A 53855-nucleotide genomic window follows, 5' to 3' on the forward strand; every position below is an offset into this window, starting at 1 on the left:
GTTACGTTCGGGCTCCGGCGGCCCGCCTCGAAAAGCTCCATCGGCAGGCGCAGAACTCGAGCCAGTGGCTCGCGATCCTCCGGCACAAGAACGAAGGAGCCCGGTGACAGACTCGGAAATCCCCGTCGACGAACGCATCGCCGTCGGACTGGCGGCGCTCGGCAGGCCCGCGTACATCAATCTGGGCCGGGTCGACGCGCTGCCGCCAGTGCGCGACTTCGAGGCGATGCGCGCGGCGACCTATGCCGTGCTCGACGACGCGTACCGGGCAGGCGTCCGGTGGATCGACGTCGCCCGTTCGTATGGCTCCTCCGAGGAGTTCCTCGCCGGCTGGCTCGCCGATCGCGCCCACCCGGAGGTGACCGTGTCGAGCAAATGGGGCTACCGCTACGTGGGGGAGTGGAAGCTCGACGCGGCGGTGCACGAGGTCAAGGAGCACACCGCGGCGCGGTTCGCCGGACAATGGGCGGAAACCGTTGGTCTGCTGGGAAAGGCGGTGTCGCTCTACCAGGTCCATTCGCTCACTGTGGACAGTCCGCTGTTCACCGACGACAGGCTCGTCGGCGCGCTGGCCGAACTCGCCGCCGACGGTGTCCCGGTGGGGTTCTCCACGTCCGGGCCGGAACAGGCCGACGCGGTCAGGCGGGCGTTCGAACTGGAAGTGTCCGGAACGCCGGTTTTCAGCGCCGTGCAGTCGACGTGGAACCTGCTGGAACCCTCCGTCGGCCCGGCGCTCGCCGAGGCGCACGCGGCCGGCAAACGGGTATTGGTCAAGGAAACGGTCGCGAACGGACGGCTGGTGGTCGAGCCACCGCCCGCTCTCGGGAGGATCGCGCGGGAACACGAAGCCGGCCCGGACGCGGTGGCGATCGCGGCGGTACTGGCGCAGGACTGGCGGCCGGTCGCGGTCATCGGCCCGTCGAGCACGGCGCAGCTCGCGGAGAATCTCGTTGCCACGAAGGTGAAGCTGACCGCGGAAGAACTCGGGGAGCTGGCCGCGCTCGCCGAAGAACCGGTCGCCTACTGGCGGCACAGGTCCTGCCTCGGCTGGCACTGACGGGCTGGTCTAGTCTCGCGGCAAACGTCTGGCGGGTCACCGGGGAGGCTTGAGGGTGCGTCATCGGCAGGTGCTCGCGGTGGCGACGGTCGCGCTGTTCGGTTTGTCGGGCTGCGCCGACCGTCCCAACGATCTCGACACCTACTACGACGACCCCACACCGACGCCCGCGGCCGAACCCGCGCAGCCTTCGGTCAAGCCGCAGGCCGCCCCGATCCCGTCGCCGTCGACCTCGGCCCCGGTCCCCGCGGCCGTTTCCGCCGCGTTGCTGACCGACGAGGACGTCGCCGAGGAAGAGGTCGTCCCTGGCGAGAGCAAGATGTCCGGCTGCCTGACCGGCCTGACCCGCGGCACCAGCCGCTCGACGGCGTGGTCGTACGCGAGCGGTTCGACGCTGGAACAGCAGGTCACCGAGTACACCGACCGTGACGCCTCGGACGTCGTCACTCAGGCGGACTGCGAAGGCAAGAAGCTCACGCTGCCGAAGCAAACCGGTGTCGAAGTACAACGCGCATGGTGTGAAGGCACGACGTGCACGGTGTTGCTCGCGAAAGGGAAACTCGTCTCCGCGCTCAGCGTGACCGCCGGGACCGGGGCGCGGGCGACCGACGCGGCGAAGCGGCTGCTTCCGCTCGTCGCGCAGCGCCTCCGTTCGGCCTAGCGCGCGGCTTCCCGCCGGAACCACTCCAAGGCGCCGAGACGTCCGTCCGGCACGAACCGGCTCTCCGGATCATCGAGCCACGAACGCAACTCGTCCAGCGTCAGCCATCGTCCTTCGACGACTTCGGACAGCTGATGGACGAAGGGGCCGTCCCATCGCGCCTCGAAGGCGAAGTTGTGGCAGCGGATCGTGCCCACGTCGTAGACATGGGTGAAAAGCGGACGCAGGTTCACCCCGTGAACACCCAGTTCTTCAGCCAGTTCACGGCGTGCGCAGTCCTCCGGTGTCTCACCCGCCGCGACGACGCCGCCCGCCCAACAGTCCCAAGTGGAGGGATAGACGTCCTTCATCGGCGTACGCAGGTGCACGTAGACGGAGTTTCCATCACCCGAACGGACCAACACCACGCCCGCCGCGTGCCACAGTCCCTCGGCGCGGACCCGGGAGCGCGTGGCCGCCCCCACCGCGGTTCCGCCGAGGTCATAGAGCGCAACGAGTTCGTCACTGCCTGACATGGGGGGCATCGTCGCACGGCCCTGACCCCGTAGGGTGGTGGGTATGCGGCGGATCATGGGAACCGAAGTCGAGTACGGCATCGCGGTGCCGGGCGACGCGACGGCGAACCCGGTACTTACCTCGACCCAGGTCGTGCTGGCCTACGCGGCCGCGGCGGACATCCCACGGGCCAGGCGGGCACGATGGGATTACGAGGTGGAATCGCCTCTGCGCGACGCGCGTGGTTTCGACCTGACCGGCCCGAGCGGTCCGGGGCACGACCCGGACGTCGAGGACCTCGGCGCGGCGAACGTGATCCTGACCAACGGCGCCCGGCTGTACGTCGACCACGCTCACCCGGAGTACTCGGCGCCCGAGGTGACGAACGCGCGTGACGCGGTCATCTGGGACAAGGCGGGCGAGCGGGTCATGGAGCAGGCGGCACGCAAGGCCGCCACCGTGCCCGGCCAGCCGCCTTTGCAGCTGTACAAGAACAACGTCGACGGCAAGGGCGCGAGCTACGGCACGCACGAGAACTACCTGATGCAGCGGTCGACCCCGTTCACCGCGGTGATCGGGGGGCTGACGCCGTTCTTCGCCTCCCGCCAGGTGATGACCGGTTCGGGCCGAGTCGGTGTCGGGCAGCAGAGCGAGGAAGCGGGCTTCCAGCTCTCGCAGCGCTCCGACTACATCGAGGTCGAGGTCGGCCTGGAGACGACGCTCAAGCGCGGGATCATCAACACCCGCGACGAGCCGCACGCCGACGCCGACAAGTACCGCCGCCTGCATGTCATCATCGGCGACGCGAACCTGGCCGAGTACTCGACGTACCTCAAGGTCGGGACGACGGCGCTGGTGCTGGACCTGATCGAGGCAGGCATCCGGTTCGACGACCTGAAGCTGGACGAGCCGGTGCGCGCGGTGCACCAGATCAGCCACGACCCGACGCTGAAGGCGAAGGTGTCGCTGGCCAACGGGCGGAAGTACACCGGCCTAGATCTCCAGTTCGCCTACCACGAGATTGCCTCGGCGAACCTGGAGCGCACCGGCGCGGACGAGGCCGCCAAGGAGGTCCTGCGGGTCTGGGGCGAGATCCTGGACGCGCTGGCGCGGGACCCCCAGGAATGCGCGGACAGGCTGGACTGGCCGGCGAAGCTGCGGTTGCTCGAGGGCTACCGCGCTCGGGACCAGCTGGCCTGGGGCGCGCCGCGGTTGCGGCTGGTCGACCTGCAGTACTCGGATGTCCGCTTGGACAAGGGCCTGTACAACAGGCTCGTCACCAGGGGTTCGATGAAGCGCCTGGTGACCGAGGAGGAGGTGCTGGAGGCGGTCACGACCCCGCCTTCGGACACCAGGGCCTATTTCCGGGGCCGCGCGCTGGAGAAGTACGCCAGCTCCATCGCCGCGGCGTCCTGGGATTCGGTCATCTTCGACGTCGGCAGGGAATCGCTGGTGCGGATCCCGACGTTGGAGCCGCTGCGGGGCACGAAGGCCCACGTGGGGAAGTTGCTGGACGACTCCGCGACAGCCGAGGAACTGGTGGAAGCCCTCACCGGTTCGGACTAGCGGGAATTCCTTTCCTCAGGGTTAAGCGATCACGGATCCCACGGAATGTCGGGACCGCTGGGTAGGCTAGGTACATCAGCCACACCGGGAGGCGAGATGGCTCAGGAAAAGATCGAAAAGCACGGCGGAGGCGACTCGGACGAAGAGTTCGAGGGCGGCGGTCCGGCCGGCCAGGAGCGGCGCGAGAAGCTCGGTGAGGACGTCGACACGATCCTCGACGAGATCGACGACGTGCTCGAGGAGAACGCCGAGGACTTCGTCCGCGCGTACGTGCAAAAGGGCGGCGAGTAACTCGTCTTCCGGCGGCCGGATGCGGCCGCCCGCGCAGAGCCGGCGGATCACACAGATGGGAACTTTGAGCACGTATGGAACACACCTCGGGTAAGTCGGCGCTGCCCGCCGCGTACTTCACGTCGGGGACCTCGTCGTTCTCGGACTTCCTTCGGGCGCAGGCGCCTGAGCTGCTCCCGGAGCGGCGTGTCGCGTCCGGGGCCGCCGGGCTCGACGCGCCGCACGGGACGACGATCGTCGCGGTCAAGTTCGGGGGCGGGGTGCTGATCGCCGGTGACCGGCGGGCGACGTCGGGCAACTTGATCGCCTCGCGCGACATGGAGAAGGTGCACGTCACCGACGAGTACTCGGCTGTCGGCATCGCGGGCTCGGCGGGGCTGGCGATCGAGATGGTGCGGCTGTACGCGGTCGAACTGGCGCACTACGAGAAGATCGAGGGCGTTTCGCTCTCACTCGACGGTAAGACGAACAAGCTCGCCGGACTGGTGAAATCCAACCTCGAGATGGCGATGTCAGGGCTGGCCGTGCTGCCGCTGTTCGTCGGGTACGACCTCGACGCGGAGGACGCGAAACACGCGGGCCGGATCATCTCGTACGACGCGACGGGCGGGCGGTACGAGGAAAGCGCCGGTTACCACGCCATCGGTTCGGGTTCGCTGTTCGCGAAGGGCTCGCTGAAGAAGCTGCACGACCCGGACGCGGACGCCGAAGCCGCGATCCGGGTGGCGGTGGAAGCGCTGTACGACGCGGCGGACGACGACACCGCGACCGGCGGGCCGGATCTGGTGCGCCGGATCTTCCCGACGATCGTGACGATCACCGCGGAGCAGGGCGCGGTGGCGGTGCCGCAGGAGCAGACGATCGCGGTGGCCGAGGCGATCGTCGCCGCGCGTGCCGAGCGCGGGCGCTAGCCGTCGTCCCTGTCCCTTTCCGATGAGAGCCAGAAAGAGCGGAGCACCACAGTGACGATGCCGTTGTACGCCTCTCCCGAGCAGCTGATGCGGGAGCGTTCCGAGATCGCGCGCAAGGGCATCGCGCGCGGCCGGAGCGTGGTCGTGCTCAAGTACCGCGGTGGCGTGCTGTTCGTGGCCGAGAACCCCTCGGCGACGTTGCACAAGGTGTCGGAGATCTACGACCGGATCGGCTTCGCGGCCGTGGGCCGCTACAGCGAGTTCGAAAACCTCCGTGTCGCCGGCATCCGGCACGCGGACCTGAAGGGCTATCAGTACGACCGGCGGGACGTCAGCGCGCGTGCGCTGGCGAACGCGTACGCCGCGTCGCTGGGCAGCATCTTCACCGAACAGCTGAAGCCGTTCGAGGTGGAGATCTGCGTGGCCGAGGTCGGCGTGACCGCGGCCGAGGACCAGCTGTACCGGTTGACCTACGACGGTTCGATCTTCGACGAGCCGAAGTTCGTGGTGATGGGCGGTCAGGCCGACACGCTCACCACGAAGCTGAAAGAAAGCTACGAGGCGGATCTGGAGCTGGGTGCGGCGCTCGGAGTCGCGGTGAAGGCGTTGCGCGACAACACCCCGACGCCCACGAACGGCGACTCGGACCCGGTGAAGCTCGAGGTCGCCGTTTTGGAGCGGGAGCGGCGCGGCCGCAAGTTCCGCCGGGTCGCCGGGGTGGCGCTGGACGCGCTGCTGCCCGCCGAGCCGGAGGAACCGGCGAAGGACGAGGACAAGCCCGAAGGTGAGTCCAAGAAGGACTGAGTTCGTTTGTCGCCAGTACAGGAAGGCCCTCTTCCTTGCGCCTAGCGCAAGGAAGAGGGCCTTCCTGTACTGAGTGCCGGATCAGGCGGGGGTGTCGCCCCACCACTGGCTGCGGCCACCGGCGATGAAGCTCCACAGCTGGAGCCGCGTGCCGTTGGAGGACGAGTTGCCCTCCGCGGTCAGGTACCGGCCGCTGCTCGGGTTCTGGAACCGGACATAGCCCTCAGGGTTGACGGTGCCGCCCCACCACTGGTTCTTGGCACCGGCGACGTAGTCCCACAGCTGGACGATGGTGCCGTTCTTGTTGATGGTGTTGAGGTCCGCGTCCAGGTAGCGGCCGCTGGCCACGTTCTGGAAGCGGGAGTACCCCTCGGGGTTGTCGGTGATGTAGAACGCCTGGTGGTCCGCGTCCAGGTTGCAGTCCCAGAGCTGCATCTTGGTGCCGTTGCGGTTGATGCTGTTGAGGTCCGCGTCCCAGCACTTGTTCGAGTCCAGCCCGGACGGGATGAGGTACATGTCCGCGTCGGCCACGCCGTTGGCCTGCGTGCGCGCGCCGGTCGAGGTGCGCTTGACCGGGATGAGCTTGATGCCGTGCACGGAGACCGTCTTGAACCCGTCACCGGTGGGCTGCGGGGCCGCGGTGGCGGCGGGAGCGGTGGCCAGGGTCAGCACACCCGCCGCGGCGGTGATGATTCCCGCCAGGCGCTTCAGTTTAGTCAATTTCTTCCCCTTTGTGGAAAGCGTTTTCTCCCAGTGATGGTGAGGGAGAAGGCAGGAATCTTCAGGCCGCGACGAATCGCGGTCCTTTGAAACCTGCCGGTGAATCCCCCTCGTGGAAGGCTCCGCGTAAACCCCCGAGAAGCGGGCCTTCTTTCGAACATCATTCAGGTCTGAACCACGGCCGTCGAGGAGATTTCCGGGAGCGGCAATATGGCAGCTCAGCCATGTAACGGAACGGCGTTGCTCGCGATCACACGGCGAGACTCCGAGCAAGGCGAGGACATCCGTGCGCATCGAGCTGACGTTGCAGGACCTGACGCGCGTCCGGCTCGCGCCCGAAGCCGACCCCTTGGCCGAGCTGGTGTCCAGCCTGCAGATCCTGCAGCGGCGAGACGCGGGCTCGGCGTTGTTCAACCGGTGGCGGCACCGGGTCCGGCTCGGGCTGACGGAGTCGGCCGCGGTGCTGTTGTGGCTGTGCCGCCCCTACGCGCCGATCCCCGCGTTCCTCGTTCCGGACGCCGGGGTAGGTGATTTTGAGGCGGGCCTCGCGGAGATCGCCCGGACCGATTCGGTGTGTTTGAAGGCGGCGTTGCGGGACGCCCCGGTCAACCGGGAGTTGCCGGCCTGGGCGGCGGGATTGCCGGATGGGGACACCACCGGCCTGCCGAAGCTCGTCCAGGCGATGCAGGACTACTTCGACCTGTCGCTGGCGCCGGGATGGGAGCCGGCGCGGACGCAGGTCGACGCGGACCGCGGGATGCGGGCGCAGCTGTTGCTCCACGACGGAGTGGACGCGGTGCTGACGAGTCTGCGGCCGCTGGTGCGCTGGTCGTCTCCGGTGCTGGAGGTCGGCGACGGGATCGTCGGTGCGTGTGGTGCGAGCGGCGCCGGGCTCATGATCTCACCGACCTACTTCGCGGTGTGCCCGGTGATCGTCCCGGCGGTTAGTGAGACGCCGGTCCGGCTGCTGTATCCGTCGGTGCGGCAGGCGGCCCCGTCGACCGGCTACGGCCGCGACGTGCGGAGATCGCCGGACACCGCCCTCGCCGATCTGCTCGGGCCGACCAGGGCGGCGGCGCTGGCCGTCCTCGCGGTCGGATGCAGCACGTCGGAGCTGGCCGCCAGGCTGGGAGTGACGCCCTCGGCGGTCAGCAAGCACGCCACCGTGTTGCGGCGCGCGGGGCTGATCACCACCGAACGCGACCGTAACTCCGTGCTGCACTCGCTGACGCCGCTGGGTAGCGCCCTGCTGGTCGCCTAGGGGCTTGGCGCCCAGAAGGTTCGGCCCGACGTAGTCCGGCAGCGCCTAGTTTCGGTAGACGGTCAGCGCGCTGGGCCGCGACCGGAAGCGGAAGTCGTTGCCGAGCGGTCCGACCTCACCGTCGGTGGCGACGCGACGGTTGCCGTTGAGCAACTGGACGTGCAGTTCCGGAACGTCGAGTTCCTGGTAGACGTGGCTCGCGTTGAGACTGTTCGTGATCGTGGCCAGGATGAACCGCGCCCGCGAGTAGGGCAGGTCGGCACGCAGGTAGCGGACGTCGAGAAGGCCGGTGTCGAGTGCCGGGCGGTGCGAGGGCGCGAACCCCTTCGGCGCGTAGGTGCCGTTGCCGACGAACAGCAGCCAGATGCTGCTGGTCTTGCCGTTGAGGGTCACTTCCAGCGGCTTCGCGCGCCGCAGCGTGCGGGCGAGCGCCATCGCCGCGGACGGCCACTTCGGGTGCCGCTTCTGCAGCCTTTCCCGCACCCGCACCATTTCCGGGTAGCCGCCGAGGCTGGCGGTGTTGACGAAGTAGCGGTGGTCGTCGTCGTTGATCTCGACCTCGCCGAGGTCGACGCCCACGGCGTTACCCGCCTCGGTGGCGGCGTCCGCGTCGGGCATGGAGCGCATGCCGACGTCGCGGGCGAAGTGATTGAGGGTGCCCGCCGGAATGAGCGCGAGCGGCAGGTCGTGGTCGGCCGCGACGGAGGCCACCGCGGCGACCGTTCCGTCCCCGCCGGCGACGCCGAGCGCGCGCACGGTGCCGTTACGGGCGGTGAGCTCGTCGACGAGCTGTTCGCGCAGGTCCCGCTTCGAGTCCGGGTAGAGGATGGTCGCCTTGGGCCACGCGAAGCGGGTCTCCTCGGTCGGGTCCTGGCCGTCGATCCCCGAATGCGGGTTGACCAGGACGAGCATGTCCTCGCCGTCACGCATCTCGGGTGCTTCGGCGGTGTGCGCGGTGCGGCCGGGGACGTCGGGGTTCACCGGCCACCAGTGCCGTGTGAGCAGGCCCGCGCCGACGCCGATGCCGATGCCCACGCCGACGTCACTCGGCCAGTGGACGCCGGTGTGGACCCGGGAATAGGCCACGGCGGCGGCCAGCGGCACGAGGGCGGCGCCCGTCTTGGGCGATTCCATCGCGACGGCCGTGACGAAGGCGGCCGCGGACGCCGAGTGACCGGAGGGGAACGACGACGAGGTCGGCCGCCGGACGAGGCGCCGGTGCATCGGCACCTCCTCGGCCGCGGGGCGTCGGCGGGGGAACAGCGGCTTGCCGATCAGGTTCGCAGCGGCGCTCGCCCCGGCGATGGCCGCCACGCCGCGAAGCGCGCCTCGGCGTGTCGGGCCCTTCTTCGCCGCGAGCAGGACCGCGACACACCACCAGAGCTTGGATTTGTCCGCACTTTTCGAAAGCGAGGTGATCACGTCGTCGGCCCTGGTCCTCGGCAGCGCCGCGCTCTTGGCCATCAACCGCCGGTCGGTCCGGCCGACCTTGCGGAAAGGGCGCTTGAGCTGCTTTAACACGATTACACCGCTTCCGAGTCGGGACGTCATGTGCGTGATACCCGATCGGGACTCCCCGCACACCTTTCACCGAATGCAACGTACCGACCGCGTGTCGCCGCCCGAACGGCGCACCGTCAGTGGGTCCTCACCGCCTACTCTGGTGGGATGCAGCGGCGGATCTTTGGCATCGAGACCGAGTTCGGGGTCACGTGCACCTTTCACGGGCAACGCAGGCTCTCTCCGGACGAAGTGGCGCGTTACCTGTTTCGGCGTGTCGTGTCCTGGGGGCGTTCGTCGAACGTCTTCTTGTCGAACGGCTCGCGGCTCTACCTCGACGTGGGCTCCCACCCGGAATACGCCACGGCCGAATGCGACGACCTCGTCCAGCTGGTCACGCATGACAAGGCGGGGGAGCGGATCCTCGAGGATCTCCTGATCGACGCCGAGCGGCGGCTGGCGGACGAGGGCATCGGCGGCGACATCTTCCTGTTCAAGAACAACACCGATTCGGCGGGCAACTCCTACGGCTGTCACGAGAACTACCTGGTGACCCGTGCCGGGGAGTTCTCCCGGATCGCCGACGTACTGCTGCCGTTCCTGGTGACCCGGCAGCTGATCTGCGGCGCCGGCAAGGTCCTGCAGACGCCGCGCGGCGCGGTGTACTGCCTGTCCCAGCGAGCGGAACACATCTGGGAAGGCGTCTCCAGCGCTACCACGCGTTCGCGACCGATCATCAACACCCGCGACGAACCGCACGCCGACGCCGAGCGGTACCGGCGCCTGCACGTGATCGTCGGCGACTCGAACATGGCCGAACCGACCACGCTGCTCAAGGTCGGGTCGGCGAACCTGGTGCTGGAGATGATCGAGGCGGGCGTCCAGTTCCGCGACTTCACCCTGGACAACCCGATAAGGGCGATCCGCGAGATCAGCCACGACCTCACCGGCCGCCGCCAGGTGCGGCTCGCCGGTGGCCGCGAGGCGTCCGCGCTGGACATCCAGCGCGAGTACCACGCCCGCGCCGTCCAGCACGTCAAGGAGACCGGTTCGTCGCCCCAGTCCGAGCGCGTCGTCGAGTTGTGGGGCCGGGCGCTGGAGGCGGTGGAGCAGCAGGACTTCAGCAAGATCGACACCGAGATCGACTGGGCGATCAAGCACCGGCTGGTCGAGCGCTACCGCGCCAAGCACGACCTCGACCTGTCGAGCCCGCGGATCGCGCAGCTCGACCTGGCCTACCACGACATCCGGCGCGGCCGCGGCATCTTCGACCTGCTGCAGCGCAAGGGGCTCGTGCGCCGGGTCACCGACGACGGCGAGATCGAACTGGCCAAGGACACCCCTCCGCAGACCACGCGGGCGAAGCTGCGTGGTGACTTCATCGCCGCGGCGCAGGCCGCCGGACGTGACTTCACCGTGGACTGGGTGCACCTCAAGCTGAACGACCAGGCGCAGCGGACCGTGCTGTGCAAGGACCCGTTCCGTTCGGTGGACGAACGCGTCGAACGGCTCATCTCCTCGCTCTGAAAGTTGCTCCGTGAAGGCCATCCTGAGGGACTCCCGGTCCCCTAGGCTGGCCTTCACGGGTCTTCAGAAGAGAGGTGCGCCGATGCGTGCGCTACTGGTCCTGCTCGGAGCGGTCGGGCCGCTGGCGTTCACCGGAGTCGCGTATGCCGCGCCGGAGTGTCCCGACCCGGCGTGGGTGGAGACCCCGACCGGCACGAACGCGCAGCTGCGCGGGCTCTCCGCGGTGGACGCGAAGACGGCGTGGGTCAGCGGCAGCAAGGGCACCGTCCTGCGCACCACCGACCGCGGCCGCACCTGGAAGCCCGTCGCCCCTCCTGAGACGGCGGCTCTCGACTTCCGTGACATCGAGGCCTTCGACGCCGACCACGCGGTCGCCCTGTCCATCGGGCCGGGCGACGCGTCCCGGATCTACCGAACCGACAACGGCGGCAGGAGCTGGCGGCTGTCCTTCCGGAACGGTGACCCGGCCGCCTTCTACGACTGCCTCGCGTTCTTCGACCACCGGCGCGGCCTCGCGATGAGCGATCCTGTGGACGGCAAGTTCCGGTTGCAGTCCACTTCGGACGGCGGTCGCACTTGGAAGCTCGCACCCGCCGAGGGCATGGTGCCCGCGCTCGACGGCGAGTTCGGGTTCGCCGCCAGCGGTCAGTGCCTCACCACGTCGGGCCCGCGTGACGCCTGGATCGCCACCGGCGGCGGCGCCCGCGCCCGCGTCCTGCACTCCGGTGACGGTGGACGGACGTGGGAAGCCGCCGACACCCCGTTGCCCAGCGGTGCCTCGGCCGGGGTCTTCTCGGTGACGTTCCGGGACCCGCGGCACGGCGTGGCCATCGGCGGCGACTACGCGGCGCCGAACGCACCCGGCCCCGCTGTAGCGCTGAGCGCAGACAAGGGACGAACCTGGCGAATGCCGTCGGAAGCTCCCGTCGGTTACCGCTCCGGCCTGGCATGGCTGGGGAACACGGTCATCGCCGTCGGCCCCGGTGGAAGCGATCTGAGTCCGGACGGCGGACGGCACTGGAAGTCGTTCGACACCGGTTCACTCGACTCCGTCGACTGCGCTCGCGGCGCGTGCTGGGCGAGCGGGGCGAAGGGCCGGGCCGCCCGGCTCGACGGGGTTTAAGCTCGAAGGACCATGACCGCACACGCCGAACCCCTCCAGGACACCGCCGAGCACCTGGTCGAGGTGCTCAAGGTGCTCGCCAACCCGGTCCGGCTCCAGGTGCTGGGGTGGCTGCGCGAGCCCGACCGGCATTTCCCGCCGGAGAAGGCGATCGCCGACCAGAACGAGGTCGGTGTCTGTGTGAGCCATCTCCAGGCGAAGCTGGGGCTCGCGCAATCCACGGTGTCGGCGTATATGGCGCTGCTGCAGCGCGCCGGGCTCGTGAAGTCCACGCGGGTGGGGAAGTGGACCCACTACCGCCGGGACGAGCAGCGGATCGCGCGGCTCGTAGACCTGCTCGGACACTCCATCTGAACCTCGCCGGGAATAACATATCGAAACTCTGCGATACTTCGATATGGAGAACTCGACGTGAGGAGCAGGCGGATGGAACTGGGGCGTTTCGGGATCTGGACGTTCGACTTCGAGGATCAGCCCGCGAGCATGCTGCGGGATTCGGTACGGGAACTGGAAGAACTCGGCTGGCCCGCGATCTGGATCCCGGAACGGGACGGCCGCGAAGCGCTGACCCACGCCGGATTCCTGCTCTCGGTCACCGATCGGATCACCGTGGTCAACGGGATCGCGCGGATCGGGTCCCGTGGGGCGCGCTGGGCCCACGGTGCGGCGCTTCTGCTGGCCGACGCCCATCCGGGCAGGCATGTACTGGGGCTCGGCTTCGGCGGCGCGCGTGCCGGGGTCAAGCCGCTGGAGGCGATGAGCGAATATCTCGACGAACTCGACACGGTCACCAGCGCCAACCCGCTGCCCGCGGCCCCGATCCGGCGCCTGCTGGCCGCGTACGGGCCGAAGATGCTCGGGCTCGCCCGTGACAGGTCCGAGGGCGCGCACACCTATCACGTGACGGTGCCGCATACCGCCGAGGCGAGGGAAGTGCTGGGGGACAAGGCCTTCCTCGGCGTCGAGCACGCGGTCCTGTTCGAGACCGACCCGGTCAAGGCGCGCGTGATCGCCCGTGAGCACCTGCACGCGTACCTCACGTCGGAGTACAACGTCGCCAAGTTCCTCCGGCTCGGCTACACCGAAGCCGACATCGACGGTGGCCGCGGCAGCGACAGGCTCGTCGACGATCTCGTGTTCTGGGGCGACCTCGACACCGTCGTCGCGAAGCTCCACGGACACCTCGACGCCGGTGCCGACCACGTCGGAATCCAGGTCATCGGTGTCGAACCCGGCGAATCGGCGATGCCGCACTGGCGGCGACTGGCCGAAGCGCTGCTGCCGCAGCCTGCCGCGACGCGCTAGCGGACCTGGCCGGTCGGGCGAACCACGATCTCGTTGACGTCGACCGAGGGCGGTTGCTCCAGCGCGTAGAGCACCGCCCTCGCGATGTCGTCGGGTTCCAGTTTCGGTTTGGACCGCGAATCCTCGGGGATCATCGAGGTGTCGACCAATCCGGGCTGCACCACGGTGACCCGGACGCCGGTGCCGATGGCCTCCTCGCGGATGGACCCGGCGAGCCCGGTCACCGCCCATTTCGTCGCCGAATAGAGGTTCCCCGGCCGGTGATAGCGGCCGGCGACCGAGCCGGTGAGCACGAGGTGTCCCTTCGATTCCGCCAGCGACGGCAGGGTCGCCCGCGCCGTGAGGGCGGTTCCGTAGACGTTGGTCAGCACCATGTCCCGCCATTGCTCGGGTTCCGCGCCGCCGTCGCCGAAGAAGGAGACGACGACGCTCTGGCCCGCGTTGGCGAACACCGCGTCCAGCCCGCCGAAGGTCTTCTTCACCGTCTCCACGGCGGACGACAGCGAGGTCCAGTCGGTGACGTCCACCGCGAGCGCGAGGGCGCGATCGTCGCCGAACTCGGCGACGAGGGGGAGCAGTGCCTCACGGTCGCGGGAGAGTAGCGCCAAGCGGAACCCGGCCGCCGCGGCCCGGCGTGCGGTGGCCTTGCCGAGGCCGCGGGAGGCTCCGGTGATCAGCAGTACTCGTTCGTTCATGCGTCCAAACTAGGCGGCGTGTACGTCTCCCACTCGGGCACCGGTTCACCGAGGAGGGCGGCGCCGAGCCGGTCGAGGTAGAAGTGCCAACCTTTCATGATGTCCGAGGTGTCCCACTCGGACTTGGGCATCAGGTGCACGAAATCGAGCACCGTTCCCGAGCCTTGCGGGGTCAAGGTCAGTACCACTCGCCAGGTCGGCTCGCCGGGGTTGATCAGATCCATGGCCAGCCGTTTCGGCGGATCGCATTCGCGGACGACGGCGGGGGCCGGTTCGGAATCCTTCTCCGCGGTCATCAAGAGCATGATCGTGTTGCCGACTCCGGCCTCACCCGTCCACGTGCCGATCCAGCGGGCAGTGCGGTCGGATTCGGTGAGCGCCGACCAGACGTCTTCGATCGGGTCCGGGTACTCACGCCGGAGTTCGAGCCGGGTCTTCTCGCTGTCCATCGACCGAATATAACTTGAGCCTTAATTAAGCGTCAACTTATTCGTTGGTGAGCGGGAGCCGTCCTCGTGATCCGCCTGCCGCCAGCCGCGCGTGTGCCTTCACCGTTTCGCCCGAGGGGAGGACGTCGCGCGGATCCAGACGTGCTCGACGTTGATGCCGCGCAAGGGCATCGGCGCCCGCTCCGGCCGCGAACGCCACGAACCGCCCTCGGCTCACCACGGCGTAAGGCTTCGAGTCCGGGCAGGGCCGTGTCTAGCGCCGCCGGGGATCTTCGCCCGCGCGCGGGGGCCAGGAAGTCTTCCCGGGATCTCGGTGAACTCCAGGACTTCCCGGGCCGCCGAACCGGCGGAGCACCACAGCACGCATTGCTCTCCAAGGGGCCGTTCGCGGTGAACGTATGGGGAGTTACTCTCCCAACGGGAAGTAGGCACTTCGAGGTGCCCGACCCACGCGGAGGTACGCGAACCGTGGTCACGCGCACGGCACAAGAACGCCGGAACGAGGAGAAGCAGGCCTACGACGCCTATCTCGCGGCGTGTCCGGCCCGGAAGCTGCTCGACGAGGTCTCGGGCAAATGGGTCAGTCTCGTCCTCGTCGCCCTCGGCGACGGGCCCGAGCGCTACAGCGACCTTTCCCGCCGGATCGCCGGCGTCAGCCAGAAGATGCTCACGCAGACACTGCGGACCCTGGAGCGGGACGGCTTGCTGACCCGCACCGTCACGCCGTGCGTCCCGGTCCGTGTGGACTACGAACTGACCGAACTCGGCCGGAGCCTCCTGCGGCTGGTGGCCGGGATCAAGGACTGGGCCGAGACACGGTTCGACGAGGTCGAGTCCGCCAGGGATCGTTACGACGCGCGATCGGCGGCTGTCACCATCGGGTCGGACGGCGCGGGCTAGGGTAGCCGGGTGTCCACCGCACGCGCCGAACGATTGGTCAACCTGGTTCTGGCCCTCCTGTCCACCCGGCAGTACCTCACCGCCGAGCGGATCCGCGGCATCGTGCCCGGGTACGCCGACGCGGCCAGCGACGAGGCCTACTTCCGCATGTTCGAGCGCGACAAGACGGAACTGCGTGAACTCGGCATCCCGTTGGAGACCGGGCGCAACTCCGCGTTCGACGGGATCGACGGTTACCGCATCGCGCGCCGCGACTACGAACTCGGAGAAATCGACCTCGCGCCCGACGAGGCGACCGCGGTCGGCCTCGCCGTCCGGCTGTGGGATTCGCCGGAACTGACCGGAGAAGCACAGGGCGCGCTGGTGAAGCTCCGCGCCGCCGGTGTCGAGGTCGACGACCACGCGCCGACCGTCGTCGAGCCCCGCGTCCGCGCCGAACCCGCGTTCGGCCCGCTTCTCGCCGCCGTACAGGCCGGGCAAGCGGTGCGCTTCGAGTACCGGCGCAGCGGTTCGGCCGAACGCAAGATCCGCACCCTCGAACCCTGGGGAGTGGTGTCCTGGCGAGGCCGTTGGTACGTCGTCGGGCATGACAGGGACCGTGGCGCGCCTCGCTGCTTCCGTCTCTCTCGCGTGACCGGGAAGGTTGACGCCTTCGGCGAATTCGGCGTCGTCGAACGCCCGGAAGGGGTCAACCTGTCGCGGATGGTCTCGGCCAGCAGCAGCGAGGACCCGTCCGCGCCGACCACCGCCAGCGTCTGGGTCGCCGACGGCCGGGCCGCCGGTGTCCGTCGCCGTGGCCGTGTCGTCGGCCGTAGCGACGCCGGGGGAGAAGAGGGCGACCTCGTGGAGATAGAGCTGTACTACCCCGAATCCGCCGCCGACTGGCTCACCGCCCACGGTCCGGACGTCCTCGTCCTCGAACCCGAGGTGCTCGCGAAGTCAGTCTTCAGTCGCCTCGAGGCCGTCGCGCACGCCGGTGGTGCCCGATGAGCGCCAGCGGACGCATGCCGCGCCTGCTCGCGCTCGTGCCGTATCTGCTCGCCCGGCCCGGCATCAAGATCACCGATGCCGCCAACGACTTCGACGTCACGCCCAAGCAGCTGCGCAAGGACCTCGAACTGCTCTGGATGTGTGGGCTGCCCGGCTACGGCCCCGGCGACCTGATCGACCTTTCCTTCGAGGGCGACACGATCGTCGTCACCCACGACGCCGGCATGAACCGCCCGCTGCGGCTCACCGGCGGCGAGGCGACCGCCATGCTCGTCGCGCTGCGAGCACTGGCCGAGACGCCAGGGGTGCTCGACGCCGACGCCGTTCGCCGCGCCATCGCGAAGATCGAAGCCGCCGCGGGGCGAGCCCAGCCGTCGGGCATCGTCGTCGGTGGGGGAGTCCGCGAAGGCAAGAAGACCGCCAGCACCCGCGAAGCCGTCCGGGCCGCGCTCACCGCGAAGCGCGCGTTGCGGATTCGGTACTACACCGCGTCCAAGGACGAGATCACCGAACGCACCGTCGACCCCATGCGGCTGCTCATCGTCCAGGCGGTCGGCTACCTCGAAGCGTGGTGCCGTCGCGCGGAAGACGTCCGGCTGTTCCGGCTCGACCGCATCGACGAACTCACCGTGCTCGACGAACCCGCCGTCCCGCCCGCGCACGCGCGGCCGACCGACATCTCCGACGGGGTGTTCCGCTCGCGTCCCGATCAGCAGGAAGCCGTTCTCGTCCTCGACCCCGACGCACGCTGGGTAGCCGAGTATTACCCGTGCGACGAGCTCGACGAGCTCGACGGCGGTCGCCTGCGGATCCGAATGCGGTACGCCGATGAATCGTGGATGGTCCGGTTGATCCTCGGTCAGGGTGGAGACGCGCAGGTGGAGAGCCCCGCCACACTCGAGGAGGCGGTTCGTCGACGGGCGGCCGACGCGCTGGCGCGGGCACGTCACCTTGCGTCAACCTACGAGCAGTAGGGTGACGCCGTGTCGTACCTGCCGAGCATCGCGCTCGCCGTCGCCGGGCTGATCGTTCTCTTCGTTCTACTCATCAAATTACGCGGAGTCTTGCGCGCGCTCACCCATACGATGAGCATGGTGGCTACGAACACCCGAAAACGGACAGGGCTCCTTCGTGCCCGGTCGGCCGCGCTCCGCGTGGCGATCGCGCGACGACGTGGGCTCGAAGACCGGTAACATCTCACCCAGAGACTCGAGAAGGAGGCCGCAAACAATGAACGCGCTGCAGCCGTGGCACATCATCATCCTGGTGCTCGTCGTTGTTCTGCTGTTCGGCGCCAAGAGGCTTCCGGACGCCGCGCGGTCCATCGGCAAGTCCATGAAGATCTTCAAGGCCGAGACCAAGGACATGGCCGGGGACAAGGACAAGGCCGCCGAGACCGAAGAGGTCGAGACCAAGCAGCTGCCGCAGGCCACCACGCCCGTGCCTGCCGCGTCGGCCGCGCAGGACAAGCAGGTCGCCGACCTCCAGCGCCAGCTCGACGAGCTCAAGAAGCAGCAGGCCACCACGCCCGTTCCGGCCGAGCAGGCGCAGAAGAACGCCAGCTGAGCGGTCTTGGCAAGCAGCTTCTAGCCAGCCCAGCGGAGCCTGTTCGCGGATGAGCGCGCCGAAGTCACGGTGCGCTCATGGTGGACCCAGACGAGAACGGACTGTTCAGTGGCGGATTCCGCCTCCGGTGAGGAGCGCCGCGGGTCGAAGCGGCGTAAGCGCAGCCGTCGGAGCAATCCCGACGGCACGATGACGCTCGTCGAGCACATCTACGAGTTTCGGCGCCGTCTGGGCTTCGCGCTGCTCGCTCTCGTGGCGGGAGGAATCCTCGGTTTCATCTGGTTCCAGACGACGATCGGTCCGATCCCGTCGCTGGGCAAGCTGCTGACCGACCCCTACTGCGCGGTGCCCGCCGATCGCCGGTTCGACGGCCCCACCGGTGGGTGCAAGCTGCTGCAGACCGTGCCCTTCGAAGCTTTCATGACGCAGTTGAAGGTCGGTCTCGCGGGCGGCGCGGTGCTGTTCTCGCCGCTGTGGCTGTACCAGATCTGGGCGTTCGTCGCCCCTGGTCTGTACTCCAAGGAGCGCAAGTACGCGCTCACCTTCGTCGCGTTCGCGTCGGGGCTCTTCGCCGCCGGTGCGGTGCTGGCCTACCTGCTCGTCCCGCACGCCCTCGAACTGCTGATGAACTTCGGTGGTGACCAGTTCATCACCGCGCTGACCGCGGACAAGTACGTCTCGTTCATCCTGTCGCTGCTGCTGATCTTCGGCGTCAGCTTCGAGCTCCCACTGCTCGTGGTGATGTTGAACCGTGTCGGCGTCCTGAAGTACCAGATGCTGAAGAGGTGGCGCCGTGGCCTGATCATGGCGCTGTTCGTCTTCGCCGCGTTCGCCACACCCGGTTCGGACCCGTTCTCGATGCTCGGTCTGGCAGGCGCGCTGATCGTGCTGCTGGAGATTTCCATCCAGATCGCGCGCTTCCACGACCGCAAGCTCGACAAGGAACGCGGCACCGAGGGCTGGGACAAGCTCGACGACGACGAGGCCGCGCCGTTCGACTACACGCCGAGCACGGTCGACGACGAACCCTCGGCCACCACCGGTGGCAAGAGGACCAACACCGACGACGTCACCTGATCCCGGGATGCACGCGGCACTGGCCGTCCACCCCGCCTCCGGTAACGGAGCGGCGGGGCGGCTGATGGAGTCGGTCGCGGCGCGGCTGCGGCCCGTCGTGGACCGACTCGACGTCCTCGTCGCCAACACGGTCGAAGAATCCCGCGCGTTGATGACCGACTCGCGCGCGGCCGGGCTGGACGTCCTCGTCGTACTCGGCGGTGACGGGGCGGCGCACCAAGGCGTTCAGTTCTGCGCCGGATCCGGTGTCGCCCTCGGCCTCGTCCCCGCGGGTACCGGCAACGACTTCGCCAGAGCCCTCGGTATCCCGGAGAACCCACATGCCGCCGCCGACGCGGTCGCCCGGCGGTTGAGCGCCGGGAAACGGCGGAGGATCGACCTCGGCCGGGCCGGTGGCGAATGGTTCGCCACCGTTCTCTGCTCCGGCTTCGACGCTCTTGTCACCGAACGCGCCAACAGGCTGCGCCTGCCCCGGGGTCCGCGACGTTACGACATCGCGATCCTGGCCGAACTCGCCGCGTTCCGGCCCCGGCCGGTCGTGCTCCGCACCGACGTCGAGACCGTCGAACTCGACGCCACCATGATCGCGGTCGGCAACACCCCGTTCTACGGCGGCGGCATGCGGATCTGCCCGGGCGCCGACCCCGGAGACGGGTTGTTCGACGTCACCGTCGTGGGCGACGCGACCCGGCGTGACCTGCTCCGCATGCTGCCCGGTGTCCGCTCGGGCGGTCACATCGCGCATCCGGCGGTACGTTCCCTCAAAGCACGCCAGATCCACCTCGCGGGCAGCGACCTGCCCGTCTACGCCGACGGCGAACCGCTGGGCAGGCTGCCGATCGACATCACCTGCGTCCCCGGGGCGCTCACCGTCCTCGGATGAGCCCGGCGTAACCGCCGGCGCGCCATACCTGGCCCCGGAACGTCGCGGCCGACATCAGGTCGCCGCGCGGGAAGTAAACGCCGCCGCAGCGGTGGCAGAACCACGCCCGCCGCCAGTACGCGAGCGCGTCCGGGATGCCACGGCGGATCCGCGCGTTGCGCCACAGCCGGAGCACGAACAGCACGGCGAAGAGCGCGACCAGCGCGAACGCGCCGAACGGAAAGATCCACGCCCCGATCGCCGCCCCGACACGTCCGCCCGCGGTCGGCGCCGGGTTCTCGGCGAGGACGTCGTTGGCGAACGAGACGAACACGAACGCGGGGATCAGCAGGAGCAGCGCCAGCGTCAGGAAGCACCCACCGCCGCGGACCACCGGATACGGGTTGAGCGCCGCCGCGGTCGCGGTCACCGACACGCCACGGTGCGACGTCGCGGTGTAGACCACGCCGTCACCGGCGGGGACTGCCGTCATCGACCCCTGTACCCGGTAGGTGGTCTGTCCGCTCTGGAACACCGCCGGCACGCTCTGTACCTGGTCGACCTGCGCGCACTGCGGACAAGTGATCTCCATGGTGTCCCCTCTCGATCACGAATCGGCCCTTGGATGCGACAGGGGAGGACACCGTTCCCGCGATCGTCACACCGGGTGCGAACTGTCGGTGGGGTGTGGAACCCTGACGAAGTGGTCAATAGCCCTTCTCAGACCCCGGCCGAGGCCTACGTGGCCTCCCAGCGCCGTGCTCGGTACCCCCAGCTGACCCGGTTCGCCGCGGAATCGTCGTTCGAGTTCGACGACTTCCAGATTCGCGGCTGCGAGGCGCTCGAAGACGGCCACGGTGTGCTCGTCTGCGCGCCGACCGGTGCCGGGAAGACCGTGGTCGGCGAATTCGCGGTGCACCTAGCCCTCGCCGAGGGCCGCAAATGCTTCTACACGACACCCATCAAGGCGTTGTCGAACCAGAAGTTCGCCGACCTCGTCGGCCGCTACGGCGCCGACGCCGTCGGCCTGCTGACGGGTGACACCTCGATCAACGGCAACGCGCAGGTCGTGGTCATGACCACCGAGGTCCTGCGCAACATGCTGTACGCCGGGTCCTCGACCATCGCGGAGCTCGCGTACGTGGTGATGGACGAGGTCCACTACCTCGCCGACCGGTTCCGCGGCGCCGTCTGGGAAGAGGTCATCCTCCACCTGCCCGAGCACGTCCGGGTCGTCGGTCTGTCGGCGACGGTGAGCAACGCCGAGGAGTTCGGCGAATGGCTCGTGGAGGTCCGCGGCGACACCACCGTCGTCGTCGACGAGCATCGTCCCGTCCCGCTGTGGCAGCACATGCTGGTCGGCAACCGGCTGATGGACCTGTTCGCGGGCCAGGAGGAACACGCGCCCGGCGCCGAACTGCGGATCAACCCCAGCCTGCTGCGCCGCACCGAGGAGGTCGGCCGCGGTTTCGCCCCGGCCGGGATGCGCGGGCCGAGGGGCCGGCGAGGGGCGCCGTCACGGATGCCGCGGTTCCGGCCGCCGTCGCGCACCGACACGGTCGAGCGCCTGGACAACGCCGGTCTGCTCCCCGCCATCGTGTTCATCTTTTCCCGTGCCGGCTGCGACGCCGCCGTCGGCCAGTGCGTCCGGTCCGGCCTGCGGCTCAACAGTCCCGAAGAGGTCGAGAAGGTCCGCCGCATCGTCGCCGAACGCACCAAGGACCTGCCTGAAGGCGACCTCGGCGTCCTCGGCTACTGGGAATGGCGTGAGGCGCTCGAACGCGGCATCGCCGGGCACCACGCCGGGCTGCTCCCGGCGTTCAAGGAGACCGTCGAGGAACTGTTCGTCCAGGGTCTGGTGAAGGTCGTCTTCGCCACGGAGACGCTCGCCCTCGGCATCAACATGCCCGCGCGCACAGTCGTGCTGGAACGGCTGGTGAAGTACAACGGCGAGGCGCACGTCGACCTGACGCCGGGGGAGTACACGCAGCTCACCGGGCGAGCCGGGCGGCGCGGGATCGACGTCGAAGGCCACGCCGTCGTCGCCTGGCAGCCGGGGATCGACCCGAAGCAGGTCGGCGGTCTCGCCTCGACCCGGACGTACCCGCTGCGGTCGTCGTTCCGGCCCGGTTACAACATGGCGGTGAACCTGGTCGCGCAGGTCGGTGCCGAGGCGGCCCGCGATCTGCTGGAACAGTCGTTCGCGCAGTTCCAAGCCGACCGGTCGGTGGTCGGGACGGCGAGGCGGATCGAGCGGAACAAGGAGGCCCTGCGGGGTTACACCGCCGCCATCACCGGTGAGTTCGACGAGATGCTCGAGTACGTCGAGCTGCGCACGAAGATCTCGGCCAGGGAGAAGGCGCTCTCGCGGCAGAACACCTCCGCGCGCCGGGCCGGCACGGCCGAGTCGCTGGAGAAGCTCCGCAAGGGCGACGTCATCGCCGTGCCCGCGGGCAGGCGCGCGGGTCTCGCGGTCGTCGTAGACCCTGGCCTCGACCCGATCCGTGAACCGCGGCCCGTCGTGGTCACCGAGGACCGCTGGTCCGGTCCGCTCTCGGTCTCCGACTTCCCGGCGCCGGTGGAGGCGCTGGGGAACATCAAGCTCCCGAAGCACATCGAGCTGCGTTCACCCCAGACTCGTCGTGACATCGCCTCGAGCCTTCGCAACGCCGGAATCTCTTTGCCCGGCAGGCAAAAGCGCCGCGCCGGGGCCAATGAGGACGGTGAGCTGGCCGCGTTGCGGCGCGCGCTGCGCGCGCATCCGTGCCACGGTCTGGCCGAGCGCGAGGCGAACCTGCGCTGGGTCGAGCGGTACCAGCGTCTCTCGGCCGAGACCGAGCAACTGGAACGCAAGGTCGCCGCGACCACGCATTCGCTCGCGCGTGCGTTCGACCGCATCCTGCGGCTGCTCGGCGAACGCGGCTACCTCGGCCCCGAGTCCAAGGGCGACGGCGAGGACCGCGTCACCGAACACGGCAAGCGCCTCACCCGTCTCTACAGCGAGTCCGACCTGCTCGCCGCCGAATGCATCCGGCACGACGTCTGGAAGGGCCTGGCACCCGCCGAACTCGCGTCCGTCGTCTCGACGCTGGTCTTCGAGGCACGCCGTGACACCGCGGGGGAGCCGCGCCTGCCCGCGGGCAAGGTCCTCGACGCCTGGCAGGCGACCACGCGCCTGTGGATGGAACTCACCGAGGACGAGCGGCGGCACAAGCTGGACCGCACTCGCGAGCCCGACGCCGGCTTCGCCTGGCCCATCTACCGCTGGGCGCGCGGCGAATCGCTGGAGAAGGTCCTCACCGCCGCCGAGGCCAACGGGCAGGAGCTGTCCGCCGGTGACTTCGTGCGGTGGTCACGGCAGGTCATCGACCTGCTGGACCAGATCCGCGACGTCCTCGGCAGGGCGGATCCGGTGGGCGCGGCGGCTTCGGACGCGGTGAAGGCTTTGCGGCGAGGGGTTGTGGCGGCGGGCGGCGCGTAGCGGGTCTCGCGGGTGGTAAGGACGGGTTAGGCCAAGGGTGTCTCAGGTACCTGCTGCGGTGCGCGGGTGGCGGTGTCGCGTGACCAGCGGGACAACTCGCGTGACTGGATGGACGACACGTGTGTTCAGAAAGACGACTCGCCGCGCAGCCGGCCGCGCGCGTGTCGTCCGTCGGCTCACACGTGCCGTCCAACCAATCACGCGACACGACCGGGCAGGCGTGAGCGAGGGGGTGTCCGGCTGTCCTGAAGGCCACCGTCGAGACGTTGAGCGTCCTGAAGGTGGGCCTTCAGGACACCTGCGGCAGGGTCGCGACCCCGCCTCGCGAGTGGTGAGGACGGTTCTGACCGCCTGCAGCATTCACAAGCGGGCCCCTTGGCGGGTTTCCGCAAGTAGTCGTCTACTTGCGGCCGGGCAACGGCGAGGAAAGAGCGGGACGTGTCCCCAATGCCTCATTGGGGACACCCAGCACACCCTGCCGCAAGACCGGACTGACCACTCACGAGACCCAAGCACCTCCGAAAGGGTCCCGCGACCAGCGCTGGGTCGTTGTTGATGAAGGAATTGGGACACTCAACGTCCCAATTCCTTCATCAACAACGACCGTGACCCGAGGCGAAAGGACGGTTAGAACCGTCCCTGCCACTCACGAGGCGTTGGGCTGACCGGCGGATTCGATGCCTCCACTGGTGTGAGCACGGTCGCGTCGAGTTGTACCGACACCACCCGGGAACAGTGGGCAGAGGCGCCGACCTGTGGTTGGATCGCCCACGACGGCCAGGTGATACCGGCCGGTGACGATGGCGGAGAAGGCGGAGGCGAAACGATGAGCACGCCGTATGGCGGCAACGACCCGCAGCAGCAGCCCCAATGGGGGCAGCAGCCGGGCTACGGGCAACAGCCGGGCGGCGCTCAACCGCCGAGCGGGCCGCAGCAGCAACCGCAATGGGGTCAGCAGCCGCAGTACGACCCGTCGCAGACGCAGCAGCAACAGCCCCAGTGGGGCCAGCAGCCCGCGCCCTACGACCCGTCCCAGCAGCAGCCGGGGTATCCACAGACCGGTCAGCAGCCCGGCTACGACCCCTCCCAGACGCAGCAGCAGTGGGGTCAACAGCAGCCGCAGTACGGCCAGCAGCCGGGTTACCCGCAGAGTGGACCTCAGCAGCAGCCCGGCTACCCACAGAGCGGACCTCAGCAGCAGCCGCAGTACGGGCAGCCGCAGCAGCAGGGCCAGTACGAGTACGGCCAGGGCCAGCTCCAGGGCACCCAGGGCGAGGCGCAGGACAAGCCGAAGCCCAAGAAGGGCCTGTTCATCGGGATCGGCGCGCTCGTGGTGATCATCGCCGCGGTCGGCATCCTCGGGTTTGTCACGCCGGGCTGGTTCAACACCCAGGTCTTCAACAACACGCAGATGCAGACCGACGTGCAGAAGCTGCTCACCGAGACCTACGGGATCAAGGAGATCAGCGCGGTCTCCTGCCCGTCGGGCCAGGAGGTCAAGGACGGCGTGAAGTTCACCTGCACCGCCACGATCGAGGGCAAGCCCCAGGAGGTGCCGATCACCGTGAAGGGTGACACCGGCAACTACGAGGTCTCACCTCCCGCCACCGCCAAGTAAACGACGGGCGCTCGGGGCGGTCGATCCTGCATGATCGTCCCATGAGCGACTTCTCAGTGCGGCCGCTCCGGTCCGATGAAGACCGGGCGGCGTTGGATCTGTTCAGGCGGGCCTTGCACGTCAAGGAGCTGACCGACGAGGAGTGGTCGGCCGCCGCGGTGTCGTCCCAGCCGGAACGTGGCTTGGGCGCGTTCGACCCGGAACTGATCGGCACCGTCCGGTCCTTCGATTCGGAAGTGACCCTGCCCGGCGGTGGCACCAGGCCGCTCGCCGCGGTCAGTCTCGTCGGTGTCCGCGCCGACCGCACTCGCCGTGGCGTGCTGACGGCGTTGATGCGCGCGCAGTTCGAGGATTTCGCCGCCCGCGGTTTCCCCGCGGCGATGCTGCACGCGTCCGAAGGCGCGATCTACGGCCGGTTCGGCTACGGCATCGCAGCGCGGGGCAAGTCGATCGAGGTCGACAGGCACCGGGCCCGGTTCCGCCCCGAGGTCCCGGCCGGTGGGCAGATCTCGTTGCTGGATCTGGAAGGCACCATCGAGCAGTGGCCGTCGCTCTTCGACGCCCTCCCGCGTACCCGCCCGGGCATGATCGCGCGGAGCCCGAATCTGTGGCCGGGCTACGTTCGTGAGGCGCGCCGGGCGACCACTCCGATCGCGACCGCTGTGCACCGTGGCCCGGACGGGGTCGACGGCTACGTCACCTACACCGTCGAGCGGGCCCATTCCGGCGCCCCGACGCAGATGAAGATCCAGTCCTTCCATCACACGAGTCCCGACGCGTTCGCCGGGCTGTGGCGATACCTGCTTTCCGTGGATCTGGTCGACCGCATCACCGCCGAGAAACGGCCGCTCGACGAACCGGTCGAGTTGCTGTTCACCGACCCGCGCCACGCGACGGTGCAGAAGACCCAGGACGAAGGCTGGCTCCGGCTGGTCGACGTGGCCAAGATGCTCGGCGCCCGGACCTACCGCGGTGAACCGGTCGTCATCGAGGTGAACGATCCCTTCCTGGAGCACAACTCCGGCCGCTACCGCCTCTCCGAGGACGGCGTCGCCCGCACCACGGACCCGGCGGACCTCGGACTGGACGCCGATACCCTGTCGATGCTTTACCTTGGCGGCTGGCGCGCGTCGGATCTCGCGACCGCAGGACGCGTCCGCGCGACCGGCGAGTCCGCGCTGGAGCGTGCGGACCTGCTGTTCAGCACGCGAGCGAACCCCTGGTGCGGTACCTTCTTCTGACGCTGGAAGATCACGTTCGGTGGGGGTGGAGAAGCTTGAGCAGGCGAGCCGTCGCGACGGTCGTTCTGTGCTGTGCCGCTTCCGCGGTGCTGTCGGCGTGTTCGGACACTCCGGCACCCGCACCCGCGCCGGCGACGAAGACCGTCACGGTCCCGCCGACGACGAGCACGCCGGTCACGAGCAGCACGTCGGGCGGTTCGTCCTCCTCCAGCGCTCCGGGCAGAGTCTTCGACCCCAGGACCATGCAGGCGGACGTGAAAAAGGTCCTCACCGAGACTTACCAGATCCGCGACGTCGGTGAGGTGCTCTGCCCGTCGAACCAGACGGTCAAGGACGGCAGCACGTTCAGCTGCACCGTCCAGGTCGGCGGGGAGGGCAAGACCGTCACGATCACCGTCACCGGTGAGGACGGCCGCTACGAAGTCGGCGCACCCGGCTGAAAACCGGTTGGGATTCGCCGGTTCCGGGCGGCAGGATCCCTGCCATGAGCGAATTCCACGTACGTGCCGTGGCCGAAGGTGAACAACGCGCCTGTCTCGAACTGCTCGAACAGGCCTTGCACGCCAAGCCGATTTCGGACGAAGCCTGGGCCAAGATGGCTCCGACCTGGCCCGCGGCCGGGAAATTCGCCGCGTTCGACGCTCACGGCACCCCGGTGGGGATCGCCAGTTCCTTCCACACCGAGCTCACCGTCCCAGGTGGACGGAAGCTCGCGACCGCCGCCGTCGACGGGATCGCCGTCCGCGCCGACTGGACCCGCCGCGGCATCCTCACCGCGATGATGGCCACCCAGCTAAAAGACATCGCCGCGCGTGGTGTCCCGCTCGCCGCGTTGCATGCTTCGGAAGGCGTCATCTACGGCCGCTTCGGCTACAGCGCGGCCACCTACGGGAAGGGTGTTCTCGTCGAGCGCCCCCGGGCCGAACTCCGTGACGGTGTGGGGCGCGACGGCGTGGTCCGTTTCCTCACCCCTGCCGAGGCGGTCGAGCGCGTTCCCGCTCTGTACGGCCGGTTCGCGGGCGAACGGCCGGGTTTCGCCGCCCGTCCCGAGATGTGGTGGCCTGGTTTCTTCGGCCGGATCGTCACCGGGGACGGCGGCTACCGTGCGGCCGTCCACAGTGGACCGGACGGCGAGGACGGCTTCGTCGTCTACCAGACCGTCGACATGCGCGATCGGCAGGCGCCGGAGCGCGGTGCGCTGCTCGACATCCGTGAACTGCACGCCGCGACACCGCGGGCTTGGGCGGGACTGTGGCGTTTCCTGCTGTCGATCGACCTGGTCTCGGCCGTCGCCGGACGAGGCCGACCGGTGGACGAGCCGATCGCCGGACTGCTCACCGATCCACGTGCGGTGAACACCACCGAGGTCACCGACGACCTGTGGGTGCGGCTCGTCGACGTGCTCGCCGCGCTGCAGGCGCGCACCTACGGAACCGCCGAAGCCGTGGTGCTGGAAGTGCTCGACAGGCAGCTACCGGACAACAACGGCCGCTACGCCGTCGGCCCGAGCGGCGTGGATCGCACCACCGCCGAAGCGGACCTGAGGTTGGACGTCGACACCTTGGCGTCGCTGTACCTCGGCCACGGCCTCGTCAGCGACCTGGTGACGACTGGCCGTGTCGAGGTGCTGGACGAGGCGGCGGTCACCCGTGCCGACGCGCTGTTCCACACCGTGCGTGCTCCGTGGTGCGGGACGTTCTTCTAAGCCGGGTCGCGACGGGGTTTGATCCGCACCCGCGGCAGCGTGGGTGCGGGCAACCACGCCATGGTGCCCTCATAGCCCTCCACCCGGCCGAACCGATCCGCCTGCGCCTGCCACGCCTCGCGGTACTCGGCGATCTCCTCGTGGCTTCGGCCGACGAAGTTCCACCACATGACGAGTTCCTCGGTGAACGGGGTCCCGCCGAGGAGGAGTACCCGGGCCGCTTCGCCGCCATGGTTGGCCAGTTCCAGTCGTCCAGGACCGGGGGCGAGGTAGGCGAGTTCCCCGGTGCCCAGCGCGGTTCCGGCGACGGTGACGGAGCCGATGTCCTGCAGGACACCGTGTTCGAAGGCCGGGTCGACGTCGAGGATCACGGCCGACCCGGGCTCCACGGTGAGTTCGGCGCCCAGCAGGGGAGTGAACGGCGGGACCGGTGACGTGGTCCCGGCGAGGCTGCCGAGGAAGACCCGCGCGGTGGCGCCGTCCAGCCGGCGCAGCGGCGGCGCGTAGTGCCGGAAATCCCGTGCGGTGTCGCGGTGTTCGTCCGGTAACGCGATCCACAGCTGGACGCCGTGCAGTGTCGAAGTGTCCGGTGTGGACACCTCCGAGTGCGCGATGCCGTGCCCCGCGGTCATCAGGTTGAGTTCACCTGGCCGGACCAAGGCACGCGTGCCGATGCTGTCGCGGTGCTCGATCTCGCCGCTGAACAGCCAGCTCGCGGTCTGCAGCCCGGTGTGCGGATGCGGCGCGACGTCCATCCCGCCCGATTCCGACACGTCCTGCGGTCCGTAGTGGTCGGCGAAACACCACGCGCCGATCAGGGACCGCCGCCGTTGCGGAAGTGTCCGGCGGACGCGGAGCGCGCGCGGCCCGCCGAGCGGGACCTCGCGCGGGGTCAGCACGGTGACGCCGTCGCCCGGCCGGCCCCGGCACAGCAGTTCGGCCGGGTCGGTCTCGGTGTTGCTCAAGACTTGGGGAGCGCGGCCAGCAGACGCTCCACCGAACGACCGAGGTTCCAGCGCTCCGCCAGTTCCGCGACCTTGTCCGGGTCGGCGGGCTCGGACGGCACGGTGTCCGGCCGGGACTGCTCGACCGGCGCGTCGGCGGCGACCCGGACGACGGTCGGCGCGACCGCGAGATAGTCGGCGGCGTCGGTCAGTCGCAGTCGCGTCTTGAGCGGCACGCGCGAGTCCCCGGCGTTGGACGCCTCGATGAGTTCCTGCAACGAACCGAACTGGGTGATCAGTTTCGCCGCGGTCTTCTCACCGATCCCGGCCACGCCGGGCAGCCCGTCCGACGGGTCCCCGCGCAGCGCGGCCATGTCGGCGTACCCGGGGCCCGCGTTCCCCGCCGGGATCCCGTACTTCTCGGCGAGCTCGTCCGGGCCGAGGATCTCGGCCTTGTTCCAGCCCTTGCCGACGTAGATGACGACCGCGGGCGTCGGTTCGTGGCGTACCAGCTGGAACAGGTCACGGTCACCGGTGATGACCTCGACCAGTGACCTCTTCTCGCGGATCGCGAGCGCGCCGATGACGTCGTCGGCCTCGTACCCGGCGGCCTCGGCCGTCGCGAGCCCGAAGGCCTCCAGCAGTTCCAGGATGATCGGCACCTGTGGCGTGAGTGTGTCCGGCACCTCTTCGACGTCGCCGCCCTCCGGGACCTCTTCGGCCACGCGGTGTGCCTTGTAGCTGGGCAGCAGGTCGGTGCGGAACTTCGGCCGCCAGTCCGCGTCCAGGCACGCCACGAGCCGGGCGGGCCGCCGGTCGACGAGGATCCGCGCGACGGTGTCGGTGAACCCGCGCACGGCGTTGACCGGCGTCCCGTCCGGGGCGGTCATCGACTCGGGCAGTGCGTAGAACGAGCGGAAGTAGAGGCTCGCGGAATCAAGGAGGGCGAGAGGTCCGGTCACGCGGACAGCCTGCCACGTTCCGGCCCGAATGTCCGTGAAGGACCCGACCCCCAGCCGAGTCCTCCACGGACACCGGTCAGGCGGCGTAGGGCCGGGCCTGACGTGCGTCGCGCAGAGCCTGCGCCCACCAGCTCAGCTGGTTCAGCTGTGTGGTGGCCGCGAGATCGGCGCCGTCGGCGTCCATATGTGCGCCGTCGGGCCCGAAGTTGTTCCAGGCGTAGGGGAAGCTCACGGTCTCGCGGATCGTCACGGCGTGGAGTTCGGCGAAGACCGGACGCAGGTGCTCGACCGCGCGCAGGCCGCCGGAGATCCCGCCGTAGGAAACGAAGGCGACCGGTTTGCCGTGCCATTCGCGGCTGGTGTTGTCGAGGGCGGTCTTGAACGGGCCGGGGTAGCTGTGGTTGTACTCGGGGACGATCACCACGACGGCGTCTGCGGCTGCGACGCCGGGCGAGAGGCCGTCGGGGGTTTCGGCGAGGTCGATGACGGACAGGTTGACGTCTTCGCGTTGTTTGGCGTGATCAAGGAACCACTTCGCGACTACGGGAGCGAAGCGTCCTTCGCGGACGCTGCTGATCACGACGGCGAGGTTGTAGGGCGCGGCAGTTGTCATGTCGCAGACCGTAAAACCTTAACCTTGCTAGAGGTCAAACTCCGGATTCGCCAAAACCTGAACGTGCAATTGCAGAGACTCTTTGCAAAGGTTTCTCTGCGATTGTAGGGTCGGACCATGGGGAAGAGCGAGAGGTATCTCGCGCGGATCGACGGCCGCCTTCTGCGAGCGTTGTCGCATCCGCTGCGGGTCAGGATCCTGGAACTGCTGCGGGAGGACGGCCCGGCGACGGCATCCGGGCTGGCGAAGCGGGTGGGAGAGAGTTCGGGGACCACGAGCTGGCATCTGCGGCAGCTGGCCGAATGCGGCCTGATCACGGACGACGCCGAACGCGGCAGCAGACGCGACCGGTGGTGGAAGGCCGTCCATGAAGGCGATCGACTGCACGCCGAGGACTTCATCGACGACCCGGATCTCGCCGGCCCTCTCAACGCCTACGCGCACACGATGGTCGAGCGGCGCTACGCCGCCGAAGCGCACTTCGTCGCCGAGGTACGGGACTGGGCCGACGAGTGGATCGATAAGGTCAGTTTCCACGACTCGCCGCTCTCGCTGACGCCTGACGAGACCGCCGCGCTGAGCGACGAGATCCTCGAGGTCATCGACCGCTACCGACGTCCCGAGAAGGAGGGTGACACCCAGGTCCGCGTTCACTGGGGGGCCTTCCCGAGGCGATCGCGGCCGGAACACCCATGAGCAGGTTGCCGCTGGGGGCACTGGTCGCGGCTTCGGGGTTCTCCTCGGCCGGGGTGGTGATGACGCTGATCGCGATTCCCTGGTACGTCCTGCAGAGCACCGGCAGCGGCACGAAGACCGGCCTCGTCACCGCGGCCGAAGTGCTGGGGCTGATGGTCGCCGCGTTGCTGGGCGGGCCGATCGTGGACCGGGTCGGCACGCGCCGGGCCAGCGTCGGCGCGGACCTGCTGACCACCGTCACGGTGGTGCTGATCCCGCTCGCCCTGAACACGACAGGGCTCAGCCTGCCAGGACTGATCGCGCTGTCGTTCGTGATGGGTGTGTCCCGTGGGCCCGCCGACACCGCGAAACAGGTCTTGCTCGCGGGAGTCGCCAAAGCGGGCAGGGTCCGCACGAGCCGGGCCGCGAGCGCCGTCGAAGCCGCGATGCGGACCGGCCGGATGCTGGGCGGCCCCGCGGCGGGCGCGCTGATCGCGCTGATCGGGCCGATTCCGGTGCTGTTCGTCGACGCCGGCGCGCTCCTGCTGTCCGCGTCGCTGGTGTTCGCCCTGATTCCCGCGGCCGCCGGTCCGCCGAGACCGTCGTCGGGCGGATACCTCAAGGAATTGCGGGAAGGGCTCGGGTACGTGAAACGCGACGGCGTGCTGCGTGCGATCGTCGGCATGCTGATGCTCACCAACAGTCTCGATTTCGGACTGCTCGGAGTCCTGTATCCGGCGTACGGCGATCAGGTCCTGCACAGCACCGCCCTGATCGGCGCGATGATCACCGCGGTCGCGGTGGGCGCGCTGCTCGGTTCGGCGCTCTACGGCTGGATAGGTCATCGGTTCTCGCGACGTTCGGCGATCTTGGTCGCGGTCGCCATCGAGGGCGCGCCGAGGTTCGTCCTCCTGGCGCTGGAACCCACGCCGGTGCTCCTGCTCGTGGGCCTGGCGGTCGCCGGGACAGGGGCGGGCGCGCTCAACCCGATCCTGCTGCCGGTGGTCTACGAACGGGTGCCGGAAGCCGTCCGCGGCCGCGTGCTCAGTCTCCTCGTCGGCGGAGTGCTCGCCGCGATGCCACTCGGCTCGATGGCGGCGGGGCTGCTGCTGGACGGCGTCGGACTCGTCGGCGCGCTCGCGACGTTCGGTGGCCTGTACCTGATCGCCACCACCTTCCCGGCGATCTTCCCGGTCTGGCGGGGACTCGACGACCCCGCCCCGATCGGGGGTGACCGGCTGGTGAGCCAAGGGGCGCGGACCGACTAGGCTCGGCGTCATGTCGCGCCGTTCCCTGCACCACCCAGCCCCCGATGTCGCCGGCCTCCGCGCCCGCCTCGACCGGGCCCGTGCCGCGGCGGCCGCCGCGGACACCGACGCCCTGCTCATCGCGCCCGGCTCGGACCTGCGCTACCTGATCGGACAGGCCGGGGGCTCCTTCGAGCGGCTGACCACTCTCGTGATCCCGGCCGACGGCGCCCCGGCGCTGGTGCTGCCGAAGCTGGAGGCTCCCGGCTACGCCGATGTCCCGGCCGAGGAGCTCGGCATCGAGGTCATCACCTGGGTCGACGGGGACAACGCCTACGAACTGGTCGCCGACAGGCTTGGCAAGCCAGGCCGGGTCGCGGTCAGTGACTTCACCCCGGCGCTGCACGTGCTCGCCTTCCGCGGCGCGCTCGGCGACGCCGACCAGACGCTCGCCGGTCCGATCGTGCGCGAACTGCGGATGCGCAAGGACGCGGCCGAAATCCAGGCGCTGCGTGACGCGGGCGCGGCCATCGATCGCGTCCACGCCCGGGTCCACGAGTGGCTGCGGCCGGGCCGGACCGAGGCCGAGGTCGGCGCGGACATCACCGCCGCGATCGTCGAAGAGGGCCACACCCACGCGGACTTCGTGATCGTCGGCTCGGGCCCCAACGGCGCCAGCCCGCACCACGACGTTTCCGAGCGGGTCATCGAGCGCGGTGACGTCGTCGTGGTCGACATCGGCGGCCCGATCGCGGAGGGCTACAACTCCGACTCCACCCGCACCTACGCGGTCGGCGAGCCGCGCGACGCCGACGTCGCCGAGACGTACGCGGTCCTGCAGCGTGCCCAGCGCGCCGCGGTCGAGGCCGTCCGCCCGGGTGTCACCGCCGAGCAGATCGACGCCGCCGCGCGCGACATCATCGACGGCGCCGGCTACGGCGAGTTCTTCATCCACCGCACCGGCCACGGCATCGGCCTCGACGTGCACGAGGAGCCCTACATCATCAAGGGCAACGCGCTGCCGCTCGAGCCGGGTATGGCCTTCAGTGTCGAGCCCGGCATCTACCAGCCGGGCCGCTGGGGCGCCCGCATCGAGGACATCGTCGTGGTCACCGAGGACGGCGTCGAGTCGGTCAACCAGCGTCCGCACGACCTGATCGTGCTCGACGCATGACCGGTTCTCTTGAGCCGCTGGACCAGGCGATCGTGGGAGAACTGGCGGCCGACGGGCGACGCAGTTTCACCGATCTCGCCGAGCGGGTCGGACTCTCGGTGTCGGCGGTGCACCAGCGGGTGCGGCGGCTGGAGCAGCGCGGCGTGATCCTCGGATACACCGCGCGGCTCGACGGCGAGCAGATCGGCCTCCCGCTCACGGCGCTGATCTCGCTGACGCCGAACGATCCCGCCGCCCCGGACGACTACCCGCAGCGTCTCGAGCACATCAAGGAGATCGAGTCCTGCTACTCGGTCGCCGGGGACGAGTCGTACATCCTCCTGGTCCGGGTGGCTTCGCCGCTCGGCCTGGAGGATCTGCTCCGCCGGATCCGCGAGTCCGCCAAGGTCTCGACCCGGACCACGGTGGTGCTGTCGACACCGTTCGAAGGTCGCTCGCCGACGCTGTGACCGGGCCCTCCGGCAGTGCTTTCTCGAAGAGTGGGGTGGACTTGCGCGACGCTGGTACGATAAAAGGTATGGCAACACGTAAGGTCACTCTTTCACTCGACAGCGGTGCGCTCGAGTTCGCCGAGCGGGCCGCCAAGGCACACGGGATCTCGGTCTCGTCGTGGTTGTCCAAGGCAGCCCGCAGGGAAGCCGTCCGCACCGGGTACACCCCGCAGCGCGCTCCGGTCACACCGTCCGCCGAATCGGACGAGGCCGAGCTGACCGCCGCGGAGAAGGATCTGCGTGCACAGGGGTGAAGTCTGGACGTATCACCCCCCGACCGAACCGGCACGGCAGCGCACCGTCGTGCTGCTGTCCTCGGACGGGGTGAACGAATCCGAGCGGCCGTGGCTGCTCGGTACCGAACTGCTCGACCGTGATCCACAGGACATCCTCGGTGTCGCCGTCGACGCGCGCTATTGGGTCTCCACGCTGAACCTCACGCGCCTGTACCGGCCGTGGTTCGACGAGAGGATCGCGGAGATCGACCAAGAGGTCCAAGAGCGCATCGACATCGCGTTGCGCGCCGCACTCGACCTCTAGCGGGCGATCACTTCGGGCGCGGCGTGCAGTTTGCCGTCGGGCCCGGAGAGGCACGACGCGTTACCGCCGCGTGCGGCGAGGAACTCGTTGAGACAGTTCGCGACCTGGGCGTGCCCGTTCGCGTTGGGGTGGAAAGACTCCTGCAGCGCGTGGCTCGCACGGTCCACCTGGCCGAGGTCGCGCAGCTGCAGCGTCAGCCTGCTGAACCACTCGTTCGCCGGGTCGCTGCTGCATGCCTCGCGGCCCGCGCCCGCCCGTGAAAGGTCGAGGAACCGCGCACTGCTCGCCCTCGACGCCTGCTTGAGCCCGTCCGACAGGACGGAGACGCCGTCGCGCCGCATCCACTCCAGATCCTCGGTGCGGAACGGGCAGCCGTTGAGGCTGCGAAGTACCTCCGGGATCTGAGGTCCGACAGGCGAGGCGTACGACATCAGCACGAGCTGGTAGTCCGCCGGGACGTAGCCGGCCTGTGCCAGCACCTTCTTGACGTCGGCGACGGCGTTGGTCACCTTCGGCACCATCGCGTCCACTTTGGACTTCCAAGTGGTGCGGAGTGCTTCGCTGCACGGCGGATTCTGCGGCGAGAACCACGCCTTGAAGCACTCGCTGACTTGAGCGGAGAACTTCGGCTCGTCGTTCGCGCCGATCGCGATCACCACCGCCGCGACCCGATGGTCCTTGATCAGGTTCGCGAGCTGCTGAGCCTGCGAAGGCTCGGTCCACTGCTTCGCCTCGCCAAGGGCGATCTGCTCCGAAGGCGCCCCTGAACACGCGAGGTTCACGCGCGCGGTGACGTCGGGAATCTTGATCTGCTCGACGAAGGCGTTGGGGGAGCGGTGGCACCAGTTGCCACCCTGACCGTTGGTCGTGGGCGTGTAGTCGCCCGCGCCTTCGCCGGACACGGTGCTGTCGCCGATGGAGACGACCGTCAGCGGCCCCGTCCCCGGTGGACCCTGACGCGGGGACGGCTGCCCTGGGCGGCTTTCCGACCCGGTAAAGGCAATGAACCCGACGAGAACCACCACGAACGTGAGCGCCAGAGCACCCCACCACCACCGGAAACGTCGCATCGTCACCGGATTCTACGGACACCCGGTCCGACCGGGTGATCCTGGCGGTGTGACGGTGGCCCCAGGCCCGCCGTGTATGCCCGTCTTAAGTACACCAAGGCCCCTTCCTTGGGCCTAGCGCAAGGAAGGGGGCCTTCATGTACTGGGGAAAGCGCGGTTCGCAGGTGGGGTGGTGAGTGGCGTTGCGGGTCAGGTCGACCTCGCGCGGGGAACGGTGAACAGTTCGTCGCCGACGCGCGTACCGTCGCCGGGTCGCGCGCTCTCATCTCACGGCTGCGCGAGTTCGAGCACGAGATCGAGGCAGAGCTGGCCGATGAGCTGGAGAGTGACATCCGGTTCTCGGGCGACGGTGAACTGGTCGCCGCACTGATCGTCGCCGCGTACCGCACCGTCGCCGTGGCGACGACCCGGCGCCGCCTCGCCGGAGAGGAACTGGCGGATCTCGTCGCGGACCACCGTCAGTGGCTGGACTCCGCTTTCACCGTGCTTTCCGGCGCTTTTCCGGACTGACCCGGCGGGAACCCATCCTGGACGCGACGATCGCCGCGCCGGGCCCGGAGACCTCGCCGAGTGCCGCGTCCCGTCCGGCGATCGCCATCAGGAGCGCCTCGCCGGGGCCGTGGACCTCCGGTCCGGATCCGGCCGACCAGTCGAGGTCCGTCGCGACGAGCCGGAGCCCGCGTGCTCTCCAGCCTGCCTTGATCGGCGGGGCGAAGCGCGCGAACGCCAAAGCGTGGCGCAGTCGATCGGGCGGCACCTCGCGCGGAAGGCTCAGCGGGCGGCGGATGTCCTGCTGGTGGATGAGACCGTCGAGCAGCGCCACCCGGCCGCCGAAAGCGGCGGTCAGGCCGCGTGGTTCGAGGTGCTCTTCGATCCTTGAGATCAGCTCTTCCGGTGTCCGCTCTGGTTTCCGTTCGACAGCGAGCGCGTTCATCCGGTCGAGTCGCAGCCCGCCGCGTACGGCCTGGCGAAGCAGATCGCGGTAGCCCAATGCGTCGTAGTCGACGACGTGGGTGACCACTTCCCGGACCGTCCACTTCGAACACAACGTCGGCGCGTCCCAGCACACGGGCGGCAGAGTTCGCAGGAACGCGGCGAAATCCGCCCGTTCCTGCCCTGCCAGTCGCGCGACTTCGTTCACCGGGCGCCTCCCGGGCTCACTGGTAGTCGAGCCAACCACATACGTAGTAGTTCGTGTCCTCGTTCCGTTCGACGTACCAGGAGTAGACCACGTCGCCCGCCATCCTTCCGTTCCGCGCGCTCCGCTGGGTGACCTTGGCCTGCACGGTCACGAACTCCTGTCCGGTCTGGACGGAGTACGGCAGCATCTCCCAGCGCTCGACGTAATGCCCGTGGAGCTCGAACCCCAGCAGTGTCTCGCGCAGGCGCGGGCAGGTGCCGCTGCGCAACGCGGTCATGTCGTGATTGGCCAGCCCGTTCATGTAGACCTGGAACACCCGGTCGATCGCCGCGGGCTCGAGGCCGGGAGCGGCCGACGAGGTCGGCGCCGAGGGCGTCACGGTCAGTGTCTCGGTCTGGACCGAGGGGGCGGTGTACGACGTGGGCGTCGTGGGTGAAGAGTCGGCACGCGGAACCGAAAGGCCACCCCGGCACGCCGACAGTGCCGTACCAAGGCCGATCAGGAGCACGCCCGCCTGAACGCGCGAAGTCAGAGGTCTCACGCCGCCGACGTTAAGCGGCCTTCATGAAATTCGGATGAAGCGAGGCCCAGCGCCGGGCCCAGCGGTACTGCAACCGGATCCTTAGCGGATGCACGGCCCGGTCGAGGAACATCAGCTCGTCCAGACGGCAATCGCACGGGTTTCCTTCCCGTGTGTCCTGCGGGAAACTGCCGCCGATCTTGATACCCCGCGGGTCGGTCACGGACGCCAGGTCGGGTTCGGGCTCGCCGGCGACGGCCCAGGGATCACCCGGATCGACGTAGAACCCGTCGACGGATGTTCCGTTGCGGTACAACGCCATCGTGCCGTTGTCAGTTGGAGCCAACCGTGTTTTGGGTACGTTCCTGCCGGTGCGTGGATGGCGGTTTCGCGTGACTGGATGGACGACACCCGTGACTGGATGGACGACACGCGGCGAATTTCTGCCGGGCGCGTGTGTCCGTCCAGTCACGCGAAACCGGCCGTTCGGTCCACCCCGTCCTTACCACTCACGAGGTCGTCAGCAGTTCGCCAGGAAGTGCCGCAGTACGCGTGTGCCGAACCGCAGGCCCTCGACCGGGACGCGTTCGTCGACACCGTGCGCCATCGCGCGGTAGGGGAAGCCTTCCGGCAGCCACAGCGGCGCGAAGCCGTAACAGTCGATCCCGAGCGGGCTGAAGGCCTTCGCGTCCGTCCCGCCACCCATGCAATAGGGGACCACGACGGCTTCAGGGTCTTCCGATCGCAGCGCGTCCGCCATCGCGTCGAACCACGGCGAATCCACCGGGGCCTGAACCGGCGGCTGGTGCGCGACGAACTCGCGGGCGACGCCTTCGCCGAGCATCGCGTCGAGTTCGGCGAACAGGTCCGGCTCGGTACCGGGGAGGACGCGGATGTCCACCTGGGCCTCGGCCGAGCTCGGGATCACGTTCACCTTGTAGCCGGCGTCGAGCATGGTCGGCGTCGTGCTGTTGCGGACGGTCGGCACCACCAGAGCCCCGGCGGGGCCCAGCCGCGCGATCGTTCCGTCCACATCGGACAGATCGATCGGGACGCCGAGTGCCTCCCCGGTGCGTTCGAGAAAGGCCTGGACCGTCGGGGTCAGCTGGACCGGCCAGCGGTGCGCGGCGATCTTGCCGAGTGCGGTGACCAGCCGGGTGACCGCGTTCTCGTCGTTCGGCCGCGACCCGTGCCCCGCGCGGCCCTTGGCGGTCAACCGGAGGTGGGCGGTGCCGCGTTCGGCGGTCGCCACCGGATAGAGCCGCACGGTCCGGCCGTCGGCGGCGGGGACGTGGTAGCTGTAGGCGCCCGACTCGCTGATCGCGGCCGCGCACCCGTCGAACAGATGCCGGTGTGCCGCGGCGAGCCAGTGCGCGCCGTACTCGCCCTTGTCCTCCTCGTCGGCCACGAACGCCAGGACGATGTCCCGCCGCGGCCGGACGCCGGAGGCGAGGGCGGCGAGGACCATCGCGCAGAAGTCCTTCATGTCGACCGCGCCGCGGCCCCACAGGAACCCGTCGCGGACCTCGCCCGAGAACGGAGGCACCGACCAGTCGGCGGCGTCGGCCGGGACGACGTCGAGATGCCCTTGCACCAGCAGCGCGGGCAGGCTCGGGTCGGTGCCCGGGACACGCGCGATCACGTTCGCGCGCCGGTGTGCGGACTCGATGATCTTCGAGCCGATCCCGAGCCCGGACAGCAGCGACGCGACGTACTCGGCCGCGTCGCGCTCGCCCTCGGAATCCCCGTTGCCCCGGTTCGTGGTGTCGAACCGGATCAACTGCGAACAAACGTCGACGACATCGAGTTCAGCCATAGATACCCTGCACCGCCCCAGCCGCGATCGCCGTGACGATCTTGAACGCCTTCATCGCTTCGGTCATGTCCGGCGCGTCGAAGCCGACCCGCCGTACACCGATCTGTTCCACCGTCGGGATCACCGCCGCGGCCTGCGCGAGATGACTCGCGTCGAACTCGACCTCGATCCGGTGCGGAGTGGTGAACCGCTCGCCCCGCCCCGCCCGGTTCATCGAGTCCGCCGCGGCCGAGGACAGCAGTTCGGCGGTCCTGGCAGGCGGCAGGCAGATCGCGGCGTAGCGGCTGACGCACTCCTTCACCGTGACCAGTTCGGCCTCCGGCGCGTAGTCCTGGGCGTCGTCACAGGCCTGGTCGTCACCGGAGACGACCAGCACCGGGACGCCGTATTCGGCGGCCATCGCGGCGTTGAGCCTGCCTTCACTGGCGGGGACGTCGTCGAGCCACACCCCGGTGATCTGGTTCTCCAGGTACGTGTGGGACAGGACGCCGTCGAACCCGGCGCCGGCGTGGTAACCGAGGAAGACGACCCCGTCGACGCCGGTATCGATGCCCTGCATCATCGAGAGTGGCTTGTGCCTGCCGGTGAGCATCCGCGCCCGGCCGTCGAGGTCTTCGAGCAGGAGGTTCCGCTGGGACGAATGCGCCTCGTTGACGAGTATGTCGGTAGCACCGGAGTCGAACAGACCGGCGATGGTGGCGTTGACGTCGCCGGTGAACAGGCGCCGGAATCGCTGCCACTGCTCGGTGCCGGGGATGACGTCTTCGGTCCAGGTGACGCCGGTGGCGCCTTCCATGTCCGCAGAGATCATGATGCGCATCCGGGCACCCTAACCGAGGCGCTTTGCCCTCGCCGCCGGAATCAGGGCCAAGAGCCGGAACGTGGGTACACCGCCCAAGCGCGCTCCCAGGCCGCGGCCCGGTGCCGGTCCAGCACCAGCCGGACGACCCGGTAGAGCAGGGCCAGCGCGGCGACCACCGCGAACCACAGCCAGAGGCCGACGAGCACGGAATCGAAGACGGCCGTGGACGCTGTCCTCGGGGCGGCGGTCGGCTCACCGCGCGCGTCCAGCCAGATCGGGACGGGAGATCCGGCGGGACTGCCGGGCGTCGCGAGGACACCGCCGGTGTGCCGGGCACCGCGTGAGTCGGTCCGCGTCACCTCGGTCGTGGAATCGTCGGTCCCGACGCTCTCGCTGTCGACGATGCGGATGGGCGCGGACTTCACCAGGTACGCGGTGGTGGCCTGACGTCCGGCCGCGTCGGCGGCGGCCGCGGCGACCTGCCTGCCGTGGTTGGCGGAGCCGGCTGCGGCCGCGACCGGGACGGCGAGGAGTGCGGCGAGGATGACGAGCTTCAGGAGGAGGGCTTCGAAGCGGTCCGAGCCGCGCGCGAGCGAGTTGTGTCCGGGAAAGAGCCGTCGGCGGAACCGGGCGATCGGACCGCTGGACCCGTGCACGGGGGACCCCATTCCCTCAGACCGCGAAAACCTCCGGCTGCGATTCTGGATCACCGGGGTACCACTGTCGCGGTATGGGGACACAGACCACTCTGTGAACCCGTACACAACCTTTAATTCGTTTTGCCCGTCCGCGTTCTCCCGCTACCGTCTTCGTCATGGGGATTTTCTACTTCTACCTGTGATTCTCGTCTTCGACGCGGCCCTGGCGTAGAGCCTTCGCTCCGCCGGGCCGCGTCCTTCCGCGTGCGCCCTTTCCTTCGCCGTGCGCGCGGAACCTCCCTGCCCGATCGCGATCGGCCGCGCCGAGAATCAGGAGGACGCCTTTATGCGTACCCCGCATCAAAATCCCGGAACACAACTCGTGCTCTCCGGTGTCACCAGACGTTTCGACGACCACGTCGTACTCGACCAGGTCGGCTTCACCGTCAAACCGGGGGAGAGGGCCGGCGTCATCGGCGACAACGGCTCGGGCAAGTCCACCCTGCTGAGACTGATCGCCGGCCGCGAAGAGGCGGACAACGGCACGGTGACCGTCACCGCGCCCGGCGGCGTCGGCTATTTCCCGCAGACGCTGGAGCTGCCCGACGCCGCCACGGTCGGGGACGCGATCGACCTCGCGCTGGCCGACATCCGAGAACTGGAATCCCGGCTGCGGGCGGCCGAGGAGGCGCTCGAGACCGCTGGGGACCTGGCCGTCTACAGCGATCTCACGGCCGCCTACGAAGCGCGCGGTGGTTACGAGGCCGACGCCAGGGTGGAGGTCGCACTGCACGGGCTCGGGCAGCCGGGTCTCGACCGCGGACGCGCGCTGGGCAGTCTGTCCGGCGGTCAGCGGTCCCGGCTCGCCCTCGCCGCCACCTTGGCCGCGTCGCCGGAACTGCTGTTGCTGGACGAGCCGACCAACGATCTCGACGACGAAGCCGTCGCGTGGCTGGAGAACCACCTTCGCGGGCATCGCGGCAGGCTCGTCGCGATCACCCACGACCGGCTGTTCCTCAGCCGGGTCACCACCACGATCATCGAGGTCGACGCCGACCGCCGGACCGTGCACCGGCACGGCAACGGCTACGCGGGTTACCTCGCGGCGAAGGAGGCCGCGCGAGCCCGGTGGATCCGGGAATACGAGGAATGGAAACAGGAGAAGGCCCGGAACGAGGCACTGGCGGACGCCAACATCGACCGGTTCTCGGCGATCCCGCGCAAGGCCCCGGCGGCCTTCAGCGGGGCTGGTGCGTTCCGGGCCCGGTCCCGGGCACACGGGGCGATGAGCCGCATCCGGTCGGCCCGCGAGCGGATCCAGCGGCTGGAGGCCGACCCGGTTCCGCCGCCACCGCGGCCACTCCGGTTCTCGGCGCGGATCGCCGCCGGTGGCGCGGAAGCCGATCAGCACGTGGTGAAGGTGGACAACGTGTCGGTGGCCGGACGACTGCCGCCGACGTCGCTCAGCGTGCTGCCGGGGGAGCGAGTGCTCGTGACCGGTCCCAACGGGGCGGGCAAGACCACGCTCATGCGGGTGCTCGCGGGTGAACTCGTTCCGTCGACCGGCTCGGCGGACCGGGCGGGCCGGATCGGGTTCCTGCACCAGAACGGCGGCCTCGACGGCGACGCTCGAAGCGTCCTGGCGGTGTTCGCGGGGGAGGGTGACGAGGAGGAGGCCGCAGAGAGGCTGCTGTCGCTGGGCCTGTTTCGTGCCGCGGATCTGCGCAAACCGGTCCGGGAGTTGTCCGTCGGGCAGCGCCGCAGGCTCGAACTGGCCAGGCTGGTGACGGTCAGGACCGACCTGCTGCTGCTCGACGAGCCGACCAACCATCTCGCCCCCGATCTGGTGGAGGAGTTGGAGCAGGCGCTGTCGGAGTACCCCGGCGCGCTGGTGGTCGTCACCCACGACCGGCGGATGCGGCGGACGTTCGAGGGCAGGCGCCTCGAACTGGCGCCCGAGCCGATCGCGGTTTGAGCGTCACCTCATGGGCGCGAGCGGTCCGTCCACCTTCGCCGGGTTGAGGCAGCTGTTCAGCCCGTCCACGAGCGAGCAGAGACCCGGCCCGCGCTTGAGCCGGTAGCCCCGCGGCACGCCGCCCGCCGTGACCAGACCCTGGTAGGCGGGAACGGCGTCCGTGGGGCGCCGGGTCAGCGCGGGATCGGTGAAAGCATCCACTGTGTACAGTCCGAACCGGGCGCGATAGCTGCCCCATTCGTAGTTGTCGGTGAGGCTCCAATAGTTGTAGCCGATGAGATTCATCCCGTCGGCCTTCGCCCGCTGGAGCCAGTAGACGGTGTCGCGGACGTTGTCCCCGCGCGTGTAGTCCGCGTCGCGTGGCTCGCCGTTGTCGGTCGCCATGCCGTTCTCGACGATGTAGAGGGGCAGGCGCGGGAACCGGTTGTGGTAGCTGCGCAGGGCGTAGTAGATACCTTCGGGCTGGAGCTTCACATCCCAGAACTTGTCGGTCGCGGCGGCGAACACCGTCCAGTTGTCGATGCTGAGGCCGTAGTAGTAATCGATGCCGATGAAGTCGAGCTTGTCCTTGACCTGGTCGAGGAAGAACCAGTCGGCCATCCCGTTGACCCCGGTGAGGTAGGCCTGGTTGCTGGTGACCTTCGCGGCCGGATCGATCTCGTGGATCAGGTCGTAGGCCCGCCGATGCGCCTGGACGACGTTGGCCTGCGCCGCGAAGTACCGCGTGGGGGCGAGCGCGCCGACCTTCTGTTCGTTCTTGAGGAAGATGAGCGGCTCGTTGAACGTCACCCAGAGGACGTCCTGCCCGGCGTAGCGCTCGACGATCTTCCGGCTGAACTCCAGCCACGCGTCGGCTGTCCGTGTCTCGGCCCAGCCACCCTGATCGAGTGCCCAGCCCGGGTAGACCCAGTGGTTGAGGGTGATCATCGGGGTCATGCCCGCTACCCGGACCTGCCGGAGCACGTCGTCGTAGAAGGCCAGCTCGGTCTCGTCCCACCGGCCGGGCGAGGGTTCGACACGGGCCCACTCGACGCCTAAGCGGTAGGTGTTGACACCTAGCCCGGCGGCGAGGCGGATGTCGTCGGCGTAGCGGTGCCGGAAGTCCACGGAGTCCCGGTACTCGTCGACGCCGTCCTTTCCGGCGGAGCGGTCCACGAACCGCTTCCAGTTGCTGTCCGGGGCGCTGCCTTCGGACTGGTAACCCGACGACGCCACGCCCCAGTAGAAGTCACGGGACCAGCCGTCATCCTGCGATGCGGACGCGTTCACAGCGGAAAGTGTCGCGCATAGTGAGACGGCGACCACCAGAGCCGACGCCCGGCGTAACCTTCCCCGATGCTCCGGCCACTTCGCCGATCATTCACCGTTTCCCGCCATCTTCCGGACGCTAACGTGGGTGAACGGCGTGAACAAGCGGCCGTCCGGTGACTTCGACGATGACGTTGGGGAGATGATCGACTTGACCGGCAGCACGGTCCGCCACGCTGTCTATCTGCCGCCTTTCGGCCCGTTCGGTGAGCCCGCGGTGCTCGTCGACCTCGCCGTACGAGCCGAGGCGGCGGGCTGGGACGGCTTTTTCCTCTGGGACCACGTCGTCGCGGACACGATGCCCATCGCGGATCCGTGGACGACGCTCGGTGCCCTCGCGCACGCCACCAGCGGTCTGCTGTTCGGGCCGATGATCACGCCACCCGCCCGGCGCCGCCCATGGGTGGTCGCACGGCACGCGTCGACGGTCAGCAGGCTGTCCGGCGGGCGGCTGATCCTCGGCACCGGCCTCGGTTCGGACGAATCCGGCGACTTCAGCCGATTCGGTGAACAGACCGACCTGCTGACGCGGTCGGCGATGTTCGACGAAGGACTCGACGTCATCCGCGCGATCTGGTCCGGACGGCGGTTCGATCACGACGGTGCGCACTATCAGGTCGCGCTGGCCGAAGCACCGCCCGAGCCGTTCCGGATTCCGATCTGGGTGGCGAGCTCCACCGACAACCCGCGCGTGGTCCGGCGAGCGGCGTTGTGCGACGGGATCTTCCCGAATCCGGAAGACCACACGCCGACCGCCGAAGAAGTCGCCGACACCCACCGCGCGCTCGGTCTTGCCGGGCTGGAACCGGGACGCCCCTTCGACATCGCGGTCGCCGGGAACGCGAGCCCCGCGTGGGAGGAACCGATCAAGGTGGACCTGCCTGCGCTGGGGCAGGCCGGGATGACGTGGTGGATGGAGTCGCTGATGGTCCACGATCCGCTGGAGCTTTCGCGGAAGATCGTGGACGCGGGTCCGCCGCGGTGGTGAGGCTAGCGCCGAGTGTTCCGAGTCCGTGAAGGACTCCTTGAGGGACTCTGGGTCCCTCAAGGAGTCCTTCACGGACCGCAGCCCGCGCGGCCGTAGCCGCCGTTCCGGTCGTAGCTCAGAAGCACAGATGCCTTCTCTTCGCGCAGGATCGCCACGAGACACGCTGCGGCGTCGTCAGTGCTCGCGCGGACGACGCGGACCCAGTCCGGCGGGTCCGGGTAGAGGATCGCGCCATGGCCGCTGCCGGCGTATCCGAGGTGCACGACCCGCTCGACGCCCAGCATGTTCGCGCTCGCCTCGAACTCGGCCCGGCGTGCGGCGTCCGCGCCTCGCATGCCGATGGTGGCGACCACCAGGACGACGCGATGCCCGTCGGCTGCGGCGCGCGCGAGGGTGCCACCGGTCAGCAGCACTTCGTCATCGGGGTGCGCGTGGAAGGCCACGATGGTCGTCACGCTCCGAGCATGCCCGAGGTCGCCGAAACAGTCGGTGGTCAGGTCTTGACCGTCCGTGGAGCCCGTAGGTAATCTCTCCTTCACCCTCCAATAGTAAGGAAAGTTTCCTATTTAACTCCGCCGCCCTGACCGTCGGCCCACCAACGCCGGTGCCGCCGACGCGAGAGGAGAAGCCGAATGCGTTGGGACAAGTTCCGTCTCCGGATGACGGCCGCACTGGCCGCCGGACTGCTGGCCCCGATCGCCACCGCCAGCACCTCGACGGCGACCGAGACCGCGGCAGAACCCGCGACGCGGGCCGCCGCCGCCCTGCCGCCCGGCAGCCCGGCCGCGGTCAACGGACAGCTGAAGGTCTGCGGCCTCCAGCTCTGCAACTCCGCAGGCAAGCCGATCCAGCTCCGTGGCATGAGCACCCACGGAATCCAGTGGTACAGCCAATGCGTCAAGACCGCTTCGCTCGACGCGCTGGCCAACGACTGGAAGGCCGACGTCCTCCGGATCTCGATGTACATCCAGGAAGGCGGCTACGAGACCAACCCGCGCAAGTTCACCGACATGGTGCACGGGTACATCGAGGAAGCCACCAAACGCGGCCTGTACGCCCTGGTCGACTGGCATCAGCTCACCCCCGGCGACCCGAACGCGAACCTCAGCCGCGCCAAGACGTTCTTCACCGAGATCGCCCAGCGGCACAAGGACAAGACCAACGTCATCTACGACATCGCCAACGAGCCCAACAACGTCAGCTGGGACCGTGTCCGCAGCTACGCGGAGCAGATGATCCCGGTCATCCGCGCCCAGGACTCCGACGGCGTCGTGCTCGTGGGCACCCACGGATGGGGCTCGCTCGGCATCTCCGACGGCCGCAACGAGACCGACATCCTCAACAACCCGGTGCGCGCCACCAACTTCATGTACACGTTCCACTTCTACGCGGCGTCGCACAAAGCCGAGTACTTCAACGCCCTGACCCGGGCCGCGAGCAAGATCCCGCTGTTCGTGACCGAGTTCGGCACCCAGACCGCCAGCGGTGACGGCGGGAACGACTTCACCAACTCCCAGAAGTACCTGGACTTCCTGGCGTCGAAGAAGATCAGCTGGACCAACTGGAACTTCTCCGACGACAACCGGTCGGGCGCGGTGTTCAAACCGGGCACCTGCTCGGGCAGCTCCTTCACCGGCACGGCTCCGTTGAAGCCCGCCGGCGTCTGGATCCGGGACCGTATCCGCACCGCGGACAACTTCCCGACCTCCTGATCCCGGGAGCGCGCATGTCGTGAAAGGGGCTGTCCTGACAGGATTCGTCAGGACAGCCCCTTTCACGACACTTGCTCAGCCCAGCGGTTCGAAGTCGAGCGCGGCGAGGCGGTCCGGGTCGGCGAGGATGTCGATCGCCGCGATCTTCCCGTCCACGACAGTGAAGGCGAAGACCGTCTGCGGCACGCCGTCCTTGGTGACGACCATCCCGGCCGCGCCGTTGACCAGCGCGGGCCGCAGCTCTCCGCCGGCGCCCGTCTGCCGGAACATGAGCGCCTGACCAGCGACCGTGGCCGCCCCGCGCACGGAGCGCGAGGTTCCCGCCGGAGCCGCGCCACCCTCGGCACGGAGTACCACGTCCGGGGCGAGCACCGACACCAGCGCGTCGAAGTCGCCGTCCCGCGCCGCGGCGAAGAACGCGTCGACGGCTTCCCGCTGACGGCCCAAGTCCGCGTCGGGCACTGTGGGTGACCCTTGAAGACGGCGGCGGGCGCGGCTGGCGAGTTGCCTGGTCGCGCCCGGCGTCCGGCCCACGATCGGCGCGATCTCGTCGAACGGCAGGGCGAACATGTCGTGCAATACGAACGCGAGCCGCTCGGCGGGGTCCAGTGTGTCGAGCACGACCAAGAGTGCGAGCCCGACCGAATCCGCCAGCAGGACCTGGTGTTCCGGGTCGATCCCGCCCGCTTGGCCGATGATCGGGTCGGCGAGTTGCGCCCCGACCGGGTCCTCGTGGCGTGACTTGCGCGAGCGCGGCATGTCGAGGCAGATCCGGCCGACGACGGTGGTCAGCCAGCCGCCGAGGTTGTCCACGTCTTCGGCGCCTGCCCGGTTGAGCCGCAGCCAGGACTCCTGCACGCGTCGTCAGCCTCGCTCAGCGAACCGAGCATCCGGTACGCCACCGCCCTCAGGTGCGTCCGGTGTCCCTCGAAGCGCCGCGCCAGCCAGTCGTGTTCGTCCACGGTCCCCATCCTTCATCACTGTCCGTCGTAACCCTGACGGATGGCTGACGGAAGATGTGACGGCGGAGGCTCAGTCGCGCGCCCACCGTGTCGAAGACCGGACCCGCCGTTCGACGCGTAGGCAGAACCGACCGAAGGAGCGAACCGATGTCCTCGACCGTGCTGTACATGTCGATGTCCCTCGACGGCTTTATCGCCGGCCCCGATGTCAGCCTCGAGCAGGGGCTCGGTGCGGGAGGGGAGCGGCTGCACGACTGGCTGTTCGCCGGAGAGGCCGGCAGGGTGAATCGCACGATCCGCGACGAGTTCATGGCGACCGGCGCGGTCGTCGCCGGACGCGGGACCTTCGAACCGGCCGAAGGCTGGGGCGGCGATCACCACGACGGCGTCCCGATCGAGATCCTCAGCAGGCACCCGGCGCCGGAATGGGCGGCGAACTGGCCGAAGGTGCGCTACTCAAACGATGTCGGGGCCGCGGTGCGCGCCGCCAAACTGGCCGCCGGTGACGAGGACGTCCTGGTGCACGGCGCGAGTACGGCCCAGCGGATGCTGCGCGCGGGGCTGCTCGACGAACTCGAGATCCACCTGGTCCCCGTGCTGCTGGGCGATGGGGTCCGGCTGTTCGAGCACCTCGGCATCGCGCACCGAGAACTCGAGCGGGTGCGGGTACTCGAAGGCGAGCACGGCGTCACTCACCTCCGTTACCGCGTTGTCGGGTAGCCGCCATCGACCTCCTTCACCGGCTTGTGGGGGTTTGGCGTTCGGTGAACTCGCGGTAGTTGTGCGTCGAGCAGGGCGAGAAAGTCGAACTCGCCGGTCTTCGAGATGGCCCCGATCGGGCAAGCCGCGACGCACAACTCGCGTCGACCAGGAGCGTCGCCAGGAGCACGAAGTTGCCGAACTTCGGATGGATCATCTTGCGGTGCAGCCCCACGGCGCCGAGCCCGGCCGGGATGGTTCTCCCGCTCCGACGAGGGTCCTGGTGCCGGGCAGCGCCCGCAGGACGTGCTCCCGCTCGCCGGTCAGATCCGGGTGATCGAGTGAGACGGCCGCCGCGTCGTCGGCACCTGGGGGGCGAGGCACATCTCCTCGAGCCAGGCGGCGTCGATCACCGGCGACGGCTTTTCGTGCGTTTGGCAAGCACCGCCTGTACCGGCGGATGGCTCGCCAGTTTCTTGGGGAGCGGGTCGGTCACAGCGCCTCCACGATGGTCGCGTTGGCCTGGCCGCCGCCCTCGCACATGGCCTGCAGCCCATAGCGAGCGCCGTGGTGGTGGAGCGCGTTGACCAGCGTGCCCATCAGCCGGGTGCCGCTCGCGCCGAGCGGATGCCCCAGCGCGATCGCGCCGCCGTGGACGTTGACCTTGGCCGGATCTGCCCCGGTTTCCTGCTGCCACGCCAGCACGACACTGGCGAAGGCCTCGTTGATCTCGAACAGGCCGATGTCCTCCAGCCGTAGTCCCGCGCGACGCAGCACCTTTTCCGTCGCCGGGATGACGCCGGTGAGCATGAGCAGCGGGTCGGATCCGGTGACGGCGAAACTGTGCAGGCGGGCGCGAGGCCGGAGACCCAGCCGGACCGCGGTCGCGCTGGAGGTGATGAGGACGGCGGAGGCCCCGTCGTTGATCGGGCTGCTGTTGCCCGCGGTCACCGACCAGTCGAGCTGGGGGAATCGCTCGGAGATCGCCGGATCCGGGAACGCCGGACGGAGCTTGGCGAGTGTCGCGAGGTTCGTGCCCTGGCGGACCGATTCGTCGGTGGACACCAGGCCGGACGGCGTCTCGATCGGCACGATCTGGCTCGCGAACCGCCCGAGTTCGTGCGCCCGCGCCCCTTCCGGTGCGACGACACCGCGAACTCGTCCATCGCCTCGCGGCTGAGCGACCACTTCGCGGCGATGAGTTCGGCGCTGACCCCTTGCGGTACGAGGCCTTCCGGATAGCGCTCGGCGACGCCGGGACCGAGGGGATCGGTACCGGGCAGGACGTTCGACCACATCGGGACTCGGCTCATGGACTCGACACCACAGGCGATGACGACGTCGTACGCGCCGGCCAGCACGCCTTGCGCGGCGAAGTGCACGGCCTGCTGACTGCTCCCGCACTGCCGGTCGACGGTGGTCGCGGGCACGCTTTCCGGCAGCCCCGCCGCGAGTGCCGCCCAGCGTGTGACGTTCTGAGCCTGCTCGCCGACCTGGTCGACCGCGCCGCCGATGACGTCGTCGATCAGCGCCGGGTCGAGGCCGTTGCGTTCGACGAGCGACCGCAGGGTGTGGGCCAGCAACTGGACCGGGTGGATCTCGTGCAGGGCGCCACCGGGCTTTCCCCTGCCGATCGGAGTACGGACGGCGTCCACGATGACCGCGTCGAGCACGGCTGCCTCCAAGAGTGAGTTGGGATCTCCAACTCACTGTGGCATCGAGTCGGTTGGAAATCAAGACTCACTGGGTTTACGCTGGTCGCATGACCGAAGGACGGAGGGATTGCTCGATCGCCAACGCGTTGGAGGTGATCGGGGAGCGCTGGAGCCTGCTCGCGCTGCGTGAGGTGTTCTTCGGGGCGCGGCGATTCGATCAGATCGCCCGTAACACGGGGGCGAGCCGGGACATCCTGACCGCTCGGCTACGCAAACTCGTGGAGACGGGGATCCTCGAAAAGCGGCTTTACGAGGAGCATCCGCCTCGCTACGAGTACGTGCTCACCGAGGCGGGGCACGCGCTCAACCACGTGCTGCTGAATTTGATGGCATGGGGCGACAAGTATGTCACCGAGGGGCCGCCGCCGACGGTCTGGCGGCATTCCTGCGGGCAGGATCTGGCGCCGCGGACGGTGTGCGCGCACTGCCACGAGCCGGTGCGAGAGAAGGACATGACGTTGGTGCGGAGCACGCGCCGCGTGGTCGGCTCGTGAGTGGTGAGGACGGTTATTCGTCGCTGCGTGAGGCTGATGATGGAGGAATGGGAGGTGAGTGTCCCCATTCCCACATTGTCGCGGGGTCACACCGGTCGCGGAGCTTGATCAACAGAGGTTCTGGGGCATGCCCCCTCCGGCACACGCCCGAGTGGGGAAGATTTCGGACGTTCACCGTCTAAAATCTTCCCCACTGGGCCCTTGCAGGCGCTAGCGATGTCAAGTCCGGATTACCACCAGCAGCGCTGACCACTGGGACAACCGTGACGCCAACCTCGGACCGGTGGACCTGACACCCACCACGACACGTTTGCCCTTCCAGTCAATAGAACCGTCCTTGCCGCTCACGAGAACCCTCTCAGGAAGCGGCTTTCCATTTCCGCTCGATCAACCGCATCAGTGCCGGATAGACGAACAGGTACCGGAACGGCTTGATGAACCCCATGTACGCCCGCCCGAACCGGCCGTTGGGCCGGACCAGTACCGCCATCTGACCGCGATATCGGCCCGGCCCGTCCTCGACCCATGCGAGATGCAGGATCCCGTGCATGGTGCTGTTCGCCATCTCCGCGGCGAATTCGTCGTCCAGCCGGTAGATCGGCGTGAACGGCAGCCAGTCTTCGTCCGGGCCGGTGGGGGTGTCGCGGAGGTCGTCCGGCAGCCTGTCACGGATCGATTCGACCCGTGAATCGAGGCCGGAATCCCGTTCGTCCAGTCGGAACAGTGCGCCGAGTTTCCAGCGCAGCGCCCACAGCGCGCGGACGATCAGGGGCGCGCCCGCCGGGAAGTCGCCCGACGAGAACTGCTTCACCAGTCTGGCGAAGTCGTCTGGCCCGCCCGGTGTTTCCAGCGCCCAGACGTCTTCGATGTCGAAGTCGCCCGCGACCTCGTGGATCCGCCAGGACCGCGTGGTGTGCGCGGTGTCCGCGAGTTTCACGCCGACACCAGCTGGACGATCTCGCGAGGCCGGACTTCGCGGTCGTCGAAGGCGACGTCCACGTCCGCCGAGCCCAGCGCTCGCATCGAAGCGGCCTGTGCGGTTTCCGATTCCCAGCGCACGATCGAGACGACCGCGTCGCCTGTCGCGGTGACCCAGCATTCGGCGGCGAGGCAGCCCGGAGTGGCCCGCAAGGCGATGGCGACCCGCTGAACTCGCGAGACGAAGTCGTCGTGGTGTTCGGGGTGCGGATAATGCGTCGCCACGAATCCGACAGTCATGTCTGTTTCCTCCCAGTGAATTCCGCCATCTATACGGTAGCGTATATATCGACGTCGTGGTGGCGGGGTGACGCGGGATACGGTGATCGTCATGGCTGCGGAAATCCGGACCCCACCGAGCGCGTGGATCGACGCCGGGCTGCGCGCGCTGTCGACCGGCGGCCCCGACGCGGTCCGCGTCGAGGCGCTCGCGAAGACGTTGGGCGTCACCAAAGGCGGTTTCTACGGGCATTTCACCGACCGCGGCGCGCTGATCGAGGAAATGCTCGCCACCTGGGAGCGGAGGAGCACCGGGGAGTTGTTCGAGAACGTCGAGCGCGGAGGCGGGGACGCCAGGGCGAAGATCCGGCGTGCGGGCCTGCTCGCGGGCGACCGTCTCCTGCCGGTCGACCTCGCGATCCGCGACTGGTCGAGGCGAGACCCGGCGGTCGCCGAGCGGCTCCGGCGGGTGGACAACCAGCGGATGGACTACCTGCGCTCCCTCATGCGCGAGATCTTCACCGACGAGGACGAGGTCGAGGCCCGGTGCCTGCTCGCGTTCTCCCTGCTCGTCGGCAAGCACTTCATGGCCGCGGACCATGGCGGTCGCAGTCGCGACGAGGTCACCGAACTGGCCGGGAAACTGCTGCTCGCCGGTCAGGAGTCCCTTCCTGGTAAGTGATGGCCCCTTCATCGAGGGTCACGGGGACTTCCCGCATGTCATGCAGGGAAGGCGTCCTTCGCGCGGAGAGATTGGGTCGATCTGCTTCCCACGCCGGGCCGGCGACGCGGGGAAGGCCTCTCTCCCCGCTCTTGAGGTCAGGGTCCCGCCAAAGTCGAGGTTTTGCAGGTCAGGTCGGGCGGCTAGTCGTCGCTGCGTGGGGCTGACGATGGAGGAATGGAGACGTTGAGTGTCCCAATCCCTACATCGTCGCGGGCTCGCACCGGTTGCGGAGCTTGATCAACAGAGGTTCACGGACATATGCCCGGCACACGGTCGAGTGCAGGCGCTAGCGATATCAAGTCCGGATCACCGAGAGCAGCGCCGACCAGCAGCTCCGCGACTTTGCCGGGACCCTGATCCTCAAGGTAGGGAAGGAGGCCTTCACGGGCTCTGGACTAGAGCGTGTCTCCCGAACTGAGGTTGGCAGGTTGGGTGAGGACAGGCGCGCGCGTTTCTTGTCGGCCGGAGGCCTCGGTTTTGCGGAGGTGGGCCGCTGATCTGGCTGAGTGGGTGACCAGCGGATGCCGCGGCCCGGCTGCGGAAATCCGAAAGCGCGCTTTGAGAGACACCGACTAGTCGTCGTCCTCTTCCGGCGTCGTCGGGACCTGCTTGCGCGCGACGTAGATGAGCAGCCCGATGATCACCACGGGCCCGACGAAGATGAGGATCTCGTCCCAGCCGCCCTGGTGCATCATCATCACCCGCGCCGCGAGGGTCATGAGCCGGAGACCAGCGCGATCCCGAGTGCGGTGTAGGCGATCATCAGTGCCAGCATGGGGTATTGGCCCACCTTGACGTAGTTCGTGCGCAGCACGCCGACGGAACGATCATGGGCCGAGGTCACGGCCAGCACGTGCCCGGCGACGATTCCGGCGATCTGCACCAGCGCGATCACTCCGGTCGAGACGACCGTGTAGTCGATCGTGCGGCCGAAGCCCTGCTGCCCGGAGAACACGGCGAACGAAAAGTAATGCGCGACGGTGTAGCCGACCATGATCGGGATCAGCGAAGGCGCGAACGCGGGATACGGGTCGAACCCGCGGCGCAGGTACGGCCTGGTCAGGCTGATGGCGCCCGCGTAGGCGCCGTAGGTGAGCGCGATACAGGCCGCGAGCCCCGCGGTACCGCCGAGGACACCGGCGTCCAGCGACGTCCAGAACGGGAGCCGGGTCAGGCCGTCGAACGCCGTCGAGCCGAGCACCACCAGCACCAGCGCGGTCAGCCACGGCGCGGGGGAGATGGTGAGCAGCCCGTCGAGCGGATTCCGGACCACGAGACGCCCGTCGCCGCGCCTGCCGAAGGGGGAGAGGGCCGCGATCAAGCGCGCGTAGACCTCGAAAGCGTCACCGCGGTCGAACCAGCGCGGACCGAAGACCACACCGAAAGCAATGTGTATAACGGCATACACGGCGCTGAAGAGGGCGATCGCACGTGGCGAGTCCGAATGCGGGAAGACCAGTTCCAGCCAAAGAAACGTGAGGAGGCCGAGGATCGCGGGCAGGTAGCCCAGTCGGTCCGGGAGTTCGCGATGTCGTGCGGGGATCAGCGACGCTACCGTCCTCAGTGGATTCAGTCGCCGCCAGACGGGCCCGAACAGCAGTGAAAGCGGGACCAGGCCGACCCAGAACCAGGCGTAGAACCAC

At 68.8% G+C, this 53855-nt stretch carries 60 protein-coding genes and 3 pseudogenes (2 of these 63 running past the window's edge); 36 read left to right on the forward strand and 27 right to left on the reverse strand.

Features of this window, described 5'->3' with window-relative positions; genetic code table 11:
- The 3 genes in view from ACM6LU_RS18395 to ACM6LU_RS18405 are tightly spaced (at most 55 nt apart) and all read left to right on the forward strand, a layout consistent with a single transcriptional unit that may run on beyond the window.
- A protein-coding gene (locus ACM6LU_RS18395; RefSeq protein WP_410598890.1) for a hypothetical protein crosses the window boundary here: on the forward strand, positions 1–107 show its 3' end. It extends 238 nt beyond the left edge of the window; only the last 107 of its 345 coding nucleotides appear in the window; its start codon lies off the left edge, out of view; it ends in the stop codon at positions 105–107.
- The gene (locus ACM6LU_RS18400; protein ID WP_414938930.1) at positions 104–1057 is read left to right on the forward strand and encodes an aldo/keto reductase; all 954 of its coding nucleotides are present in this window, start codon (positions 104–106) and stop codon (positions 1055–1057) included. The genes ACM6LU_RS18395 and ACM6LU_RS18400 overlap by 4 nt, the downstream gene beginning before the upstream one ends.
- A 55-nt stretch (positions 1058–1112) precedes the next feature.
- A complete protein-coding gene (locus ACM6LU_RS18405; protein WP_414938931.1) occupies positions 1113–1718 on the forward strand; it encodes a hypothetical protein in 606 nt (201 codons plus the stop codon).
- Here the strand turns inward: ACM6LU_RS18405 and ACM6LU_RS18410 are convergent.
- The gene (locus tag ACM6LU_RS18410; RefSeq protein ID WP_414938932.1) at positions 1715–2233 is read right to left on the reverse strand and encodes an NUDIX domain-containing protein; all 519 of its coding nucleotides are present in this window, start codon (positions 2231–2233) and stop codon (positions 1715–1717) included. The two genes, ACM6LU_RS18405 and ACM6LU_RS18410, sit on opposite strands and share 4 nt — an antisense overlap.
- Positions 2234–2276: 43 nt before the next feature.
- On the opposite strand from ACM6LU_RS18410, the gene dop reads away from it, so the two are divergent.
- The 4 genes from dop to prcA all read left to right on the forward strand — a co-directional run bounded on the left by dop (position 2277) and on the right by prcA (position 5785).
- The gene (dop, locus tag ACM6LU_RS18415) at positions 2277–3779 is read left to right on the forward strand and encodes a depupylase/deamidase Dop (protein WP_414938933.1); all 1503 of its coding nucleotides are present in this window, start codon (positions 2277–2279) and stop codon (positions 3777–3779) included.
- 96 nt (positions 3780–3875) lie between these two features.
- The gene (locus ACM6LU_RS18420; RefSeq protein WP_005150863.1) at positions 3876–4070 is read left to right on the forward strand and encodes a ubiquitin-like protein Pup; all 195 of its coding nucleotides are present in this window, start codon (positions 3876–3878) and stop codon (positions 4068–4070) included.
- Positions 4071–4144: 74 nt separating this feature from the next.
- The gene (prcB, locus tag ACM6LU_RS18425) at positions 4145–4981 is read left to right on the forward strand and encodes a proteasome subunit beta (RefSeq protein WP_414938934.1); all 837 of its coding nucleotides are present in this window, start codon (positions 4145–4147) and stop codon (positions 4979–4981) included.
- A gap of 51 nt (positions 4982–5032) precedes the next feature.
- A complete protein-coding gene (prcA, locus tag ACM6LU_RS18430; protein ID WP_414938935.1) occupies positions 5033–5785 on the forward strand; it encodes a proteasome subunit alpha in 753 nt (250 codons plus the stop codon).
- An 81-nt stretch (positions 5786–5866) separates the two neighbouring features.
- On the opposite strand, the gene ACM6LU_RS18435 is transcribed toward prcA, so the two are convergent.
- Positions 5867–6505: an RICIN domain-containing protein gene (locus ACM6LU_RS18435; RefSeq protein WP_414938936.1), complete on the reverse strand. Its 639-nt coding sequence runs from the start codon at positions 6503–6505 to the stop codon at positions 5867–5869.
- 286 nt (positions 6506–6791) lie between these two features.
- On the opposite strand from ACM6LU_RS18435, the gene ACM6LU_RS18440 reads away from it, so the two are divergent.
- Complete coding sequence (locus tag ACM6LU_RS18440; RefSeq protein ID WP_414938937.1) at positions 6792–7766, forward strand: ArsR/SmtB family transcription factor; 975 nt, start codon at positions 6792–6794, stop codon at positions 7764–7766.
- A gap of 45 nt (positions 7767–7811) precedes the next feature.
- Here ACM6LU_RS18440 and ACM6LU_RS18445 read toward each other — a convergent pair whose 3' ends face one another.
- The gene (locus tag ACM6LU_RS18445) at positions 7812–9287 is read right to left on the reverse strand and encodes a bifunctional phosphatase PAP2/diacylglycerol kinase family protein (RefSeq protein WP_414938938.1); all 1476 of its coding nucleotides are present in this window, start codon (positions 9285–9287) and stop codon (positions 7812–7814) included.
- Positions 9288–9434: 147 nt separating this feature from the next.
- Between ACM6LU_RS18445 and pafA the strand changes: the two genes are divergently transcribed.
- The 4 genes from pafA to ACM6LU_RS18465 all read left to right on the forward strand — a co-directional run bounded on the left by pafA (position 9435) and on the right by ACM6LU_RS18465 (position 13221).
- Positions 9435–10793: a Pup--protein ligase gene (gene pafA, locus ACM6LU_RS18450; protein ID WP_414938939.1), complete on the forward strand. Its 1359-nt coding sequence runs from the start codon at positions 9435–9437 to the stop codon at positions 10791–10793.
- An 82-nt stretch (positions 10794–10875) separates the two neighbouring features.
- On the forward strand, positions 10876–11916 hold the full coding sequence (locus ACM6LU_RS18455) for a WD40/YVTN/BNR-like repeat-containing protein (RefSeq protein WP_414938940.1): 1041 nt from the start codon (positions 10876–10878) through the stop codon (positions 11914–11916).
- Between the two features lie 12 nt (positions 11917–11928).
- Positions 11929–12270: an ArsR/SmtB family transcription factor gene (locus ACM6LU_RS18460; protein ID WP_414938941.1), complete on the forward strand. Its 342-nt coding sequence runs from the start codon at positions 11929–11931 to the stop codon at positions 12268–12270.
- Between the two features lie 72 nt (positions 12271–12342).
- Positions 12343–13221 (forward strand): TIGR03620 family F420-dependent LLM class oxidoreductase, encoded by an 879-nt coding sequence (locus tag ACM6LU_RS18465; RefSeq protein WP_414938942.1) that lies wholly within the window; start codon positions 12343–12345, stop codon positions 13219–13221.
- Here the strand turns inward: ACM6LU_RS18465 and ACM6LU_RS18470 are convergent.
- Positions 13218–13916, reverse strand: coding sequence for an SDR family oxidoreductase (locus ACM6LU_RS18470; RefSeq protein ID WP_414938943.1), 699 nt, complete (start codon positions 13914–13916; stop codon positions 13218–13220). The genes ACM6LU_RS18465 and ACM6LU_RS18470 overlap by 4 nt on opposite strands.
- Positions 13913–14365, reverse strand: a complete 453-nt coding sequence (locus ACM6LU_RS18475; protein WP_414938944.1) for an SRPBCC family protein — start codon at positions 14363–14365, stop codon at positions 13913–13915. Before ACM6LU_RS18475 ends, ACM6LU_RS18470 begins: the two co-directional genes overlap by 4 nt.
- Before the next feature lie 468 nt (positions 14366–14833).
- On the opposite strand from ACM6LU_RS18475, the gene ACM6LU_RS18480 reads away from it, so the two are divergent.
- The 7 genes from ACM6LU_RS18480 to ACM6LU_RS18510 all read left to right on the forward strand — a co-directional run bounded on the left by ACM6LU_RS18480 (position 14834) and on the right by ACM6LU_RS18510 (position 19781).
- A complete protein-coding gene (locus ACM6LU_RS18480) occupies positions 14834–15265 on the forward strand; it encodes a winged helix-turn-helix transcriptional regulator (RefSeq protein WP_414938945.1) in 432 nt (143 codons plus the stop codon).
- A gap of 9 nt (positions 15266–15274) precedes the next feature.
- Positions 15275–16255 carry a helix-turn-helix transcriptional regulator gene (locus tag ACM6LU_RS18485; RefSeq protein ID WP_414938946.1) on the forward strand — a complete coding sequence of 327 codons (981 nt, stop codon included), beginning with the start codon at positions 15275–15277 and terminating at the stop codon, positions 16253–16255.
- Positions 16252–17229, forward strand: coding sequence for a helix-turn-helix transcriptional regulator (locus ACM6LU_RS18490; RefSeq protein WP_414938947.1), 978 nt, complete (start codon positions 16252–16254; stop codon positions 17227–17229). Before ACM6LU_RS18485 ends, ACM6LU_RS18490 begins: the two co-directional genes overlap by 4 nt.
- A 9-nt stretch (positions 17230–17238) precedes the next feature.
- On the forward strand, positions 17239–17448 hold the full coding sequence (locus ACM6LU_RS18495) for a bacteriophage holin (RefSeq protein ID WP_414938948.1): 210 nt from the start codon (positions 17239–17241) through the stop codon (positions 17446–17448).
- Positions 17449–17485: 37 nt separating this feature from the next.
- On the forward strand, positions 17486–17821 hold the full coding sequence (gene tatA / locus ACM6LU_RS18500) for a Sec-independent protein translocase subunit TatA (protein ID WP_414938949.1): 336 nt from the start codon (positions 17486–17488) through the stop codon (positions 17819–17821).
- Positions 17822–17929: 108 nt separating this feature from the next.
- Complete coding sequence (gene tatC, locus ACM6LU_RS18505) at positions 17930–18898, forward strand: twin-arginine translocase subunit TatC (protein ID WP_414938950.1); 969 nt, start codon at positions 17930–17932, stop codon at positions 18896–18898.
- Between the two features lie 7 nt (positions 18899–18905).
- Complete coding sequence (locus tag ACM6LU_RS18510) at positions 18906–19781, forward strand: diacylglycerol/lipid kinase family protein (protein ID WP_414938951.1); 876 nt, start codon at positions 18906–18908, stop codon at positions 19779–19781.
- On the opposite strand, the gene ACM6LU_RS18515 is transcribed toward ACM6LU_RS18510, so the two are convergent.
- Positions 19765–20352: a hypothetical protein gene (locus ACM6LU_RS18515; RefSeq protein ID WP_414938952.1), complete on the reverse strand. Its 588-nt coding sequence runs from the start codon at positions 20350–20352 to the stop codon at positions 19765–19767. The genes ACM6LU_RS18510 and ACM6LU_RS18515 overlap by 17 nt on opposite strands.
- A 111-nt stretch (positions 20353–20463) precedes the next feature.
- Here ACM6LU_RS18515 and ACM6LU_RS18520 point away from each other — a divergent pair, with 111 nt between their 5' ends.
- The 3 genes from ACM6LU_RS18520 to ACM6LU_RS18530 all read left to right on the forward strand — a co-directional run bounded on the left by ACM6LU_RS18520 (position 20464) and on the right by ACM6LU_RS18530 (position 26100).
- The gene (locus ACM6LU_RS18520) at positions 20464–23241 is read left to right on the forward strand and encodes a DEAD/DEAH box helicase (protein WP_414938953.1); all 2778 of its coding nucleotides are present in this window, start codon (positions 20464–20466) and stop codon (positions 23239–23241) included.
- An 826-nt stretch (positions 23242–24067) separates the two neighbouring features.
- The gene (locus tag ACM6LU_RS18525; protein ID WP_414938954.1) at positions 24068–24859 is read left to right on the forward strand and encodes a DUF4333 domain-containing protein; all 792 of its coding nucleotides are present in this window, start codon (positions 24068–24070) and stop codon (positions 24857–24859) included.
- 41 nt (positions 24860–24900) lie between these two features.
- A complete protein-coding gene (locus tag ACM6LU_RS18530; RefSeq protein ID WP_414938955.1) occupies positions 24901–26100 on the forward strand; it encodes a GNAT family N-acetyltransferase in 1200 nt (399 codons plus the stop codon).
- A 10-nt stretch (positions 26101–26110) separates the two neighbouring features.
- Here the strand turns inward: ACM6LU_RS18530 and ACM6LU_RS18535 are convergent, their stop codons facing one another.
- A complete protein-coding gene (locus tag ACM6LU_RS18535) occupies positions 26111–26344 on the reverse strand; it encodes a hypothetical protein (protein ID WP_414938956.1) in 234 nt (77 codons plus the stop codon).
- 10 nt (positions 26345–26354) lie between these two features.
- Between ACM6LU_RS18535 and ACM6LU_RS18540 the strand changes: the two genes are divergently transcribed.
- Complete coding sequence (locus ACM6LU_RS18540; protein WP_414938957.1) at positions 26355–26540, forward strand: DUF4333 domain-containing protein; 186 nt, start codon at positions 26355–26357, stop codon at positions 26538–26540.
- Between the two features lie 44 nt (positions 26541–26584).
- A complete protein-coding gene (locus ACM6LU_RS18545) occupies positions 26585–27805 on the forward strand; it encodes a GNAT family N-acetyltransferase (protein ID WP_414938958.1) in 1221 nt (406 codons plus the stop codon).
- Here ACM6LU_RS18545 and ACM6LU_RS18550 read toward each other — a convergent pair.
- From ACM6LU_RS18550 to ACM6LU_RS18560, 3 genes are all read right to left on the reverse strand, one after another.
- Positions 27802–28770: a pirin family protein gene (locus ACM6LU_RS18550; RefSeq protein WP_414938959.1), complete on the reverse strand. Its 969-nt coding sequence runs from the start codon at positions 28768–28770 to the stop codon at positions 27802–27804. The two genes, ACM6LU_RS18545 and ACM6LU_RS18550, sit on opposite strands and share 4 nt — an antisense overlap.
- A complete protein-coding gene (locus tag ACM6LU_RS18555; RefSeq protein ID WP_414938960.1) occupies positions 28767–29711 on the reverse strand; it encodes a 5'-3' exonuclease in 945 nt (314 codons plus the stop codon). Before ACM6LU_RS18555 ends, ACM6LU_RS18550 begins: the two co-directional genes overlap by 4 nt.
- A gap of 76 nt (positions 29712–29787) precedes the next feature.
- Entirely contained in the window at positions 29788–30324 is a 537-nt protein-coding gene (locus ACM6LU_RS18560; RefSeq protein WP_414938961.1) for an NADPH-dependent FMN reductase, read from the reverse strand.
- 117 nt (positions 30325–30441) lie between these two features.
- Between ACM6LU_RS18560 and ACM6LU_RS18565 the strand changes: the two genes are divergently transcribed.
- From ACM6LU_RS18565 to ACM6LU_RS18590, 6 genes are all read left to right on the forward strand, one after another.
- Positions 30442–31020 carry an ArsR/SmtB family transcription factor gene (locus tag ACM6LU_RS18565; protein ID WP_414938962.1) on the forward strand — a complete coding sequence of 193 codons (579 nt, stop codon included), beginning with the start codon at positions 30442–30444 and terminating at the stop codon, positions 31018–31020.
- Positions 31017–32267 (forward strand): MFS transporter, encoded by a 1251-nt coding sequence (locus tag ACM6LU_RS18570; RefSeq protein ID WP_414938963.1) that lies wholly within the window; start codon positions 31017–31019, stop codon positions 32265–32267. Before ACM6LU_RS18565 ends, ACM6LU_RS18570 begins: the two co-directional genes overlap by 4 nt.
- Positions 32268–32277: 10 nt before the next feature.
- Positions 32278–33420 carry a M24 family metallopeptidase gene (locus ACM6LU_RS18575; RefSeq protein ID WP_414938964.1) on the forward strand — a complete coding sequence of 381 codons (1143 nt, stop codon included), beginning with the start codon at positions 32278–32280 and terminating at the stop codon, positions 33418–33420.
- Positions 33417–33869: an Lrp/AsnC family transcriptional regulator gene (locus ACM6LU_RS18580; RefSeq protein ID WP_007035424.1), complete on the forward strand. Its 453-nt coding sequence runs from the start codon at positions 33417–33419 to the stop codon at positions 33867–33869. The genes ACM6LU_RS18575 and ACM6LU_RS18580 overlap by 4 nt, the downstream gene beginning before the upstream one ends.
- Before the next feature lie 68 nt (positions 33870–33937).
- Positions 33938–34165, forward strand: coding sequence for a hypothetical protein (locus ACM6LU_RS18585; protein WP_409491415.1), 228 nt, complete (start codon positions 33938–33940; stop codon positions 34163–34165).
- Positions 34152–34451: a hypothetical protein gene (locus ACM6LU_RS18590; RefSeq protein ID WP_409491416.1), complete on the forward strand. Its 300-nt coding sequence runs from the start codon at positions 34152–34154 to the stop codon at positions 34449–34451. The genes ACM6LU_RS18585 and ACM6LU_RS18590 overlap by 14 nt, the downstream gene beginning before the upstream one ends.
- Here ACM6LU_RS18590 and ACM6LU_RS18595 read toward each other — a convergent pair.
- The 8 genes from ACM6LU_RS18595 to ACM6LU_RS18630 all read right to left on the reverse strand — a co-directional run bounded on the left by ACM6LU_RS18595 (position 34448) and on the right by ACM6LU_RS18630 (position 40456).
- Positions 34448–35521: a GDSL-type esterase/lipase family protein gene (locus tag ACM6LU_RS18595; protein ID WP_414938965.1), complete on the reverse strand. Its 1074-nt coding sequence runs from the start codon at positions 35519–35521 to the stop codon at positions 34448–34450. The two genes, ACM6LU_RS18590 and ACM6LU_RS18595, sit on opposite strands and share 4 nt — an antisense overlap.
- A 267-nt stretch (positions 35522–35788) precedes the next feature.
- On the reverse strand, positions 35789–35977 hold the full coding sequence (locus tag ACM6LU_RS18600; protein ID WP_414938966.1) for a hypothetical protein: 189 nt from the start codon (positions 35975–35977) through the stop codon (positions 35789–35791).
- A 22-nt stretch (positions 35978–35999) separates the two neighbouring features.
- Positions 36000–36662: a maleylpyruvate isomerase family mycothiol-dependent enzyme gene (locus ACM6LU_RS18605; protein ID WP_414938967.1), complete on the reverse strand. Its 663-nt coding sequence runs from the start codon at positions 36660–36662 to the stop codon at positions 36000–36002.
- Between the two features lie 16 nt (positions 36663–36678).
- Positions 36679–37203, reverse strand: coding sequence for a hypothetical protein (locus ACM6LU_RS18610; protein ID WP_414938968.1), 525 nt, complete (start codon positions 37201–37203; stop codon positions 36679–36681).
- Positions 37204–37213: 10 nt separating this feature from the next.
- Positions 37214–37528, reverse strand: coding sequence for a hypothetical protein (locus ACM6LU_RS18615; RefSeq protein WP_414938969.1), 315 nt, complete (start codon positions 37526–37528; stop codon positions 37214–37216).
- 174 nt (positions 37529–37702) lie between these two features.
- Positions 37703–38998, reverse strand: coding sequence for a M20/M25/M40 family metallo-hydrolase (locus ACM6LU_RS18620; RefSeq protein WP_414938970.1), 1296 nt, complete (start codon positions 38996–38998; stop codon positions 37703–37705).
- The gene (locus tag ACM6LU_RS18625; protein ID WP_414938971.1) at positions 38991–39818 is read right to left on the reverse strand and encodes a M55 family metallopeptidase; all 828 of its coding nucleotides are present in this window, start codon (positions 39816–39818) and stop codon (positions 38991–38993) included. The genes ACM6LU_RS18620 and ACM6LU_RS18625 overlap by 8 nt, the downstream gene beginning before the upstream one ends.
- 41 nt (positions 39819–39859) lie before the next feature.
- Positions 39860–40456, reverse strand: a complete 597-nt coding sequence (locus tag ACM6LU_RS18630; RefSeq protein ID WP_414938972.1) for a hypothetical protein — start codon at positions 40454–40456, stop codon at positions 39860–39862.
- 328 nt (positions 40457–40784) lie between these two features.
- On the opposite strand from ACM6LU_RS18630, the gene abc-f reads away from it, so the two are divergent.
- Positions 40785–42413, forward strand: coding sequence for a ribosomal protection-like ABC-F family protein (abc-f, locus tag ACM6LU_RS18635; protein WP_414938973.1), 1629 nt, complete (start codon positions 40785–40787; stop codon positions 42411–42413).
- Between the two features lie 3 nt (positions 42414–42416).
- Here abc-f and ACM6LU_RS18640 read toward each other — a convergent pair whose 3' ends face one another.
- Complete coding sequence (locus tag ACM6LU_RS18640) at positions 42417–43682, reverse strand: family 1 glycosylhydrolase (protein ID WP_414938974.1); 1266 nt, start codon at positions 43680–43682, stop codon at positions 42417–42419.
- 127 nt (positions 43683–43809) lie between these two features.
- Here ACM6LU_RS18640 and ACM6LU_RS18645 point away from each other — a divergent pair, with 127 nt between their 5' ends.
- Positions 43810–44709 carry an LLM class flavin-dependent oxidoreductase gene (locus ACM6LU_RS18645; protein ID WP_414938975.1) on the forward strand — a complete coding sequence of 300 codons (900 nt, stop codon included), beginning with the start codon at positions 43810–43812 and terminating at the stop codon, positions 44707–44709.
- An 89-nt stretch (positions 44710–44798) separates the two neighbouring features.
- On the opposite strand, the pseudogene ACM6LU_RS18650 reads toward ACM6LU_RS18645, so the two are convergent.
- Positions 44799–45164 (reverse strand): annotated as a pseudogene (locus ACM6LU_RS18650) (PIG-L deacetylase family protein); the annotation flags it as partial.
- A 177-nt stretch (positions 45165–45341) separates the two neighbouring features.
- On the opposite strand from ACM6LU_RS18650, the gene ACM6LU_RS18655 reads away from it, so the two are divergent.
- A complete protein-coding gene (locus ACM6LU_RS18655) occupies positions 45342–46421 on the forward strand; it encodes a glycoside hydrolase family 5 protein (protein WP_414938976.1) in 1080 nt (359 codons plus the stop codon).
- 75 nt (positions 46422–46496) lie between these two features.
- On the opposite strand, the pseudogene ACM6LU_RS18660 reads toward ACM6LU_RS18655, so the two are convergent.
- A pseudogene (locus ACM6LU_RS18660) lies at positions 46497–47383 on the reverse strand (sigma-70 family RNA polymerase sigma factor).
- Between the two features lie 147 nt (positions 47384–47530).
- On the opposite strand from ACM6LU_RS18660, the gene ACM6LU_RS18665 reads away from it, so the two are divergent.
- Positions 47531–48103: a dihydrofolate reductase family protein gene (locus tag ACM6LU_RS18665; RefSeq protein WP_414938977.1), complete on the forward strand. Its 573-nt coding sequence runs from the start codon at positions 47531–47533 to the stop codon at positions 48101–48103.
- Positions 48104–48295: 192 nt separating this feature from the next.
- Here the strand turns inward: ACM6LU_RS18665 and ACM6LU_RS18670 are convergent, their stop codons facing one another.
- Complete coding sequence (locus tag ACM6LU_RS18670; protein ID WP_414938978.1) at positions 48296–48466, reverse strand: hypothetical protein; 171 nt, start codon at positions 48464–48466, stop codon at positions 48296–48298.
- 108 nt (positions 48467–48574) lie between these two features.
- A pseudogene (locus ACM6LU_RS18675) lies at positions 48575–49755 on the reverse strand (thiolase family protein).
- 89 nt (positions 49756–49844) lie between these two features.
- Here ACM6LU_RS18675 and ACM6LU_RS18680 point away from each other — a divergent pair.
- Positions 49845–50291, forward strand: coding sequence for a winged helix-turn-helix transcriptional regulator (locus tag ACM6LU_RS18680; RefSeq protein ID WP_414938979.1), 447 nt, complete (start codon positions 49845–49847; stop codon positions 50289–50291).
- Positions 50292–50649: 358 nt separating this feature from the next.
- Here the strand turns inward: ACM6LU_RS18680 and ACM6LU_RS18685 are convergent, their stop codons facing one another.
- Both ACM6LU_RS18685 and ACM6LU_RS18690 read right to left on the reverse strand, forming a co-directional pair.
- A complete protein-coding gene (locus ACM6LU_RS18685) occupies positions 50650–51228 on the reverse strand; it encodes a DUF2867 domain-containing protein (RefSeq protein WP_414938980.1) in 579 nt (192 codons plus the stop codon).
- On the reverse strand, positions 51225–51509 hold the full coding sequence (locus ACM6LU_RS18690) for an antibiotic biosynthesis monooxygenase (RefSeq protein ID WP_414938981.1): 285 nt from the start codon (positions 51507–51509) through the stop codon (positions 51225–51227). The genes ACM6LU_RS18685 and ACM6LU_RS18690 overlap by 4 nt, the downstream gene beginning before the upstream one ends.
- A gap of 91 nt (positions 51510–51600) precedes the next feature.
- Here ACM6LU_RS18690 and ACM6LU_RS18695 point away from each other — a divergent pair, with 91 nt between their 5' ends.
- Positions 51601–52170: a TetR/AcrR family transcriptional regulator gene (locus tag ACM6LU_RS18695; RefSeq protein WP_414938982.1), complete on the forward strand. Its 570-nt coding sequence runs from the start codon at positions 51601–51603 to the stop codon at positions 52168–52170.
- 614 nt (positions 52171–52784) lie between these two features.
- Here ACM6LU_RS18695 and ACM6LU_RS18700 read toward each other — a convergent pair.
- Positions 52785–52931, reverse strand: coding sequence for a hypothetical protein (locus tag ACM6LU_RS18700; RefSeq protein ID WP_168214319.1), 147 nt, complete (start codon positions 52929–52931; stop codon positions 52785–52787).
- Positions 52928–53855: the 3' portion of a hypothetical protein gene (locus ACM6LU_RS18705; RefSeq protein WP_414938983.1), read on the reverse strand. It continues 296 nt past the right edge of the window; only the last 928 of its 1224 coding nucleotides appear in the window; its start codon lies off the right edge, out of view — the gene reads right to left on this strand; the stop codon is at positions 52928–52930. Before ACM6LU_RS18705 ends, ACM6LU_RS18700 begins: the two co-directional genes overlap by 4 nt.

This window comes from Amycolatopsis sp. cmx-11-51 (assembly GCF_047608665.1).
Classification (GTDB): domain Bacteria; phylum Actinomycetota; class Actinomycetes; order Mycobacteriales; family Pseudonocardiaceae; genus Amycolatopsis.

Coding starts and splice junctions, on each gene's coding strand:
- ACM6LU_RS18525 (WP_414938954.1), top strand. CDS start 24,068: ATGAGCACGCCGTATGGCGGCAACGACCCGCAGCAGCAGCCCCAATGG.
- ACM6LU_RS18575 (WP_414938964.1), top strand. CDS start 32,278: ATGTCGCGCCGTTCCCTGCACCACCCAGCCCCCGATGTCGCCGGCCTC.
- ACM6LU_RS18680 (WP_414938979.1), top strand. CDS start 49,845: ATGACCGAAGGACGGAGGGATTGCTCGATCGCCAACGCGTTGGAGGTG.
- ACM6LU_RS18625 (WP_414938971.1), bottom strand. CDS start 39,818: ATGCGCATCATGATCTCTGCGGACATGGAAGGCGCCACCGGCGTCACC.
- ACM6LU_RS18585 (WP_409491415.1), top strand. CDS start 33,938: ATGGCAACACGTAAGGTCACTCTTTCACTCGACAGCGGTGCGCTCGAG.
- ACM6LU_RS18510 (WP_414938951.1), top strand. CDS start 18,906: ATGCACGCGGCACTGGCCGTCCACCCCGCCTCCGGTAACGGAGCGGCG.
- ACM6LU_RS18700 (WP_168214319.1), bottom strand. CDS start 52,931: ATGACCCTCGCGGCGCGGGTGATGATGATGCACCAGGGCGGCTGGGAC.
- ACM6LU_RS18455 (WP_414938940.1), top strand. CDS start 10,876: ATGCGTGCGCTACTGGTCCTGCTCGGAGCGGTCGGGCCGCTGGCGTTC.
- ACM6LU_RS18470 (WP_414938943.1), bottom strand. CDS start 13,916: ATGAACGAACGAGTACTGCTGATCACCGGAGCCTCCCGCGGCCTCGGC.
- ACM6LU_RS18475 (WP_414938944.1), bottom strand. CDS start 14,365: ATGGACAGCGAGAAGACCCGGCTCGAACTCCGGCGTGAGTACCCGGAC.
- ACM6LU_RS18545 (WP_414938958.1), top strand. CDS start 26,585: ATGAGCGAATTCCACGTACGTGCCGTGGCCGAAGGTGAACAACGCGCC.
- ACM6LU_RS18570 (WP_414938963.1), top strand. CDS start 31,017: ATGAGCAGGTTGCCGCTGGGGGCACTGGTCGCGGCTTCGGGGTTCTCC.
- ACM6LU_RS18530 (WP_414938955.1), top strand. CDS start 24,901: ATGAGCGACTTCTCAGTGCGGCCGCTCCGGTCCGATGAAGACCGGGCG.
- abc-f (WP_414938973.1), top strand. CDS start 40,785: ATGCGTACCCCGCATCAAAATCCCGGAACACAACTCGTGCTCTCCGGT.
- ACM6LU_RS18620 (WP_414938970.1), bottom strand. CDS start 38,998: ATGGCTGAACTCGATGTCGTCGACGTTTGTTCGCAGTTGATCCGGTTC.
- ACM6LU_RS18690 (WP_414938981.1), bottom strand. CDS start 51,509: ATGACTGTCGGATTCGTGGCGACGCATTATCCGCACCCCGAACACCAC.
- ACM6LU_RS18465 (WP_414938942.1), top strand. CDS start 12,343: ATGGAACTGGGGCGTTTCGGGATCTGGACGTTCGACTTCGAGGATCAG.
- dop (WP_414938933.1), top strand. CDS start 2,277: ATGCGGCGGATCATGGGAACCGAAGTCGAGTACGGCATCGCGGTGCCG.
- ACM6LU_RS18565 (WP_414938962.1), top strand. CDS start 30,442: ATGGGGAAGAGCGAGAGGTATCTCGCGCGGATCGACGGCCGCCTTCTG.
- ACM6LU_RS18655 (WP_414938976.1), top strand. CDS start 45,342: ATGCGTTGGGACAAGTTCCGTCTCCGGATGACGGCCGCACTGGCCGCC.
- ACM6LU_RS18460 (WP_414938941.1), top strand. CDS start 11,929: ATGACCGCACACGCCGAACCCCTCCAGGACACCGCCGAGCACCTGGTC.
- ACM6LU_RS18580 (WP_007035424.1), top strand. CDS start 33,417: ATGACCGGTTCTCTTGAGCCGCTGGACCAGGCGATCGTGGGAGAACTG.
- tatA (WP_414938949.1), top strand. CDS start 17,486: ATGAACGCGCTGCAGCCGTGGCACATCATCATCCTGGTGCTCGTCGTT.
- ACM6LU_RS18595 (WP_414938965.1), bottom strand. CDS start 35,521: ATGCGACGTTTCCGGTGGTGGTGGGGTGCTCTGGCGCTCACGTTCGTG.
- ACM6LU_RS18515 (WP_414938952.1), bottom strand. CDS start 20,352: ATGGAGATCACTTGTCCGCAGTGCGCGCAGGTCGACCAGGTACAGAGC.
- ACM6LU_RS18420 (WP_005150863.1), top strand. CDS start 3,876: ATGGCTCAGGAAAAGATCGAAAAGCACGGCGGAGGCGACTCGGACGAA.
- ACM6LU_RS18490 (WP_414938947.1), top strand. CDS start 16,252: ATGAGCGCCAGCGGACGCATGCCGCGCCTGCTCGCGCTCGTGCCGTAT.
- ACM6LU_RS18665 (WP_414938977.1), top strand. CDS start 47,531: ATGTCCTCGACCGTGCTGTACATGTCGATGTCCCTCGACGGCTTTATC.
- ACM6LU_RS18410 (WP_414938932.1), bottom strand. CDS start 2,233: ATGTCAGGCAGTGACGAACTCGTTGCGCTCTATGACCTCGGCGGAACC.
- prcB (WP_414938934.1), top strand. CDS start 4,145: ATGGAACACACCTCGGGTAAGTCGGCGCTGCCCGCCGCGTACTTCACG.
- ACM6LU_RS18535 (WP_414938956.1), bottom strand. CDS start 26,344: ATGGTCCTGGGGTCGAAGACTCTGCCCGGAGCGCTGGAGGAGGACGAA.
- pafA (WP_414938939.1), top strand. CDS start 9,435: ATGCAGCGGCGGATCTTTGGCATCGAGACCGAGTTCGGGGTCACGTGC.
- ACM6LU_RS18695 (WP_414938982.1), top strand. CDS start 51,601: ATGGCTGCGGAAATCCGGACCCCACCGAGCGCGTGGATCGACGCCGGG.
- ACM6LU_RS18560 (WP_414938961.1), bottom strand. CDS start 30,324: ATGACAACTGCCGCGCCCTACAACCTCGCCGTCGTGATCAGCAGCGTC.